Genomic DNA, 55,877 nt, shown 5'->3' on the forward strand with positions numbered 1-55,877 from the left:
CCGGAGCTTCCGCTTACTCATAACCGTGTGGTCAATGCCCAGTCGGGCAAATTCGATCTGCCGGGGCTTTGCGGGCAGGTCGCAGTTGTCCACCACCCAGTTGTACAAAGGACGGTGGGCCTCAAACTCCAGAGAGCACAGGCTGTGGGTGATACCCTCCAGCGCATCCTGAATGGGATGGGCGAAATCGTACATGGGATAGATACACCACTTGTCGCCCTGGCGGTGATGGTGCATATGGTTGATGCGGTACAGCACGGGGTCCCGCATATTAAAGTTACCGCTGGCCAGGTCGATCTTGGCCCGCAGAGTCATGGCGCCGTTGGGGAACTCTCCCGCCCGCATCCGGGCGAACAGGTCCAGACTCTCCTCAATGGGACGGTCCCGGTAAGGGCTCTTGGCGGGCACACCGATGCTTCCCCGGTACTCCTTGAACTCCTCGGGGCTCAGCTCGCAGACATAGGCCAGTCCCTTTTTGATGAGGCCAACCGCCTGACGGTAGTCTTCCTCAAAGTAATCAGAGCCGTAGAAGAAACGGTCACCCCAATCGAAGCCAAGCCAGTGGATATCCTCCTGGATAGCGTCCACGAACTCGGTGTCCTCCTTGGTGGGGTTCGTATCGTCCATTCGCAGATTGCAGAGGCCGCCGTACTTCTCAGCCGTGCCAAAGTCAATGGTCAGGGCCTTGCAGTGGCCGATGTGCAGGTAGCCGTTGGGCTCCGGGGGAAACCGGGTATGAACAGTCATGCCCTCGAACTGTCCGCCGGAGGCGATATCCTCTTCAATAAAAGCATGGATGAAGTTCCGGCTCTCAGCCGCTCCCTCCTGCGTATTTTTGATCTCTTCTGCCATTGGCTTTGTCCTCCCAATGCGTATTATTTCACGTGGAGTTATATTATACAGAATCCGATCAAAAATTGCAAGCAGAATCAATCCCTGTCCAAAAGCTGTCCAAAAGCCAAACCTTTTGATTTCCGGAAAATTTTCACAGTTTTTCCCGAAAAGTATTGCAAATTTTCTCCGAAAACACTATAATTATATACCGCATGAGTTAGGTATATAAGCATACTGACAATACAGAAAGGATAGAAAGGAAGAAAAAGAATATGGAACTGAAAAATTTTGATAACATTCTGAGCCTGATGCCCAAGCTGGACCAGCCCAAGCGTGTGGTTCTGGCCGGTTCCGACGGCGAGAACATGCTCAAGGGCCTGTTCAAGGCACAGGAGGCAGGCTTTGTGCAGCCGGTGCTGGTGGGCGACCGGGCCCGCACCATGGTCATGCTGGAAAAGCTGGGCCTGGAGAAAGAGCCCTACACCATGGTGGAGACCCATCCCGGCCACGATGTGGCACAGGCTGCTATCGACGTCATCCGTTCGGGCGATGGCGATATTCTGATGCGCGGCAACATGAGCACCCGCCGTTTCCTGATGGATCTGATGTCCAAGGAAAACGGCCTGCGGACGGACCGTCTGATGACCCACGTTTCCCTGGTGTCCCTGCCGGAGTATCCCAAGCTGCTGGCCCTGTCCGATATGACCGTCATCATCAAGCCGGACCTGAACCAGAAGAAGGAGATCATCCGCAACACCGCCGACGCCCTGAAGGCCTTCGGCTATGAGAATCCCAAGCTGGCCCTGCTGTCCCTGGTGGAGAAGGTGACCTTCCACATGCAGGACACCGTGGAGGCACAGGCTCTGGTGGCCGAGCAGGCCCGCAAGCCCTTTGCCGACTGCGAGCTTTGGGGCCCCATCGCTTACGACCTGATCCTCAGCAAGGAGGCTGCCCGCCTGAAGAACTATGACTGCCCCTATTCCGGCGGCGGGTTCGACGGCATCATCGCCCCCGACCTGTCCACCGCCAACACCCTGGTGAAGAGCTGGCTGATCCATGCCCGCGCCACCACCTGCGGCGCTGTGGTGGGCGCCAAGATCCCCGTGGCTCTGACTTCCCGCTCTGCCGCCGAGGAGGAGACCTACCTGTCCCTGGTGTTCTGCACCATTCTGGACGCCTGGCGCAAGAAGCAGAAGGAAGGCAAATAAGTTCCTACATACCAGAAGAGACCGCCGTGAAGGCGGTCTCTCTTTTTATGTTTCTTCCTGCATGGCCTGCTCCAGGGCCTCCCGGTCATACAGCAGGTTCAGGGCCTCCAGCATTCCGTTGGCGGTCAGATGCTCCGGCAAGTCCAGCTTTTTCAGCAGCGCCTGCCGCTTGGCGGCGCTGTCCGGACCGCCGGTGAGGCCCAAAGCGAACAGGTCCGCCTTGGTGATGGGCTCCTTCGCCGGGACGCACTCCTCTTCCCCGTCCAGAAAGGTGGCTCCGGCCCGTTCCAGCGCCGCCAGCAGCACCTCGGGCTTCATGCCCTCCACGCCCAGCTTGCCCTCTTTTCCGGCATGGCGCTTCCGGCGCTCCTTGCCGTGGATATCCGGGATATAAGCCTGCTTGACCCGGTCCTTGGGCAGGGCGCCCTTGAGGTAGTTGCGGATGACAAAGCCGGCGCCGTCGCTGTCCGTCAGGACGATCAGTCCCCGCTCCTCCGCAAGTCTGCGGAGAAAGGCCAGCTTTTCTTTATCATTGAACACAGAAAAGCCTCCCAGGGTGACCACGGTGGCATCCACCACCTGAGAGATGGTATGTTTATCGTAGCGGCCCTCCACCACGATGACCTCTTTGATCTTCCTCATTTCCGCCTTGCCCCCAGCCGCACCAGCAGCAGCTTCAATTCCCCCGCCGCGTCGATGCTTTTCTCACTCTTCATGCGGCGGTCCAGAGTCTGGCACATCTTCACCGCGTCGGCGCACCAGTCTGCCGTGGTCCGTTTGGCCGCCGTCAGCAGCAGCTTTGCCGGGTAGTCGCTCTTCATCTCCCACAGCTCCATGAGCCAGTACTTGTCCTTGCCGCTGTCGATGGCCATGCGGGCGGTGTAGATGCGGCGTAGCTGACTGCCCAGAGCCGCCAGGATCATAATGGGCTCCGTCTGCATTTTCAGCAGGTCCCCTAGAATGGAGGCCGCCTGGTCGTAATTCCCCTGCAGCACCGCGTCGCTGAGCTTGAACACCTCGGCAGACAGCACCGGGTCCGCCACGGCGTCGATGTCCTGCTGGGTGATGGCCTTGCCCTTGGCGTAGGCGCCAATCTTCTGGATCTCCGGCACCAGCCCCGTCATCAGGCCGCCGCAGGTGAAGATCAAATACTCCGCCGTCTGGCGGTCGATCTCCTTCCCCAGCGCCTTGAAGCGGCGGGCGATCCAGGCCACCAGGTCGCTGCTGTCGGCAGCCCGGAACTCCACATCCTCCACATGGTCGCTGAGGGCCTTGTACAGCTTCTTCATGGTCTTGTTGGGCTTGTAGGCCACGGTATCGTAGACGAAGACCACACAGCAGTAAGGCGGGATATCCTCCAGGAAAGCGATCATTTTCTCCCGCTGCTCCTCATTCAGCTTGAAGAGGTCGAAGTCCGTCACCACGATGAGGGTCCGCTCCGCCATCATGGGCATGGCCTCTGCCATCTCACTGAGGCTCTGGACCGTCAGGTCCTTCCCCTCCAGCTTGTGGTAGTTGAACTCCTCGAAGCCACCGGGCACCAGCTGCTTCCGCAGCTCCCCCAGGTAATACTCCCGCAGGTAGCTCTCCTCTCCGTAGAAAATATAGGCACAGCCCGGAGTTCCGGCCTTCAAATCGTCCTTCAGCTTCTGAAAGGCTTCGTTTTTTGTTTTCTTCGCGTTCGCCATGTTGGTCTCCTCAGTTCAAAGATAAGTGGATATTGCCGTGCAGGTCCGTCCGGCAGACGGCGCAGCCCCGCTCCCCCAGCCGCCGCAGAGTCTCCCTGGCCGGGTGGCCATAGCTGTTGGAGCCCACGCTGATACACACCATCTCCGGTTTCAGGGCATCCAGCAGTTCCTCAGAAGTGGAAGTTTTGGCTCCGTGGTGGCCCGCCGTCAGATACTCGATGTCCGGCAGGTCCCAGGCCGCCAGCAGCGCTCTTTCGGCGGCCCGGTCCAAGTCTCCGGTCAGCAGCAGGTCCTCCTCCCCCAGGGAGGCCAGCACCGCAAGGCTGCGTTCATTGTCATTTCCGTCTCCCACAGGCGGGAACACCCGCAGGCGGGCCTTGCCCAACTCCAGCGTGATCTCTTCCGTGACGGTCCGCACCTCGGCCCCGTGGGCGGCGGCAGTCTCCAGGACAGCGGCCCGGACCACCTCGTCGTCGGCTCCCTCCGTCACCAGCACCTCCGCCACGTCCATGCGGGCCAACAGGCCGGTGACGCCGGAGATATGGTCCTTGTCGTAGTGGGACAGGATCATGTAATCCAGTTCCGTGCAGCCCATGGTTTTCAGCTGGTGGGCCGCCACTTCCCCGGCGTCATACCAGCTGCTGCCGCTGCCGCAGTCCACCAGGGCGTATTCCCCGCCGGAGGCCAGCAGCACGCACTGCCCCTGCCCCACATCCAGCATGACGGCCTCCAGGCCGGCACTGTAACGCATAGCGCCCAACCGCACTGTCACTGCCAGGGTCAGAACCGCGGCCAGTGCCGCCACGGCGTATTTCCGCCGGGCCTTTGGTTTCATCAGGTATGCCGCCAGGAACAGCAGATAGGCAAAGGCCAGCCAGTATTTCAGATAGGGGTTGGAGAAATAGACGGCGTGGTACGGAATCTTCGCCAGCAGGCGTGCCGCAGCCAGGATATACCCGGCCAGCAACCGGGGCACCACCGCCAGCAGCATCCCCAAAGGCATCCAGAGGAACCCCGCCAGTACGGCCAGCAGACCCAGCAGGAAAACCCCGCTGGCTGCCCACAGGCACAGCAGATTGCTGAGGGGCGCAATCAGCACCAGGGTGCCGAAATAGTAAGCAGACAGGGGTACCGTGAATACCAGCGCGCCCATAGTGGCAGAAAAGCTGGCAACAGTAAAGTGAAATACCTTGTCATGCTTTTTATCGCCCATCAGCAGGTTATACAGCTTGGGCGTCAGCCACAGAATACCCGCCATGGCGGCAAAGGACAACTGCAGACTGATGGAAGCCGCCGCGAAGGGGTTCCACAGCAGGATCAGAAACAGGGCCGTCAGCAAGGAGGTCGGCCCGTCGCTCTCCCGGTCAAACAGGGGTGCCGCCAGCAGCAGGACCAGCATGACGCAGGCCCGGACCACCGAGGGGCTTCCGCCGGTCAGAAGGGCGTAAAACACCAGCAGTATCAGCATGACCCCCGCCACCAGCTTCCTCCGGTGCCGTCCCGTCAGCAGGACTACCAGGGTCAGCAGAAAGCCGCAGTGCATACCGGACACCGCCAGAATGTGGTACAGCCCCGCCTCCGACAGGTCCGCCGCCGCCCGCTCTGACAGACCGGATTTGTCGCCAGTGAGGATAGCCGTCAGAAAAGCGGCGGTATCCCCATCAAACAGGGCGGCAATTTCCTCCCGCATGGCGTGTCCCACTCTGGTTGGCCACCAGCGGGGCGCCCCGGAGGTTCCCGCATCCAAGGTGACCTCTCCCCTTTGGTACGCCAGCAAAAACACGCCCTTGGAGGTAAAGGCGGTCACGTCCTCGTCCCGGATGTGGGCAGCGTTTTTCAGATGCACCGTGTCCGTCACCCTCTGCCCCGGAGACGCCGACAGCAGTGCCTCACTGCCATAGTAGACGGCCTTCCCCGGCAAGCCTTCCAGCTTCACCGTGACTTTGGCGCCGTAGTCAGTTTTCACCGCATAGTCGCAGAGCGTCATGGTGACCGATTGCTCCGTGTCCGCCAGAGCCTCCAGGGGCGCCTGGACCTGACGAATGTACAGCCAGTTCCAGCCAAAGGCCAGAGCCAGCCCCACGCCCGCCAGCAGCGCCCGCCGCCCCCAATGGTTCCGCAGGACCAGTCTGCCGCAGGCCAGCACGAAAGCAGCCGCTCCCATGGGGAGCAGCCAGTCAACCGGCAGCAGGTACTGGGCCAGAAAGATGCCCAGGGAAAAGGCACCCGTGAACAGGGCCAGCTTTCTCATTTGCTCTTTTGGGGCGGCGTGGGGTCGTCAGTACGGCCCAGGAGGTAGTCGGTGCTGACCTTGTAATAGTCGGCCAGCTTGATGACCACATCCACAGGAACGCTGCGAACACCCTTTTCGTAGCGCCTGTATACGGTTGGGTCCATTCCAAGGTACTCAGCAACTGCCTTCTGTTTGATATCCTGGTCTTCGCGCAAGTCATGAATTCTTCGGAAGTACAACCAAATCACCTCAAAAAGAGGTTACCATTTGGTTGCTTTTATATGCAGAAAGCAGACTGTTTGGTTTGTTATTTGATGATTATACAGGGATGCTGCAATTCCGTCAAGATATGTTCCCTGGTGCTTCTCCTTGACGGGACAGGGGCACGGGTATATGATGGTAAAAACGGCAAACCGCCGCAATCTGGAAAGGAGCAACACACTATGAAGCGTTTTCTGACCCTTCTGTTCACCACACTGCTGCTGACGGCGGTGCTGTGCGTGACTGCCTCCGCTTCCGACTATGACACGGTGGCGCAGGACCTGTCCGCCATCGGTATGTTCCGGGGCACCGCCAATGGCTTTGAGCTGGACCGTGCTCCCACCCGCTCCGAAGCCGCCATTATGCTGGTGCGGCTCTACGGCGCCGAGGAAAAGGCCAAGACCGCCTATGAGGCCGGTGAGATCAGCCATCCCTTTACCGATGTCAGTGAGTTTACCTCCCCTTATGTGGCCTGGCTGTACACCAACGGCATCACCAACGGCTTCACGGAGACCACCTTCGGTTCCCAGCGGGCCTGCACTGTCCAGAACTACGTGACCTTCCTGCTGCGGGCACTGGGCTACAAGGACGGCACCGACTTCCAGTATGCCGACGCTCTGACCTTCGCCCAGGAGAAGGGCTTCTATGAGCCCGTCATGTTCCCCGGCGCCTTCCTGCGGGACGACCTGGCGGCCGTTACCTATCAGGCCCTGGCCGCCGATATGGCCGGTGGCAAGACCTATCTGCTGGACAGTCTGGTGAAGTCCGGCGCCATTGACGCCAAGGCCGCCCAGCCCATGACAGAGAAGATCAAGACCTACCGCGCCATGATGGCCACCACCAAGACCATGGATGAAAACGCCATGGATGTGGACATGGATGTCAAGATGGATATGACCATGACCGCCGCCGGCGAGACCATGACCATGCCCTCCGTCATGAAGGGCAACATGAAGATGCTGGCGGACGGCGACAATGTGCAGATGTCCTATACCACCACGACCGAAGCCCAGGGCATCGCCGTGAAGGTGGACATGTGGATGAAGGACGGCTGGGTGTATATGTCCACCGCCGCAGGCGGCGAGGAAATGAAGGTCAAGTATTCCGTGGAGGATCAGCTGGCCGCCGTCAAGGACTTGGCCGGTATGAACATGAGCGCCATGGACGTCAGCGGATTGGCGATGCTGGAGTCCGTGAGCTCTAAAAAGGCAGGCGCCAATACGGAATACACCATCGTTATCGGCGAGGGCATGAACAGCATGCTGGAGAGCGTCACCGGCGCCATGGGCACGGAGACCGACGGCATGGACATGCGCTTCGGCAAGATCACCGCCACCTATACCGTGGACAGCCGGGGCATCCTGAAAAAGATCAACATGGTCTTTGACGCTTCTATGAAGATGGAGCTTCCCATGGAGGACGGCACCGTTCTCTCCATGGATACGGCTTACGCTTACGACATGACCATGACTGTCAACGCTACCGGCAAGAGCGTGAAGGTCACCTTCCCCGATTTCTCCGGCTATCAGGAGATGGACCCCGGCCAGATGGCTGCCGCCGCTTAACCGATAGAACTGCAAAAACAGCGCCTCAAACCGAGGCGCTGTTTTTATATTGCGTATACCCCCGATGTTTCCCAGAGCAAACCAGCCAAGCGCTTGCCGAGGAAAGCGAGGAGCAAGGGGGCGGCCGCAGTTTTCGCCGTCAGGCGGAAACGGAGTTCAGCGGACTTTGCGGAAACGCATCTCCGTCCCCTCCATCGGCAAACCAGGGAACCGTTTGCCGATGGAAAAGGAGGAGCAGCAAAATGACTGAGCTTTCGGCCTTGGCCGGAAGCGAAGGATATGGAGCTTGCTCCGACGTTAGCCCGGAGGCCAGGTCATATCCCGGCCTGCCAGCACGTGGAAGTGCAGATGGGGCACGGACTGCTGACCGGCTTCGCCGATGTTGGACACCACACGGTAGCCCGCCTCAGCAAAGCCCAGTTCCCGGGACAGCTTGGCAATGACCTCAAAGATATGGGCCACCACCGCGCTGTTCTCCGCCGTGATGGCGGAAACGGAGGTGATGTGGGCCTTGGGCACCACCAGGAAGTGGGTGGGCGCCTGGGGCGCGATGTCGTTGAAGGCGTAGCAGAGGTCGTCCTCGTAGACCTTGCTGCTGGGAATGTCCCCGGCGATGATCTTGCAGAATAAGCAATCAGACATGGTGCAACCCTCCTTTTGATAAGATATCAGATAAATTGACTGTGCGTGGGGTCATAGTGATAATCCAGAGCGGCCAGCACTTCCGTGATGTCCGCCGCATCGGCGTCCAGCGCGGCGCACAGGTCCTCCAGACTGCTGTATTCATCCCGCAGCTTCGTATTGATGAAGCTCAGCAGGATGACGGGATCTTTCGGCAGCATCGGTCAACGCTCCTTTCCATCCAGGCCAGAATCACTGCGGGAAGGCGCTGCTCAGGCCCCGTGCTGTGGAACGACGGCGAGGAAGATCAGGTCCTCGTCGCTGTCGTTGATCAGGCTGTGGGAATGACCCTTGGGGCAGTAGTGACAGGAGCCCACCGAAAGAGTCTCGCAGCCATCGTCATACAAGACCTTGCCCTTGCCGGAGAGAATATAGATGACCTCGCTGTCGGTGACATGGGTATGCAGACCCACGGTGGCACCGGGGAACAGGCGGCCCTGCATGACTTTGCACAGGCCGTCGTCATAGGCCCGCATGCCTGCTTCCTTCTCACCGCCCCGCATGTGGGGGATGATCTTTTCCTCCATGGCATGGAAGTCGATCAGCATGTCAGCTCCCTCCTCAGCCCAGCTTGGACGCCACAAAATCGTCCACAGATGCCAGGGCATCGTCCAGCTTCAGCAGGTCGCTGCCGCCGCCCATGGCGCTGTCGGGCTTGCCGCCGCCCTTGCCGCCGCAGATGGTGCAGACATTCTTCACCAGGTCGCCGGCCTTGATGCCCTTCTTCACGGCCTCGGAGCCGCAGATGGCCAGGAAGGTGATCTTCTCGCCGTTGACAGAGGCCAGGACGGCCACCACGTTGGGCTCCTTGTCCCGCAGGAAGTCGCCCATCTGGCGCAGGCCATTGGCATCCATGCCGCTGCGGGTGGCAGTCAGGACCTTCAGGCCGCCCACTTCCTTGGCGCTCATCAGGAACTGACGGGCCTCGCCCAGAGAGGCCTCCGCCTTGAACTTATCCAGGGCGTGGCGCATCTCCTTCATCTCGTTGAGCTGCTGGTCGATCTTGTTCTCCAGCTCGCCGGGGTTGGTCTTCAGCATCTGGGCGGCATGGAACAGCATCTGCTGGTTGCGGTTCACGGTCTCCAGGGTCAGCTTGCCCACGGTAGCCTCGATACGCCGCACGCCGGAGGCGATGGACGCCTCGCTCTTGATGCGGAAGGGGCCGGCCTTGGCGGTGTTGTCCAGGTGGGTGCCGCCGCAGAACTCCATGGAGAAGTCGCCCATCTCCACCACGCGGACGGTGTCGCCGTACTTCTCGCCGAACATGGCGATGGCGCCCTTCTTCTTGGCCTCTTCAATGGGCAGGACCTCGGTAACAACCGGGTAGCCCTCCAGAATCGCGTCGTTCACCAGGCGGTCGATCTCGCTGAGCTGCTCGGGAGTGATGGCCTCGAAGTGGGTGAAGTCGAAGCGCAGGCGGTCGGGCTCCACCAGAGAGCCGGCCTGATGGACATGGTCGCCCAGGACCTTCTTCAGCGCAGCGTCCAGCAGATGGGTGGCGCTGTGAGCACGCATGATGGCCTTGCGGCGGTCTACGTCGATGGAAGCGGTGATGGTATCGCCCACCTGGAACTGGCCGGAGACCACCTTGCCGTAGTGCATGAACTTGCCGCCCTTGTTTTTCAGGACGTTGGTGACCTCAAACCTGGCTTCGCCGGCGGTGATCACGCCGTGGTCGGCCACCTGGCCGCCCATCTCGGCGTAGAAGGGAGTCTGGTCCAGCACCAGGATAGCCTCGGCACCGGAGACCACCTCGTCCCGCAGTTCCTCGTCAGCCACGATGGCCAGGACCTTGCCGTCGGCCTCGGTGTGGTCATAGCCCACGAACCCGGTGGCGGGCATATCAGAGCCGAACTCGATACCGGCCCAGCCCAGGTCGCCCAGGGCCTCACGGGCCTTGCGGGCGCGGACGCGCTGCTCCTCCATCTCCTTATCGAAGCCCTCGCGGTCCAGGGTCATGCCCTCGTCCTCCACCATCTCGGCGGTCAGGTCGATGGGGAAGCCATAGGTATCGTACAGCTTGAAGGCGTCAGCGCCAGAGAACACCGTCTCGCCCTTGGCCTTGTGGTCCGCCAGCAGCTGGTCAAAGATCTTCATACCGCCGTCGATGGTCTTGGCGAAGTTCTCCTCCTCGGTGCGGACCACCTTGGTGATATAGGTCTGCTTCTCCCGCAGATCGGGATAGGCAAACTCGTTCTCATGGATGACAGTCTCCACCACCTCATACAGGAAGGGCTTGTTGACGCCCAGCAGCTTGCCGTGGCGGGCGGCCCGGCGCAGTAGGCGGCGCAGCACGTAGCCCCGGCCCTCGTTGCTGGGCAGGATGCCGTCGCAGATCATCATGGTGGAGGAGCGGATGTGGTCGGTGATAACACGCAGGGACACATCGGTCTTGTGGCTCTCGCCGTAGTGAGCGCCGGTGATCTCGGACACCTTGTTGGTGATGTTCATGACGGTGTCCACGTCGAACAGAGAGTTCACGTTCTGGACCACGCAGGCCAGCCGCTCCAGGCCCATGCCAGTGTCGATGTTCTTGTTCTTCATCTCGGTATAGTTGCCCTCGCCGTCGTTGACGAACTGGGAGAAGACGTTGTTCCACACCTCGATGTAGCGGTCGCACTCGCAGCCCACGGTGCAGCCGGGCTTGCCGCAGCCGTGCTCGGGGCCGCGGTCATAGTAGACCTCTGAGCAGGGGCCGCAGGGGCCGGCGCCGTGCTCCCAGAAGTTGTCGGCCTTGCCGAAGCGGAAGATATTCTCGGCAGGGATGCCGATCACCTTGTTCCAGATCTCGAAAGCCTCCTCGTCATCCAGGTAGATGGAGGGGTACAGGCGGTCCTTCTCCAGGCCCACCACCTCGGTCAGGAATTCCCAGCAGAAGGGAATGGCCTCGTTCTTGAAGTAATCGCCGAAGGAGAAGTTGCCCAGCATCTCAAAGTAGGTGCCGTGGCGGTCGGTCTTGCCGATGTTCTCAATGTCGCCGGTGCGGATGCACTTCTGGCAGGTGGTAACGCGGTTCCGGGGAGGCTCCTCCTCCCGGGTGAACCAGGTCTTCATGGGAGCCATGCCGGAGTTGATCAGCAACAGGGACTTGTCGTTGGCGGGGGGGATCAGGGAAAAGCTGGGCAGACGAAGATGGCCCTTGCTCTCAAAGTAGCTCAGGAACATCTCCCGCAGTTCGTTCAGCCCGTAGTAGGGATGTGCCATTTGTTTCTTCCTCCTATGATTTTTTTGAGAATCCTGTTGAAATACTCCCGCGACCGAGCGGAGGCGACGGGAGCCGCACTTCAGCGCATTTTTGAATCTGGCTTTTTTGTGTGTAACACAAAAAAACCTTCACCCCTGAAGATAGGGGCGAAGGCTTACTTCACGGTACCACCCTAATTATCCCCTTGACAGGGGCATCTTAGCCATCCGGTAACGGGGATGAGCCGTTCCGCTCCTCGCGGACCGCTCTAAAGTGGCTGCCTTGCGGCTTGGGCAAGGGGCTTTCACCGTCTCCCCTCTCGCTCCGGCCGGTTTCGCAAAGCTGGCTTTGTCACAGCATTTCGCTTATCGAACGGAAATATTATATCCTGTTTGTAGGATTTGTCAAGCAGGGTCCTTCCCTTTTTTGACGGATTTCTTCCCCTTTACCATGACGCATTCCCCGGTGCGGGCACACTGGCCGCAGCCGCAGCAGGAGACAACCCCGCTTTTATCGTTATTGATCCGGTACCAGACCCAGACTGCACCTCCCAGCACCAGTACCAGCAAGATCCAAGTCAACCATGTCATCCCACACACCTCCTGTTTTTGATGAGTTTATCACAGGAAAGGCTTTCCGGTCAGTGGCATCTGCAACAACCATAATCCTAACAGAGGAAGCATTTGCTCCGCCGACATGGGCAACGTCCCCAGGGGTAGCTCCTGCGGTTCGATGATGGTTCCATCCGGCCGCTGCAGGGACCTCTGCACGCACAACACCGGCTCCCGCAGGCTGGACAGGGTCAGGCTGTCCCTGGGCGACAGTCCGTATGTGATCACATGGTCGGTCTCCACAGCAGTCAGCAGCTCTGCGGGGCAGCCGCCCTCCACCAGCAGACATGCACAGGAGATTGGTACCTCCTGTATCGCCCGAACTGTTCCCGGGGGCAGCAGCAGGATTCCCCATGTTTGCTCCAACAACTCCTCCGCTTTATGCAGTCTCCGGGTCTGCGGAGAAACCCAGGTCTCCCATGCCGGAGGGCAATCAAACACCGCGTCCGCCATCCAACCACCTCTCCGGTAGTTTCTGCCCGTGCCGGATTTCCATGCAAAGTTTCTCTCGTCTTTTTTCAGAAACTGTGGTATACTGAATGGCAATATAAAAACTGAGGTGACATCCTTGAATTTCTTGGGCCATTTGAAAACCGTCCATCACCACCGGGCGTTGGTGCGGAAATACTGCTTTCGCCTGGGGCTGTACTGGCAGGGGCTGACCCACGATCTGTCTAAATATTCCCCGGTGGAATTCTTCGCCGGCGTGAAGTATTTCCAGGGCGACCACAGCCCCAATGACGCCCAGCGCAAGGCTTTCGGATACAGCGCCTCCTGGATGCACCATAAGGGCCGCAACCGCCACCACTTTGAATTCTGGACCGATTACAATCCCGACGGCTCCGGCATTTCCGGTGTGGAGATGCCGAGAAAATACGTGGCCGAGATGTTCTGTGACCGTCTGGCCGCCAGCAAGACGTATCGTGGAAAGGACTTCGATCCCGGCGATCCCTACAGGTTCTTCCTGCGGGGCAAGGACCGAAGGTTGCTGCTCCACCCCAACACGGCAGCACTGCTGGAGACCATCCTGCTCACCCTGAAAGACGAGGGTGAAGACGCCGCCTTTGACTATGTACGGCGGGAAGTATTGGGTAAGTCATGACCACCCGTAAAACGGGTGGCATGCTCCACCCCTATAAGGGGTTTTTACTGACAGAGCCTTAAGGCTCTCGAATATAATTACTACTGCATTCTGCACCCCACTGCCAATAAGATTGGCGGTGGGGCGCAGCATTTTTCGACTCTTCGATCCTTCTGTTGCCTTTAGTATCGGTTTCCACTTTTGCAATTTATATCTCCACACGTCTATCGCTACTGCTGTGACCACTCGTTTTCTCTGCATAGGTATAACCTTTTGGGAATCCCAGGCATAGCCCTGATCTCATTAAGATAAGCACTGTACGCAAGGCGGTCTGGTCTGTGATTGCAAATAATTGAAAGAGGAGCACGAATCTCAGGCACTTGTGAAATGGGTGGACCGGCCGGAACTCACAGAACCGGTCATTCTCATAGCGGACCGCGGCTATGAGGCATACAACAACATGCGCACATAGAGCAGAAGGGCTGGAAATATCTGATCCGCGTAAAAGACAAGCAGGGTATACTATTTACTAAACCGCCACCGAGATTCTCTCACGGAGGCGGCTACGTTGGGGTGGTTATCTTAATGAGATTAGGCATAGTCCGGGGGGGATTGACTAACAAAAAGAGACAGCCGTTCCAAGTTTTAGAACGGCTGTCCGCGCTGCTGTTTCCTTATTGCAGAAAATCAAAAAATCCGCCGGTCTCCTCGACCTCCAACAGGGTCTTCGCCGCACAGAGCATCCGGGCCGCGTCGGCCCGGGTCACCTGGGTCTCCATAGCTTCACTGCCGAAGCTGCCCACGGACAGGACGCTGACCGCCTCCATGTTGCCCACGGCCTGAGCCGCCCAGGAGGGCACCGTCTCCCGGTCCGCATACCAGACATCCAGGTCCACATCTCCCAGGTCCAGCACCCGGTCCAGCACTGTGGCGGCCTCGTTGAAAGTGATGGTCTCATCGCCCCGGAAGGCTGTGCCCTCGGGGGTAGTCTTTCCCTGAACGATGCCGTCGGCCACGCCGGCGGCGGCGTAGGCCTTCGCCCAGGTGGGGATGGCCTCGTCATCGCAGAAGCCCGTCATGGTGACAGCCGTCACCTCCCGGCCGGACGTCTCCAGCACCATAGCCAGGAACTCGCTGCGGGACACCGGCCGGTCCGGCTCGAAATAGTACTGATCGCCGATCCTGGCGCCGGTAAAGACGCCATCCTCCGCCAGCTGCTGGGCGGCAGCCGCGGCATTGCTGTCCCCGGTGTCGGCGTAGGTGACGCCGGACCGGGTCTTTTCAATGGTGACCGTCACCGTGGCGGGCAGGGAGACGTTCCCCGCGCTATCGGTGGCGGTGTAGGTGAAGCTGTCGCCGCCCACGGCGCCCTTGTTGGGGGTATAGGTGAAATTCACGCCGTCGATGGTGACAGTTCCCTTCCTGGGCTCCTGGACCACGGCATACGTCATGTCGTCTCCCTCGCTGTCGCTGGCCAGGAACTGGGCCTCATAGGGGATGTCCCGATAGGTGCTGATCTCCACATCCCGGGCCACGGGGGCACCCTCCACCGGCTCTGCCGGAGCGCTTTTTCTGCCGAACAGCGCCGATGCGCTGTCGCTGAGCAGCAGGACCGCAGCCAGCGCCAGGGCGGCTGTGCGTTTCACGGAAACATGTTTCAAGGCAATGACCTCCTGTATGATGGAATACAGGACTAGTCTTTTCCTCCCCCGCCGGATTATGCAAAAAAACAACCGGTCTCCCGGCTGTTTTTCATATTCATCACCGGATGGGCCGCCCCGGCCGCCGCATGGTGGGAGACCGCTTCTTGATGCCGGACACCACGCCCATGGCGGCAAACAGTGTCAGCAGGGACGAGCCGCCGTAGCTGAAAAAGGGCAGCGTGACGCCGATGGTAGGCATCACAAACAGGCACATGCCGATGTTGATGATGGTCTGGTAGATCAACATGGCCGCCACACCCACACAGACATAGCAGTGGAAATTGGTCTCAGCGTTCTTTGCCACCATCAGCACACGGGCGATGATGGCCACCAGCAGCAAGATCACCACCAGACATCCCACCAGACCCAGTTCCTCTCCACAGACGGAGAAAATAAAGTCCGTCCACCGGTAGGGCAGTGACTGGGGGTAGCTGCTCTGGGTCTGGGTGCCGTTCATATACCCCTGCCCGAACACGCCGCCGGAGCCGATGGCCAGCAGGCTCCGGCTCTGCTGCCAGCCAACGCCCAGGGCGTCGTAGCTGTGGTCAAATAACACCAGGAACCGCTTTTTCATATACTCCGGCATCAGTCCCAGGACCACCGCCCCGGCGATGGCTCCGCCCATACCGGCAAACAGCAGCACGAACCACCGCAGGGCAAAGCCCGCCGCGAAGGCCATGGCCACAAATATGAAGAGAAACGTCAGGGCGTTGCCCATATCCCCGGAGATCACCACATACCAGCCCATGAGGGCGATGGTGTGGCCCGCTGCCAAGAACGCCGAGTGGAAGGACTTCAGGTCCCGCTTCTCCTCCCGCAGCCACTCCAGCTGTTTTGCCAGCAGCAGGGTGAAGGTGATCTTCACCACCTCCGCCGGACCGATCTGAAAGGGGATACCGGGAAATTTCAGCCAAGCCTGGTTGCCGGTGGTGGAACCGCCCACGCCGAAGGGCGTCAGCAGCAGGCCGATGAACACGATATTGAAGGCCACCAGCCACTTCCACTTCTTCATGACGATCTCCACATCCACCATGGAGATGAAGATATAGGCGCAGATGCCCAGGCACATGGCCACGCCCTGAACGCCCACATAACGGATCATCTTCTCCACCTTCATAAAGCGTGTGGCGCTGGCAATGAGCGCCATGCCAAACACCGTGGAGACGCAGCAAAGCCCCAGCAGTACCAGATCGGCCTGCTGGAAAAAGTCCGCCAGGGTCCCTTTCAGTCGGTTCAGCATGGGAGGTTCCTTTCTAAAAAAACAGAAAATTCCGTGCTTCAAGTATACCACACAAAAAAAGATGTGTAAACGCCGTCAAAATTGTTTTTACACTTCGTTCAAACTATGGTATACTGGTTGCGGCAAATTTTTACCCGGCAGAGGAGGACGGCTCTCATGGAATATCTCTCCCACAACGAACAGGAGACCGAGGCTTTGGGTCAGCGGTTGGCTGCCGCCCTCTCCCCCGGCGCCGTGGTGGCCTACCGGGGCGGTCTGGGCATGGGCAAGACCGCCTTCACCCGGGGGCTTGCCAAGGGTCTGGGCTATTCCGGCCGGGTCACCAGCCCCACCTTCACCATCGTCAACGAGTACGAGGGCGGACGTCTCCCCCTGTTTCACTTCGATATGTACCGTCTGGCAGACGATGACGCCCTGTTTGACATCGGCTGGGAGGATTACCTGGACCGGGGCGGCGTCTGCGCCGTGGAGTGGAGCGAGCAGGTGGCAGGAGCCATGCCCGCCGACACCGTTTATGTCACCATCGCCCGCCGTCCGGAGGACGACCGCTGGCGCACCATTACCATTGAAGGAGTCGAGCTCCCATGAAGATACTGGCTCTGGAGACCTCCGCCAAGGCAGTCTCCGCCGCCGTCAGTGAGGACGGCAAAATTCTCTGCTCCGGCTATCAAGACACCGGTCTGACTCACAGCCGCACCCTGATGCCCATTGTGGAGCACATCCTGAAAAACACCGGTCTGACAGTGGCTGACATGGACGCCATTGCTGTGGCCGCGGGCCCCGGGTCCTTCACCGGCATCCGCATCGGTGTCTCCGCCGCCAAGGGACTGGCCTTTGCGGCGGACAAGCCCGCCGTCGGCGTGTCCACCCTGGCCGCCATGGCCCGGAACGTGGCTTTTGCCGACGGACTCGTAATTTGCGCTATGGATGCCCGCCGCCAGCAGATCTACAATGCCCTGTTTGAAGCCAGGGACGGCTCCCTCACCCGCCTGACCCCCGACCGGGCCATTGCCCTGGCGGAGCTGGCGGAGGAGCTGCAGGGCGATCCCCGGCCCATGACCGTGGTGGGCGACGGTGCCCTGCTGTGCCACGGCTTTTTGACGGAAGCGGGCATCCCCTGCCGTCTGGCCCCGCCCCACCTGCGGATGCAGAACGCCATGAGCGTGGCCCTGGAGGCCGAGGTCATGGCCGCGGAGGGCAGGCTGGTCAGCGCCCAGGCGTTGGAGCCGGTGTACCTCCGCCCCGCTCAGGCAGACCGCCTGCGGCAGAAATAAGGTTTTCATTTGTTTACCCGATATAAAAACAACACAAAGGAGAAGCGATTATGAGCGGTAAAGTACATGTAATGGACCACCCCCTGGTGGCGCACAAAATGACCATCCTGCGGGACAAGAACACCAGCGTCAAGGACTTCCGGGAGATCGTCTCTGAGATCGGTATGCTGATCACCTACGAGGCCACCCGTGACCTGCCCCTGACCACCAAGGAAGTGGAGACTCCCATCTGCAAGACCACCGCTCCCACCCTGAAGGGTAAGAAGTTCGCTGTGGTGCCCATTCTCCGGGCCGGCCTGGGCCTGGTGGACGGCGTGCTGCGCATGGTCCCCGGCGCCCGTGTGGGCCACATTGGCATGTTCCGGGACGAGGAAACCCTGGAACCCCATGTGTACTTCTGCAAGATGCCCAAGGATATCGCCGAGCGGGATATCCTGATCGTGGACCCCATGCTGGCCACCGGCGGCAGCGCCGAGGCCGCCATCTCCGAGATGAAGAAGCGGGGGTGCGTCAACATCAAGCTGATGGTGCTGCTAGCCGCTCCCGAGGGCATTGAGCATCTGCAGAAGACTCATCCCGATGTGGATATCTACTGCGGTGCGGTGGACGACCACCTGAACGAGCACGGCTACATCGTTCCCGGTCTGGGTGATGCAGGCGACCGGATCTTCGGAACGAAGTGACTTCGAGGGGGAGCAAGCAACACCGTTGCGGCATGACGATTCCCGGGCACTCTGTGCCCGCCAATCGTGCCGCTACCTCGAAATCGGCTCGCTTTATCCGTCACTGACGGCGCTTCGCCGCTTTCCCCTCGACCTCCCCCACCACCAGTGACGCGGCATCACTGGTGTCGGCGCCCAAGGCGCCTGGGTCGAGGTATTTTCGCCACGTACACGCCGCGGCGAAAATAATTGGAATTTCTTCTTTTGCCTTCGGCAAAAGAACTGGGGGAACCGTAGGTTCCCCCTAGCCCTTTCCGCTGAAAAAAGAGACTTCGGTTAGTCCGAAGTCTCTTTTTTATGTGCGTGATCACACTCCATATATCTGCGTATAAATACCAACCCAGTGCAGTGCAGCGGCAGCCAGCACGAACAGGTGCCACACACAGTGGTCGTACTTCCGGTTCCGGGCAAAGGGAATCATCCCCAGGGTGTACACCAGACCTCCCGCCAGAATGAACCACAGCAGTGTCCGGCTGTGGAGGTAGAAGGTCGGCAGAAACAGCAGGCCACTCCAGCCCAGCAGGAAATACAGTGTGAAATGCAGGGCCCGCCAGCGACCTGGGCCAAAGGTGACGATCAGGGTCACCCCCGCCAGAATCACAGCCCACTGGACACAGAACAGCACCACGCCCAGCGTCCCACCCAGGTACACCAGGAAAATGGGAGCAAAGGTACCGCCAATCAGCAAATAGATGGAGGTGTAATCAAACCGGCGGCACACCCGCTTGGCAGCAGAGCCGCTGGGCAGAGCGTGATAGACACCGCTCATGCACATCATCAGCACCATGCTGATGCCGTAAAAGCAGGAGGCCATAACCTCCAGCCCTGTGTGGGACCTGACTAGCAGCAGCACCATGGCCGCCACCGCCAGCAGAGCACCCAAACCGTGGCTGACCGCGTTGAAGACCTCCTCCCCCACCGTCAGCACCGGCGGCTCGTTCCGCAAACGTGCCTGCTCCCGGCGGACAGAGCGTGCTCTGGCGCGGCAGGCCTTTCTTGCCATTTGATTGGTCATCTGAACAGCTTCCATGATACTCGTCTCCTTGCTTCGTTCAGAAAATGTTTTAATCTAGTTTGCAATATTATATTACACGGTTTATTATTTTATTTCAAGTGGTTTATCAAAATTTTATTGGACTCTATGCAAACCATCCGAAACCTGCTATGATGCGGATAGAACGGGAAAGGCAGGTGGACCATGGAGCGGGTGCGGATCAGCGACATTGCGGAGGAGTTGGGGCTCAGCACGGCTACAGTCTCCAATGTCATTCACGGGAAAACCGGAAAAGTCTCCCCGGAGACTGTCCGGCGGGTCCAGGAGACCCTGGAAAAGCGGCGGTACATCCCCAGCATGGCGGGCATCCTGCTGGCTCAGAACGACTCCCGCATCATCGGCGTGGTGATGAACGACCACGAAAAATACCAGGGTCATCTGCTGGAGGACCCGTTCATCGCTTCCTCGCTCAACGCTCTGGCGGCGGAGATCGACCACCGCGGCCAGTTCATGATGGTGAAAGCTACCACCAGACCCCAGGACATCATCCGGTTTGCCTCCATGTGGAACCTGGATGGCATGGTGCTCATCGGCTTTTGCCAGGAGGATTACCAGCTGCTGCGGGACCAGATGCACATTCCCTTTGTGGTCTACGACGGTTATCTGGAGGATCCCCGGGGCATCTGCAACCTGACTCTGGACAATTTTGACGGCGGGTTTCAGGTGGGGCAGTATTTTCGAAACCTGGGCCACAAGCGGGCTCTCTGCATTGCCGACAATGACATCTGCATGGACCGGGAGCGGTGGGATGGCTTCTCCGCCGGCTTCGGGGCAGCGGACTTCTGGCAGATCCCCATGGAGCAGGAGGAACGGCAAGGGTTCTACGAAGAGCGGTTGGAAACCCTGATGCAATATACTGCCGTATTCGCTGTCTCAGACTATTACGCCGTGGACCTGATGCAGTTCTTGCAGTCCCAGGGGATTGCTGTACCGGGACAGGTTTCCGTGGCAGGCTTTGATGACACTCCTATCTGCTGTCAGGTGGTCCCCGCCCTCACCTCCGTCCGGCAGGACAACGCCCTGCGGGCCCGGCTGGCTCTGGAAAAGCTGGCGGCCATGAAGGCCGGGGAGGAATCCGGCTCCACCCTGCGGCTGCCGGTGACGCTCATCAAGCGGGACAGTACCCGCTCCCCCTGAATCAAGCAAACTGCGTTGGATTTGGTGATCTGCACAAATCCAACGCAGTTCTTTTGTTTATAGTTACGCGTTTAACCTTTGCGGTTTTCCGACCTGGATGCTACCATGAAAGTACCAAATGCAGCAGGAGGCATATCCTTATGAAACTGGAATCCGGCTTTTTCAAAACCGTTTGGCGGCTGGCCCTCCCTATTGCCCTGCAATCAGTGCTGCAGGCATCCTTCAGCGTGGTGGACCAGATCATGATTGGTCAGCTTGGCAGCGTACAGGTGGCCGGAGTGGGGCTGGCGGGGAAATTTTCCTCCATCTTCACGGTGCTGGTATCCGCCATTGCGGCGGTGGCCGGCATCATGCTGGCCCAGTATCTGGGACAGCGGCAAACTGGGGCCGCCGCCCGGGCCTTCACGGTAAATCTGGCAGCCGCTGCCGCCGTAGCACTGCTTTTTACGTCGGTCTGCCTGCTGTTTCCCCAGCAAGTAATGAGACTTTACACCATTGATCCTGCAACCCAACAAGCTGCCGCAGCCTATCTTTCCATCCTGGCTCTTTCCTTTTTACCCGCGGCGGGCACTACGCTGCTCTCCGCCCTGTTCCGGTGCCAGGGTCAGGCGGCCCTTCCCCTCTACGGCGGCATGGCCGCCGCCCTGCTGAACACCGGCCTCAACTACATTCTGATCTTCGGCAGGCTGGGATTTGCCCCCATGGGGGCAAACGGCGCCGCCATCGCCACGGTGATCGCCCAGGCTGCAGGCTTTCTCCTGCTGCTGGCGCTGTATGTCCGTTCCCCCCACCGCCTGACCCGCTGTTCCGAGCGGACAGACCGCTCTTTCGATTGGAAACAGTACGGCTCCATGCTGCTGCCTATCCTGCTGTGCGAGTGGATGTGGAGCCTGGGGGAGAACGTCTACGCCGCTATTTACGGACATCTGGGCACCGACGCCTGCGCCGCCATGACCCTCACCAACCCTATTCAGGCCCTGATGACCGGGGCACTGTGCGGTCTGGCCCAGGCGGCTGGCGTCATCATCGGGAAGCGGCTGGGCACCGGAGAGACTGAACAGGCGTACCTGGCCTCCAAAAAACTCCTGTGGTACGGCTTCGGCGGCTCCCTGCTGCTTTCTCTGATCCTGCTGCTGACCCGGGGGCTATATGTGGACATCTACCGGGTGGAGCCTGCCGTCAAGGTCCTGACACAGCAAATTCTGACGGTCTATGCCCTGATTGCCCCTTTCAAAATTCAGAACATGATCCTGGGCGGCGGCATTCTCCGCAGCGGCGGCAAGACCCACCTGGTCATGTGGATCGACCTCATCGGCACCTGGGGCTTCGGGGTGCCCCTGGGCCTGCTGGCGGCCTTTGTGCTCCGGCTCTCCATCCCCTATGTATACCTGTTTCTGTCTCTGGAGGAGTGCATCCGGTTCGGCATTTCCCTGGTGGTACTTCGAAAACGGAACTGGATGCGGCAGTTGGAGATCTGAAAGGCAACAGGACGTCTTGGACCATGGAATTACAGATGGCGAAGATCCCTTCTGTATCGCCGCAGGTCTTCCTCGCTGACTTCGGAGATAATCCTGTCCAGCGCCGCCAAAAGCTTTTCTTTCTCTTCCGGCAGTTTACCTCTCAGTTGAAAAGCGTTGGAGGCCCCCATTGCCGCAAAGTATGTGGGAATATTCAGGTTTTCCGCGAGGATGCGAAGCTCCCGGTATTTTTCAAGTTCGCCTTCCTCCTCCCAGTTCCCATTCCGGATCTCCTGATACAGCTCGGATTCCTGATAGATCGTCAGCATAATCGGCCCAACCAGAAACGGATGCAGCTGATTGAAAACTTCCGCGGAGGCTTTTGCCCCGGCTTCCCCGCGCCCCTTACCGGAAATGCCGGTCAGATAGAAAAAGCCGTATTCGATACCGGCCTGCTCCAAGCGCTTGCACTGCGTCAAAATATCGCGGGAGGTATATCCCTTGCGCATGAAGGCAAGTGCCGCGTCATCCCCGGTTTCCACGCCGATCGTCAGTCCATTGTAGCCCGCCTGCCGAAGCTGGAGAAGTTCTTCATCTGTCTTATTAGCTAAATCCGTAACGCGGGCAACGCAGCCGATGGTTTCGACGGAAGGCAGATACTTATGAATGCGTGACGCGATCTCAAGCAGTTTTTCCATTGTCAGGACAAACGGATTGGCTCCGGTCAAAAAAACACGTTGGATCGGCGCAGGGTCGTCTTCTCCCTGAAGGCGCGTCAACATCCTGGAATAGGGACTTGTCCGCAGCATCTGTGCTTCCAGCAGATCTCTCTCAACGTCTTCCATGGGGGTCATTCTGAATTTGAACGGCAGCTCACTGTAAAGCGTACAAAATTTGCACTTATGATGGGTGCAGCCTGCTGTAACTTCCAGCAGAAGCGCGTCTGCCTCATAAGGCGGACGCCAAATCGTTCCTGTGTAATGCATGATCCATACCTCATCTCAAAGGATTGTGCGCAGGCAACGAGGCAAACCTGCGCATGACTGCCTCGTTGGCATCATTATAGCGGATCACCGCAGAAATAAAAGTACGGTACTTTTTTGAAGTACCTTTTGATTTGGTGTGAAATGCGTTATGATGATAAGGAATAGAGATGAGGAACATGAGAAAGTCAGAATCCGCCGTGAACTGCTGCAAGACGATTTCCACCGTACAGAAATTGCTGGGTGGGAAATATAAAATCGAGCTTCTTTGGTATATCGGCAAATGCGATATCCGGCGCTTCGGGCAGCTTCGCCGTCAAATCGGTGAAATTACGGAAAGTTCCCTTACAAAACAGCTACGGGAGTTGGAAGCGGATGGTTTTATCCTCCGCCACGACTTTTGTGAGGTACCGCCCCGGGTGGAGTATACCTTGACGGAACTCGGGGAGAGCTTTTTATCCGTCCTCGATCACATGAAGGCATGGGGCGACAAAAATCTTCACGATCCGCAGAATTAAAACGGATAAAAAAAGCGCAGCTTCCGGTTGGAAGCTGCGCTTTTTTAGCTTGCCGCATTTGCAGCCCGCTTTTTCAATTCCAGAATTCGGTTTTTCCGGCCAGACCGATGTCCGCCGCGCGGAACATCGGGTCCTTCCCCGCCTCTCTCTGGCGCCGGTAATCCTTCAGCGCCAGCAGTGCGGGCTTCACCAGCAGCAGGATCACCGGGATGTTGGTGACCACCATGAGGCCCTGGGTTACGTCCGCCAGGTCCCACACCAGGCCCATGCTGGCCATGGCACCCGCGAGCACGATGACAGACGCCACGATGCGGAAGCCCGTCATAAAGGCCCTGCCGGGCTGGCGCCGCAGGATGAACCGCAGGCAGCCCTCGCAATAGTAGTAGTTGCCGATGAGGGTGGTAAAGGCAAACAGCGTCATGGAGACTGCAATGAACACGGGGCCGAAGCCCCCCAGCACGTTCCCCAGCGCCGCCTGCACATAGGGTGCGCCGGCCAGCTCTGCCGCAGGCGCCACACCGGACAGCAGACACATAAAGGCCGTGGCCGTGCAGATCAGCAGGGTGTCGATGAACACGCTGAGCATCTGCACCAGTCCCTGCTTGACCGGGTGGGACACGTCCGCCGAGGCGGCGGCGTTGGGCGCGGAGCCCATACCGGCCTCGTTGGAGTAGAGGCCCCGCTTGATGCCGTACATCACGCAGGAGCCGGAGAAGCCGCCGAAGATTGCCTTGAAGTTGAAAGCATCCGCAAAGATAGCGCCGAACATGGCAGGAAGTTTCCCGAGATTCAACAGCACGATGACCAGTGCCACCAGAATGTAGAGAACACCCATAACTGGCACCATGACACCGGTGACCCGGGACAGCCGTTTGCCGCCGCCCATGATGCAGAGCAGGAACAGCGCTGCCAGAACAAGTCCCAGAATGGCCGGGGTAACTCCGGCGTCGTAGAAGCTGAACCCGGCGAAGGTGGACTGCAGGTTGTAGGAGGCCAGGGCATTGTACCCCACGGCATAGGTCAGGATGACGAACACGGCGAACAACACGCCCAGCCACCGCTGCCCCAGGGCAGTCTCCATATAATAGGAAGGACCACCGAAGCTGGAGCCATCGGGATTTTTGCGCTTATAGATCTGAGCCAGGGTGGACTCCACAAAAGCGGAGGCGCCGCCGAACAAGGCGATGAACCACATCCAGAATACAGCACCCACGCCGCCCAGGCAGATAGCCTGGGCCACGCCCACGATGTTGCCGGTGCCTACCCGGGAGGCGGTGGACAGCATCAGCGCGCCGAAAGAGGACACCGCTCCCTCCGTCCGGGGCTTCTCCCGGACCACACGGAAGGCCTCCCGCACCATGCGGAACTGCACAAAGCCCGTACAGATGGTGAAGGTCAACCCGGCCGCCACCAGGAACAGCGGCACCCAGGGGGTATACAGGAAGTCGCTGATCCGCAGGATCAGGCCGTCGATCATCTCGGTCATTTCTCCACGCTCACTTTCAAAGACAGATGGTCCTATTGTATCCGATTCGTGGAAAAATGCAAGAAAAATCGTTTATTTACCAAAAACAGTCAATGGACCGCTTCGCTCTCCAGGGCCTCTGTCTCCGGGTCGAAGGTCAGGCGAGATGCGCCGCCGTCCACGGTCTCGCAGACCAACAATAGTTGACTGCCCTCCTGCCACTCCAATCCCCAGATAGCCGTCTCCAGACCGTCCCAGTGGATCAGGTCATACATACTGCCCCAGCCGCCGCTGTGGAAATTGACGCCAAACTCCGTGGGAATTTCCGTCAGGAAGGCGTCCCACTGGCCATCGGCGGACCATACCCGGTAGCGGGCGGTGTTGGCGGCCAGCCGGTCCTCCGTCAGTTTCTCCACGGCGGATATCAGTTCCGGCCCCGCCGTTTCCATAGGCACCAGCCAGGCCAGCTCCTTGCCGGCGTAGCGCTCGGCAGTCTCCCAGTCGGCGCCGTTGGAGAGGTACAGGTCCGTCCCGTCGGTGACGATGTAGGAAAACCGCTCCTCTGCCACATAGTCCCCCTGTCGCATCTGCCAGAGGAAGTGGCCGTTCTCGTAAATGGCGTCGATGGCCATCACGGTGCCCTCGCCGTAGTCCTGGACCGTCCGCAGCTGGCAGGGAATATGCAGGCTCACCTTATATAAAAACGCTTCCACAGCCTCGCCGTTCTTCACGCCGTCGTTGGTGTACACCACATCGCCCTCCGCCGCCGTGTCCGCGCCGTAGGTCTCCGGCAGGTCCTCCAGCGGGGCAAAGCCGTAAGGGGTGTCAGCAGAGATGGCGGCACCTGCCTTCAGGCGGAACTCCGCTGTGCAGGTCTGGCCCTCCACCTCTTTTACAATGCGGTAGGTGCCGCCGCCCGAAAAATCATAATCAAACATGGAGAAATGGCAGGACAGGGCGATGCTCCCACCCGCCGGGAGTTCATAAGCGATAGCGTACCAGGCGGCATTCTCCACAAGCGGAACCTGATACCAGGAACCGTTCTCCCCCAGGGTTTCCAGCTGATAATCGGCGCCAGTCTCCACATCCCGGCCGCTCTCGTTTTTCAGAATATACCAGACGGCTTCCACGGACGGGTCGTATTCTGTCCACTCCGTGGTCATGGTGCAGGCGCACTCCCCCGCATCATATTCTGTTTGGGTGCTGCTTTCCGGTAGAGTTATCTCTCCCGCAGACGGCCCTTGTTCTTCCGGTGTTGTTCGTTCCTGTGGGCCGCAGCCCGTCAGCATCAAAAAAATCAGCAGTATGGAAATCAGCCTTTTCATCTCGACCACCTCTTATTTCCTTTGTCGCCAAAACCTGCCCAAAGGTTCCCGGCAAACTGCACAAAAAACGGGCTAAAAAATTTTTAGCTTACCTTCTTGCATTTTAGCTTATTTTTCGCTAGAATACAAGTACAATCCAAGAATGATAGCTGCAACGTAGTGCTGCGCGCACGGGCTGACACCTATCATTCCTTTTTTGATGGGTGTTTCAAACCAAAGCCGGTTTGAGACGCCTTTTTTGTTTTCGGATTCAAAAACACAAGGAGGTTTTTTTGTATGATCTTACTGGCAAACGGAAAAGTCATCACCCGGGACCCCGACGGTGTGGGCTACCTGCCCGACGGCGGTGTGGTCACCGAAGGCACCAAGATCGTGGAAGTCGGCAAGACTTCTGATCTGAAGGCCAAGTACCCCCAAGCGGAGTTTGTGGACGCCAAGGGCGGCGTCATCATGCCCGGTCTCATCAACGCCCACACCCACATCTATTCCGCTCTAGCCCGTGGCCTTGCCATCGTGGGCAACAACCCCACCAACTTCTATGAGGTGCTGGACGGTACCTGGTGGGCCATCGACCGCAATCTGGACCTGGAAGCCACCAAAGCCTCCGCTCAGGCACTGGTCATCGACAGCATCAAGCAGGGCGTCACCACCATCTTCGACCACCACGCCTCCTTCTGCGAGATCCCCGGCTCCCTGATGAAAATCGCCGAGGTCACCAAGGAATTCGGTATGCGGGCCAGCCTCTGCTATGAGGTCTCCGACCGGGATGGCGAGGAGAAGTCCATCCAGTCCGTCCAGGAGAACAAGGACTTCATCGACTACTGCGAGAAGAACCCCAGCGACATGCTGAAGGCCATGTTCGGCGGCCACGCCCTGTTCACCATCTCCGACAAGACCTTTGACCGGATGAACGCGGCCAACAACGGCCGGGTGGGCTACCACATCCATGTGTCCGAGGGCATGAACGATGTGTATGACAGCCTGCAGAACTATGGCCGCCGTCCCGTCCAGCGGCTCCAGGACCACAACATCCTGGGTCCCAAGACCATTCTGGGCCACTGCATCCACGTGAACACCGCCGAAATGGACATCATCAAGGCCACCGACACCATGTGCGTCAACAACCCCGAGTCCAACATGGGCAACGCCGTGGGCATCTCCCCCATCCTGCAGCTCTACAAGAAGGGCATTCTGGTTGGCATGGGCACCGACGCCTATACCAACGATATGCTGGAATCCCTGAAAGTGGCCCTCTGCTCCCAGCGGCACAACGCCTGCCTGCCCAACGTGGCCTGGTGCGAAGTCACCGACATGCTGTTCAAGAACAACGCCAAGATGGCGGAGCGGTGCGGCTTCCCCACTCTGGGCGTACTGAAGCCCGGCGCGGCGGCGGACGTCATCGTCATGGACTACAAGCCCTACACCCCCTTCTCCGACGCCAACATCGACGGCCACATGCTCTTCGGCATGACCGGCCGCCAGTGCCAGACCACCATGATCAACGGCAAGATCGTCATGAAGGACCGCGTCCTGACCGAGATCGACGAGGAGGCCGTCAACGCCCACGTTCTGGAGAGCGCCAAGCGCCTGTGGGGCAAGCTGAACCACTGCGAATATTAAGGAAAACAGAGGAGGAACTACCATGTCTGAACTGATGATCCCCATTCCCTTCCGGGAATTGATGACCTGGGTCACTACCGAATACCAGCGGGACGGCTCCGTGTTCGGCGTCCACAAGCCCTACAAGGCAGGCGTGAAGAAGCTGCCCATCTTCGGCGAGACCATCGAGACCCCCTTCGGCCCCGCCGCCGGTCCCAACACCCAGCTGGCGCAGAACATCATCGCCGGCTACTTCGGCGGCGCCCGGTTCTTTGAGCTCAAGACCGTCCAGAAGATGGACGGCGCCGATCTGGCCGCCTGCATCAACCGTCCCTGCATTCTGGCCGAGGACGAGTGCTACAACTGCGAGTGGTCCACCGAGCTGTATGTCCAGCAGGCCTTTGAGGAGTATGTGAAGGCCTGGTGCGCCCTGAAGATCATGAGCAAGGTCTACGGTCTGGGCGACCCCAACGGCTTTGTGTTCAACATGTCCGTGGGCTACGATCTGGCGGGCATTCAGGGTGAGAAGATCGACAACTTCCTCAACGGCATGATCGACGCCGGCAAGACTCCCATCTTCCAGGAGTGCATCAGGGTCCTGAAAGAGTTCTTCCCCGGCGAGAGCGCCTACATCGACACCATCACCCCCCATGTCTCCGGCAGCGTGACGGTCTCCACCCTCCACGGCTGCCCGCCGGACGAGATCGAGCGCATCGCCAGCTACCTCATTGAGAAGAAGCATCTGCACACCTTCGTCAAGTGCAACCCCACCATTTTGGGCTACGAGACCGCCCGCTCCATTCTGGACGGCATGGGCTACGACTACATCGCCTTCGACGACCACCACTTCAAGGAGGACCTCCAGTACGCCGACGCCGTTCCCATGTTCCACCGCCTGCAGGCGCTGGCGGACGCCAACGGTCTGGAGTTCGGTCTGAAGCTGTCCAACACCTTCCCCGTGGACGTGAAGGCCGGCGAGCTGCCCAGCGAGGAAATGTACATGGCGGGCAAGAGCCTGTTCCCCCTGACCACCACCATGGCGGCCCGCATCTCCAAGGAGTTCGGCGGACGGCTGCGGATCTCCTACGCCGGCGGCGCCGACGCCTTCAACATCGACAAGCTGTTCGCCTGCGGCATCTGGCCCATCACCATGGCCACCACCGAACTGAAGCCCGGCGGCTACCAGCGGTTCGTCCAGATCGGCGACAAGCTGGACGCCATGGACTTCAAGCCCTTCACCGGCGTGGATGTGGGCGCCATCGAGGCTCTGGCTCTGGCTGCCCGGTCCGACAAGTACCATGTGAAGGACATCAAGCCTCTGCCCCGGCGGAAGCTGTACGAGAAGGTCCCCCTGATGGACTGCTTCACCGCGCCCTGCAAGGGCGGCTGCCCCATCCAGCAGGACATCCCCGAGTACATCGAGCTGTGCCGCAAGGGCCAGTATGCCTCCGCCCTGCGGCTCATCACCGAGAAGAACCCCCTGCCCTTCATCACCGGCACCATCTGCGCCCACCGCTGCCAGACCAAGTGCACCCGGAATTACTACGATGAGTCCGTCCAGATCCGCGCCACCAAGCTGGTGGCCGCCGAGAAGGGCTATGACGCCTACATGGCAAAGATCAAGGCTCCCGTGCCTGTGAACGACGGCCGCAAGGTGGCTGTCATCGGCGGCGGTCCCACCGGTATGTCCGCGGCCTACTTCCTTGGCCGGGCCGGTATCCCCGTCACCATCTTCGAGAAGGCCGACTGCCTTGGCGGCGTGGTCCGTCAGGTCATCCCCTCCTTCCGCATTTCCGACGACGCCATCGACAACGACGTGGCGCTGATGTTCAAGATGGGCGTGCAGGTACGGCTGAACACGCCCGCTCCCTCCGTCGCCGAGCTGAAGGCTCAGGGCTTCACCCACATCTTCTTCGCCGTGGGCGCATGGAAGGCCGGCAGGCTGGACATTCCCGGCAACGTGGTGCCCGTCATCGGCTGGCTGAAGGACCTGAAGGCCGGCAAGGAAGTGTCTCTGGGCCATGTGGCCGTCGTCGGCGGCGGCAACACCGCCATGGACGCCGCCCGTGTGGCTCTGCGCGCCGGCGCCAAGTCCTCCACTCTGGTCTATCGCCGCACCAAGAAGTACATGCCCGCCGACGCCGAGGAGCTGGAACTGGCCATCGCCGACGGCGTGCAGTTCCTGGAACTGGTGGCCCCCGTGGAGCAGAAGGACGGCGTTCTCAAGTGCGAGAAGATGAAGCTGGGCGAGCCTGACGAGAAGGGCCGCCGCAAGCCCGTCCCCACCGGCGAGTTCGTGGAGATCCCCTGCGACACCGTCATCTCCGCCGTGGGCGAGAAGGTGGAGTCCGAGCTGTTCACCGCCAACGGCATCAACGTGGACGAGCGGGGCATCCCCGACTTCAAGACCAACATCGAGGGCGTCTACGTGGGCGGCGACGCCATGCGTGGCCCCGCCACCGTGGTGGAGGGCATCGCCGACGCTCAGGGCTTCGCCAACGCCGTTCTCGGCGAGGCTTACAAGTTCGCCATCCCCGGCCACGCCAAGGCCACCCGTGCCGAGGCCATCGCCAAGAAGGGCATCCTCTGCGAGTCCGCCAAGTGCGAGGGCGACCGGTGCCTGACCTGCAACGTGGTGTGCCAGGTCTGCGCCGATGTGTGCCCCAACCGGGCCAACGTGGTCATCGAGCTGCCTGACGGCCGCCACCAGATCCTGCACGTGGACCGGATGTGCAACGAGTGCGGCAACTGCGCCATCTTCTGCCCCTACGACAGCGCTCCCTACCGTGACAAGTTCACGCTGTTCATGACCAAGGAGGGCTTCGACGAGAGCGTGAAGAACTCCGGCTTCCTGCCTCTGGGCGGCAAGAAGGTGCTGGTCCGCCTGAATGGCAAGGTCTTTGAGGCCGACCTGGACGGCAAGAACGACCTGCCCGCCGACGTGGAGGTGTTCATCCTCACCGTCCTCACCAAGTACAACTATCTGCTGGGATAAATCACCTCATAAAAACCGGGGAGGCCCACACGGCCTCCCCGGTTTTTATGCTTGCATGGCGTCCAATAAGCGCTGAATATCTTTTTGAATCAGCGGCGCCATGGAATCCTTGTACCTGTTCCAGTCCATGGCTTCCACTCTTTGCCGGATGACAGGCCACAGCTCCGGCTTATACGGCGCCATATCCAGCAGCGCCGCCAGAGCCTGCCGCACCGCCGTGGGCTTTTCGTCCTCCAGAATTGCCAGCGTCCGGTCCAGATGGCGGTCGATGACGCCGTCCCCGTCCCACCGGGCCTGCTTGCAGAAGAGTCGGAAACCCCGGCACCGGACAGCCCAGGCTTTATCGAGGACCATCTCTGCGAACTGCTCCGTGAAAGGATACAGGTCATCCGTCTCCTCCGACAGCCGTTCCAGCTCCAAAAAAGCCCCATAGCCCTGCTTTGTGTCCTTTGCCGTCAGCATGGACAGCAGAATATCTTGCTCCATTGACGTTCACTCCTCCCATTCTTTTCCGGCGCCGAGCGGGGTATTCCCGGCATGAGTCTCCGAAATGTCAAAAAAGCAGACACCGGACCAGTGTCTGCTTTTTGATTCAATCTTCCTTAAAGAATTGGCTCCAGCGGATGAACCGCATACTGCAGCTGTACCGGAGAGTGGGGATACCGACGGGAAAATGCTCCCACGATGCGTTCACAGACCATGCAGCTGTTTTCATAATTGGCCTGTGGCAGCATCAAAATGTATTGAGAGCCACTGCAGCGAGCCACTGCGTCACCGCGGCGCAGGCTGATGCGGATCTGGTCCTCCAGATTTTCCATGGCTCGCTCCAGACTGCGTTTGACCAGGTCTTCACCCTTTCTGCTGGAGACAGAAATCAAGGCAATATGGGTGGCAATCCCGCTGCGAGCCATGGAGCGTGCGGCGGAATGACACAGCACCCGGAAGAAATCATACTCACACACCAGTGCGCCGGTGCTTGTCTCCGATTCCCGCAGCTGCTCATGGATGATCTCCATGGGCAGAGGCGCCTCATTGACCGTGCGGGTGGCTTCCCGGGAAAGGGCACGAGTCTCTTCCTCCGGCATGACGCCGAACTCCGTAAACAGCTGCTTGCACAGATCCTCATAGAGCGCCATAACGCCCTTGGCGTCTCCCAGTTCGAGCATGGCACGCATCAGATAGCGGTAAATCCCCTCATGGATGGGTTCCAGCACCAGAGCCTCCCGGCACAGGCGCTCCATTTCCCGATATCTTCCATACTCAGACAGGATCGGCAGCACCTTCAAAATAGCGTCCAGATAGAGGTTATGGTAATAGGCCGTGATCGGGACCACCCAGGCATCCGCAGCCAAGCGGGTCAAAAAGTCTCCCTGATAAAGTTCCAGCGCATCCAACAGATCCTGCTCCAGCGCAGAGTCCTCCATAATCCCATTCCGGCAAAGCCTTTCAAACTCATCCGCGTCGATACTCATGGAGATTTCCGTATTCCATTTGTATCCGCCATCCTGCCGCAGGATCAGATGATGTCCGGCATTCGGCCAGAGCTGGTCCAGCAGGCTCCGCACCCGGTGGAATGTCGTTTTCAGTGCGCTGGTGGGATTGCTACTCCTGGGTTCTTTACCCCACAGCACCTCTACCAGCTCTTCCTGAGACACGGTTCGGTCCCGGTTGTAGATCATATAAGCCAACAGCAGCCAGACCTTCCGGGAACGGCCTTCGGTATCCGATATTTGATTGTCACCGGCACGCAGGGAAAAATCCCCCAGCATCTGTACCCGCAGCTTGGCAGCTTCCATTTGTACGCATTCCCTTTCAATCTTATAACGTTTCAGAGTAATTATACCACCCATTTTTCATAAATGCAACGATAATACCATGCAAAAGGTTCCCAAAAATTTATGTGTCCTGCCCATCTTTTACTCTGCGGCACATAGGCTCCAACGGTTTCAGAATCTCCGGTCTCCGCAATTTTGTATCAGGAACTCCGTTTACACTGCCGCAAGCTCCGAAATTTCTGCAAATCCGACAAAAAACTTGGTTTTTTTGAAAAAACCCCTTTTCTTTTTCAAGCCAGTTTGCTATAATCAATAAAAATGCGTGATATTATCAGTTTTGTAACTATCGCTTTTTATTTACCCTTCTCTTTTTTCAGGAGGAACGCTGCTATGCGGACTTATTTTCCCCGTTTGATCTCTCTGCTTCTGCTGTTGATACTTCTCACCGGCTGCGGACAGGCACTTCCCACACCGGAGGTCCCCCAGGCTAACGCCCCCCAGGCGGAACAGGCGGCCTACACGGAGCCGGTCACGCCCAGCACCCAGGCTTCTCTGGGGCAGGAAGCAGCGGCTCTGACCGCGGCTCCTGCCGCTCCGCTGGAAGGACCGAAGACCGTCGCCTCCGGGACCCTGGTAAAGAAGAACAGCAAAGCCGTGATCGACTATTCCAATACCAAAGATGGCTATGTGATGGTACAGTATACTGCCCAGACCACCAAGCGGCTGAAGGCCCAGGTCAAAGGACCTACCACCACTTATACATACGATCTGAAGCTGGGCCAGTGGACCGTGTTCCCCCTGTCTGACGGAAACGGCAGCTATCAGGTCTCCGTGTTTCAGAATGTCAGCGGCACCCGGTACACCAACGAGCTTTCCCAGAGCTTCAAGGTGGAGCTGACGGATGAATTTGCCCCCTTCCTCCGCCCCAACCAGTATGTGGATTACTCCGACGCCGTCAACACCCTGGCCAAGGCCAAGGAGCTGACCAAAGACATCACTGATCCCCTGAAGCAGGTGGCTGCCATTTACGACTACGTGGTGAAAAACCTCCGTTACGACTATCAGAAGGCATCCACGGTCAAAAGCGGCTATCTGCCGGTCCTGGATACGGTGCTGGCGGAGAAAAAGGGTATCTGCTTTGACTACGCATCCCTGATGACCGGCATGGTCCGCAGTCTGGGTATTCCCTGCAAGCTGGTGGTAGGCTATGCCGGTACCGCCTATCACGCCTGGATCAGCATCTGGACGGCGGAGTCCGGTTGGGTGGACAACGTCATTTTCTTCGACGGCACCTCCTGGCAGCGCATGGACCCCACCTTCGCATCCTCCGGCAAGCAGAGCGCTTCCGTCATGGCCTATATCGGAAACGGCAAAAACTACACCACAAAGTACCTGTACTGAACCATCAAAGGGCGGCAGATGATCCAATTCGGATGATCTGCCGGTCTTTTTTTATGGAAGACTGGACGGAGGCATTCTCTTTCGCTATAATATTGTCAGATCCTGTCATTTTATCTGTTTTTATAGGAGCTGTTATGGAACATCAACTGTTATCCGACCTGCAAACCGCCTCTCTGTGCCGGGAGCTGTCCCTGCTGATCCACGCGGGTGTCCGTCCCGGAGACGGACTGACTCTGCTGACCCAGGAGGAACAGGACCCCTCCCTGCGTGGGCTGCTGGCGGACATGGCCGGACAGACAGACCAGGGCCTGTCCCTCTCTGCCGCCTTTCGGAACTCCGGCCGCTTCCCCGTTTATGTGACCGGACTGCTGGAGGCCGGTGAGTGGACCGGACACACAGAGGAGGCCCTGCGGGCCCTGTCGGACTATTACGAGCACCGGGACCGGAGCAACCGGCAGATCCGCCATGCCCTCACCTACCCGGTGATCCTGCTGTTGCTGATGCTGGTGGTGATCGTCATTCTGCTGAGCCGGGTGCTGCCGGTCTTTGACCAGGTCTACGCCTCTTTGGGCGGCCGCCTCACCGGCGTGGCCGGCGGCCTCCTGCTGCTGGGCCGCTGGCTGGATACCGCCATGCCGGTGCTGTGTGTACTGCTGGCCCTGGTCCTGATCCTGCTGGCCGCCTTTTCCCTCAGTGATGCCTTCCGCACCCGGGTACTGGCGCTCTGGCGCCGCCGCCGGGGTGACCGGGGCATCCTGCGGAAGCTGAATGACGCCCACTTTGCCCAGGCCCTCTCTCTGGGTCTGCGCAGCGGCCTTCCCATGGAGGAAGCCGTGGACCTGGGCGCCAACCTCCTGAAGGAGGTCCCCGCCGCCGCAGAGCGCTGCCGCCAGTGCCGGGAGCATCTGGCCCAGGGCGCCAGTCTGGCCGATGCCCTGCGGGATACCGGCACTCTCCCCGCCGCCTCCTGCCGTCTGCTGGCCCTGGGCCTGCGGAGCGGCTCCGGCGATACGGTGATGGAGGAGATCGCCCGCCGCCTGTCTGAGGAAGCCGACGAAGCGCTGGAGCGCCGGGTGACCCAGGTGGAACCTGCCCTGGTGCTGGTGACCTCCCTGCTGGTGGGTGCCATTTTGCTGGCGGTGATGCTGCCCCTCATGCACATCATGACCGCCATCGGGTGACCCGCTATGAGAAAAGGAACACGCAAACTCAATATTCCCCTTTTCCTTCTCCCGCTGCTGGCCGTTGCGGTCCTTCTGGTATTCCTGACCTCCCTCTCCAACCTGGAGCAGGGCCGGTCCGAGGAGGGCAAGCGTCAGCTGGAGGACGCCCTGCGGCGGGCCTCCGTGGCCTGTTATGCTGCGGAGGGCATCTATCCCCCCAACCTGGACTATCTGCGGGAGCACTACGGCATTCAGATCGACGAGACACGGTACATGGTGGTCTATGATGTCTTCGCCTCCAACCTGATGCCGGATATCACCGTATTGGAGCAGACGCCATGAGAGAACACAGCAGAAAACACGATCTCAGCAGCCTGCTGGTATTGCTGCTGTTCGCCGTCTTTGCGGTCTGCATCTTATCCGTTCTGTTGACCAGCGCGGATACCTACCGCCGCCTGTCGGACCGGGACCAGGGCAGCTATGACCACCGTACCGCCGCCCAGTACATCGTCACCAAGATCCGGCAGGCAGACCGGCAGGGTGCGGTATCCGTCCAATCCTTTGAGGGTCAGGACGCCCTGGTGCTGGCGGAAGAGATCGACGGGGAGCCCTACCTCACCCGAATCTATTATCACGACGGCTATATCCGGGAGTTGTTTACCTCCGCCGACGGGGAAATGCTCCCTGAGGATGGAGAAAAAATTCTGGAAGCCGCCGGCTTCCTGGCCTATGCCGATGAACCGGCGGAGGGCCAGCTGTCTTTGCGCATCCAGGCCTCCGACGGGACCTGGGAAGATCTGACCCTGTGCTTGCGTTCCGGAAAGGGGGCGGCGTCATGAGAAGCAAAGCCCCCCTTGCCATGATGGAGCAGCTGGTGATGGTGCTGGTGTTCGCCCTGGCGGCGGCACTTTGTCTCCAGGTATTCGTGCTGTCGGACAAGACCTCCCGGCGGAATGAAGCCCGGGACCGGGCGGTGATGGAGGCCCAGAACACGGCGGAGGAACTGAAAAGTCTCCGGGGTGATTTCACCCGGGCAGCCGGCCTTTACGGCGGCACCTTCGACGGCCAGACCTGGGGCCGGTCTTATGACGCGGACTGGGAACGGGAGGACGACAGCGAGGCCGCCTACCATATCCTGGCCATCCGGACAAACAGCGGCGATCCGCTGCTGGGCTGCGCCGAAGTGATGGTCTTCACAGCGGAGGGCGATCTGCTGTTCTCCCTCCCCGTGGCCTGGCAGGAGGTGACGGACCATGGATGAACGCCGTTCCTCTCCCCCGGCGGTGGGCGGCAGCTCCCTGCTGGTGATCTTCGCGGTCCTGTGCCTGACGGTATTCGCCCTGCTGGGGCTCTCCTCTGTCCAGGCCAACGGCCGGCTTTCCGATGCTTCCGCCCAGGCCGTCTCCGGCTACTACACGGCGGACTGCCAGGCCGAGGCCATCCTGTCCCGGCTCCGGGCCGGTGAGCTGCCGGAGGGCGTCACCGTCTCCGACGGTCTCTATACCTACCAATGTCCCATCTCCGACACCCAGACCCTGGCGGTGGAAGTCCGGCTGGACGGCGCGGACTGGACTGTCCTGCGGTGGCAGGCCGTCTCCGTTGCCGCCTGGGAAAGTGACGACACCTTGTCCGTCTGGGACGGCACCCCTATTTCCTGATACAGGAGGTTCCCATGATCACTCTGACAGATTGTCTGAAACAAGCGGTGGCCGACCAGGCCTCCGACCTCTTCATCGTCAGCGGCAGTCCCGTCTGCGTCAAGCAGGAGGGCCGCATTCTCCCCATTCACGAGGAGAAACTGATGCCTCCCCACACCCGGCAGTTTATCTCCGAGATCTATGCTATGGCAGGGCGGTCCATGGACGCCGTGGAGGCTCGGGGTGACGACGATTTCTCCTTCGCCATCCCCGGTCTGGCCCGCTTCCGGGTCAGCGCCTACCGTCAGCGCGGCTCCTTGGCAGCCGTGGTCCGGGTGGTGTCCTTTGATATCCCCGACTGGCGCTCCATGCGCATCCCGGAGGCGGTCATGGAGCTGGCCTCCGTGACACACGGCATGGTTCTGGTGACCGGCACCGCCGGCAGCGGAAAATCCACCACCCAGGCCTGCATCATTGACCGGATCAACAAGACCCGGGACTGCCACATCATCACCTTGGAGGACCCCATTGAGTTCCTGCACCGAGATCAAAAAAGTATCATCAGTCAGCGGGAGATCGCTGTAGACACGGCGGACTACCTCTCCGCCCTGCGGGCCTGCCTCCGGCAGGCGCCGGACGTGATCCTGCTGGGCGAAATGCGGGACCCGGAGACCATCCGCACCGCCATCACCGCGGCAGAGACCGGCCACACCCTGATTGCCACCCTGCACACCAAGGGCGCTGTCAACAGCATTGACCGCATCATCGACTCCTTCCCCAGCAGTCAGCAGGCACAGATCCGCATCCAGCTCTCCTCCGTTCTGCGGACCGTGGTCTCCCAGGAGCTGCTGCCGGACACAAGCGGCAGCATGGTTCCCGCCTTCGAGATCATGCACACCAACAGCGCCATCCGCAGTCTCATACGGGACAGCCGCAATTATCAGATCGACACGGTCATTGCCTCCGGCGGCAGCGAGGGTATGGTTTCCATGGACCAGTCCATTCTTGCTCTTTACCGCTCCGGTGAGATCACCCGGGATACAGCCCTTGACCATGCCTCCAATCCGGAACAGCTGCAGCGTCAGCTGGGCTGAGCTTGATTCAATTTTCACGTCAAAGGAGATGGTATCCATATGAATATTCCTGATATCAAAACGATTACCGTGGCAGGCGCCGGGACCATGGGCGCACTGATTGCTCAGACCTTTGCCGCCTGCGGTTATGAAGTCTTTCTTTGGAACCGCAGCCAGTCCGGTCTGGAGCGGGGCCGCGCCATCATGGACGAAAACCTGTCCTCCATCCCCCATGAGCGTCAATCTGCTGCCGCCCGCGTACTTCTGACCATGGATCAGAACTGCTTCCGCGGCGCTGATCTGGTCATTGAGAGCATTGCGGAAAACCTGGAGGTCAAGCACGCCTTCTACCGGCAGATCGAACCGCTGCTGAAGGAGACCTGTCTGATTGCCACCAATACCTCCGGTTTGTCCATCACCACCCTGTCCCGGGCCTTTGCCGCGCCGGAACGGTTCTGCGGCATGCACTGGATCAACCCCGCCAACCTGATCCCCCTGATTGAGGTCATCAGCGGAGAGCAGACCGCACCGGAGACGTCCGCGGCTGTCTATGCCCTGTCAGAAGCCCTTGGAAAGAAGCCCATTCACGTAAAGGACGTTCCGGGCTTCGCCCTGAACCGGCTGCAGTTTGCCGTCCTGCGGGAGGCGCTGCACATGGTGGAGACCGGCGCCGCCTCCATGGAGGATGTTGACCGGGCCATGAAGTACGGCCTGGGCCTGCGCTACGCCTGCATCGGCCCCTTTGAGACTGCCGACCTGGGCGGTCTGGACATCTTCTGCGGCATCTCCGAATACCTGTTTGCGGACCTGGCCGACGATAAAGAACCCCAGGCGCTTCTGCGGCAGAAAAAGGCAGAGGGCAAACTGGGTCTCAAGAGCGGTGCGGGTTTCTTTGATTACTCCGGCAGCCGGGGCGCCGAAGCGGTGGCGGAGCGCAACCGGAAGCTGACCGCCATCAGCAAGATCCTGTTCGAGATTTGACAACGCAAAAAAGGACTGTGCGGCAGCACAGTCCTTTTTTTGCGTTTTGATTTACTTGCTCAGAGCCTCGTCGATGGCCTTGGCGGCAGTCTTTCCGGCGCCCATGGCCAGGATGACGGTGGCAGCGCCGGTGACGGCGTCGCCGCCGGCGTAGACGTTCTCCTTGGAGGTCAGGCCGTCCTCGTTGACCACGATGCCGCCCTTCTTGTTGATCTCCAGGCCCTTGGTGGTGGACTTGATCAGGGGGTTGGGGCTGGTGCCCAGGGACATGATGACGCAGTCCACGTCCAGGTCGAACTCACTGCCGGGAACCTCGATGGGACGGCGGCGGCCGGAAGCGTCAGGCTCGCCCAGCTCCATCTTGATGCAGCGGATCTTGTTGACATCGTCGTTCTCGTTGGCAAAGATCTCCACGGGATTGCAGAGGGTCTTGAAGATGATGCCCTCTTCCTCGGCGTGCTCCACCTCTTCCTTACGGGCGGGGAGCTCCTCCATGCCGCGGCGGTAGACGATGTAGACCTCGGCGCCCAGACGCTTGGCGCAGCGGGCAGCGTCCATAGCCACGTTGCCGCCGCCCACAACAGCCACCTTCTTGGGGTGGATGATGGGGGTGTCGGAGTCGGGCCGGTAGGCCTTCATCAGGTTAATACGGGTCAGGAACTCGTTGGCGGACAGAACACCCTTGTAGTTGACGCCAGGGATGTCCATGAACATGGGCAGGCCCGCGCCGGAGCCGATGAACACGGCCTCGAAGCCCTGCTCCTCCATCAGCTCGTCCACGGTGATGGTACGGCCGACAACGGTATCGGTGGCGATGGTGACGCCCAGAGCCTTCAGGCCGTCCACTTCCTTCTGGACGATGGACTTGGGCAGACGGAACTCGGGAATGCCGTAGACCAGCACGCCGCCGGCCAGGTGCAGGGCCTCAAACACGGTGACCTCGTAACCTTTGCGGGCCAGGTCGCCGGCGCAGGTCAGACCTGCGGGGCCGGAGCCGACTACGGCAACACGGTGACCGTTGGAAGCAGGCTTGACGGGAGCCTCAGTGCAGTGGGCGTTGTGCCAGTCGGCCACAAAGCGCTCCAGACGGCCGATACCCACGGGATCACCCTTCTTGCCCCGGACGCAGTACTTCTCGCACTGGCTCTCCTGGGGGCAGACACGGCCGCAGACGGCGGGCAGAGCTGAGGTGGCAGAGATGATCTGATAGGCCTCCTCAAAGTTGCCCTTGGCCACTTCGGCAATGAATTCGGGGATATGTACCATGACAGGGCAGCCGGTCATGCAGGCGCGGTTCTTGCAGTTCAGGCAGCGCTGGGCCTCGTCCAGTGCCTGCTCCTCGGTATAGCCCAGAGCAACCTCGTCAAAATTCTTATTGCGAACGTTGGGGTCCTGAGAGGGCATGGGATTTTTCGTCAAAGACATGTTTGCCATGATTATTCGGCCTCCTTCTTGAACAGGTTGCAGGTCTCCTCGTGCTTATGCAGCTCGAACTCCCGGTACATCTGGTTACGCTTGACCGCCAGATCCCAGTCCACCTTGTGGCCGTCGAAGTCGGGGCCGTCCACGCAGGCGAACTTCATCTCGCCGCCAACGGCCAGACGGCAGCCGCCGCACATGCCGGTACCGTCGATCATGATGGGGCTCATGGAGACGGTGGTGGGAATGCCATAGGGCTCGGTGGTCTTGGAGACGAATTTCATCATGATCATGGGGCCGATGGCGAACACCTCGTCATACTGGTTGCCGGCCTCGATCAGTTCCTTCAGAGCGTCGGTAACCAGGCCCTTGCGGCCATAGGAACCGTCGTCGGTACAGACGATCAGCTTATCGCTGGACTTCTTGAAGTCCTCCTCCAGGATCACCAGATCCTCGCTGCGGAAGCCAACGATGGCATGGACCTCGGCACCGTCATCGTGGAACTTCTTCAGCACAGGATAGGCGATGGCGCAGCCCACGCCGCCGCCGACCACGCAGACCTTCTTCTTGCCCTCGGTCTCAGTGGCCTTGCCCAGGGGGCCCACAAAGTCCTGCAGGCAGTCGCCCTCGTTCAGGCGCTTCAGCTTCTCGGTGGTGGCACCCACGGTCTGGACGATGATGGTGACCGTGCCCTTTTCGGGGTTGTAGTCATTGATGGTGATGGGAATACGCTCACCCATCTCATCCACGCGCAGGATGATGAACTGACCCGGCTGAGCTTTCTTGGCGACCAGGGGAGCCTCAATCTCATATAGAGTCACAGTCGGACGGAGTTCCTCTTTTCTCACGATACGAAACATACTCTTCCTTCTTTCCCGAATCCATGTATTTTTAATATGCGATGTAGTTTCCCAAACGACATATCGCTGTCATTTTAATATATTAATTCAGGGCAGTCAATAAATTTCCACCAAATTCATTATCTTTTTTTCGTCAATACCGCAAAAATACTAACAATCCCATGTATTGCTTTTTTGTATTTATGAATTCAACGTAAATTTACGTCCATCGGAACACACAATGCCCTCCTCCCGCAGACGCTTTAATTCCCGCATCATGGCGCTGCGGTCGGTGGCGATGTAATCGGCCAGGGTGCTGAGGGAAAATGGCAGCGTGAAAGTGTTTTTTCCGCCGCTGTCCGCCAGCTGACGGAAGTAACACAGCAGCTTTTCCCGGATGGAGCGGCGGGACAGGACATCTACCCGCATGGACAGGGCCTGGGCCTTGTCCGCCATCAGCCGGAGCATATTCTGTACCAGCAGGCTGTGGTGGGTGCAGGCGTTCTCGCACCGTTTGAGGATGTGGGCGTAGTCAATAAACAACACGTCGCAGGGAGTTCTGCAAACCACCTCCAGGCTGTCGTGTCCGGTTCCGGCAAAAGCCAGTGTCCTGCCAAAAACGCCCCCGGGGAGCAGCTCCTCCATCACCGTGGACACCCCCTCCTCGTCGATGCGGATCAGCGCGGCCTCTCCCCGTTCCATGATGCCCACGGCATTATTCTTTGGTGTGGAGAGATCATAGATCACATCGTCCGGCCGGAAAGAACGGTGCACTGCCTGAAAACAGGTCAGCATTCTGAGGTATTCCTCATAGCTGATGTTCTGAAATAGGGGGCTTTTTTCCAAATCCTGTTGTGTCAGCACAGTGCCCGCCTCCTCTTGTTGCATATATCACAATTCATATCTTATCAGTTTCCGGCAAAAAAGTAAAGAGCCGCTCCATGCAATCTTCATAAAATGTTCATCACTTTCAGAGGAAATTCTTGTATATTATGAATAGAGGCTGAAACGCCAAAATACAGGCGGGCTTTCCGTCTTCGAGAAATGAGGCAGCTTCGTGAACATTGCTTATTTTCTGCTCCCCAAAGCTCGCGTCGCGTATCTGTACGACGACTGCACCTTCCGGCAGGGCCTTGAGAAAATGCGGCACCACGGCTATACGGCCATTCCTGTCATCTCCCGCAGCGGGCAGTACATCGGCACCGTCAGTGAAGGCGATTTTCTGTGGCGTCTCCTCAGCGAGGAGACTGAGCAGCACCACACCATGAAGGACCTGGAGCAGCTCCAGGTCCGGGACATCCTCCGGGGCAACCAGTATCTGCCTGTACGGATCACCGTCACCATGGATGAGCTGCTGGACAGTGCCATGAATCAAAACTTTATCCCAGTGGTAGACGACTCAGGCAGCTTTATCGGTATCGTCACCCGCAAGGACATCATCCGCTATTTCGCAGAGCAGAAGCACAGCGGTATTCCCCAAAAGAATCTGAAGAAAATTGTATAGGAAAACCCCGGGCTATGCCTAATTTCATTAAGATAACCACCCCAACGTAGCCGCCTCCGGGAGAAAATCTCGGAGGCGGTTTAGTAAACACATACATCAGAAATGAGGGCACGACAACAGCGTGGAGTTTCCTCCGCGAAAAACGAATATGAAACAACCTCAAATCATCCGGTACCGAAAACTGGCTGGGCGCTTTACGCGCATATTCCTCGGTTTTTGCTAGCCAGGCCGAACAGGAAGCGGGAATTTTGCAACCAAAGGCTCCACTTTTGTCGCAGGAATAAAGCCAAGCAGGAACTCCCGTGCAATGTGAGCAGCGAAAGCGGCGTTAAGGCGGTAGAGATATTTGCCCTCCGACTGCGTAAAAATGGCATGCAGACGAAGCAAGGAAGCAAAATTATAGAGCGTCATTCTGGAAAAGATCTCCTGCTTGATAAATGAGCGCTTTTTGGCATGAAAGTGTGTCAGCGCAAGGGTGTATTTCAAATCCCGGAAAGATGTCTCGATGCCCCAGCGTTTGTGGTAAAGCTCGCGGAGTAATGGAGGCGGGAACCGGTCTGCGGGAAGATTGGTGATCACGGTCTCGTACAGGCCCTCTTTGACCGCAAATCTGACCACACGGAAGGAAATCGGATACAACGCATCGCTTGTGTCCCTGATATAGTCGAAATGAACCTTGCTGGGGATCCAGCGGTACTTCTGCTCCATGTGCGCCATGTTGTTGTATGCCTCATAGCCGCAGTCCGCTATGAGAATGACCGGTTCTGTGAGTTCCGATCGGTCCACCAATTCCACAAGCGCTCGAGACTCGTGCTCCTCCTGGCCATCTTGTATGACGGTGTCCAGATAGAGTTGACTTTCCAAGTCATACAGTGCATTCAAATGCAGCAGGTTGTATCCGCGTCCGTCCTTAGTACTGTTAAAGTAGGCAGCTTTCAGTTCCGTGTGAAATTCCGTTTGGAATCGGTCGTGTATATGGACAACTCCTCCCACATTTGGCATATGGTATCCAAAAGTTTTCTTTTCAGGGCTTTTGGGTAGTTTCTCATGGGCGTAACCTCCTTGAAATTGCTCTCAAGGCGTAGACGCCGATTTTTTCTGTTTTGTCAAGTGTTTTTTGTGACTTTTTCAATTATTTGCAATCACAGACCAAACCGCCTTGCGTACAGTCTGGTCTGTTGCTTATGTTAATGAGATTCGGCATACCCCGAGGTTTTCGTCTAACAATAAAAGGAAGCACATCTGACTGATGTGCTTCCTTTTATGTTTTCTTGGTTCAGCGCTCTTCCGCGATCTTGCGGCCCATGAGGACGCCCATGATGGAGGCCATCATCAGACCGCGGGTCCAGCCGGAGCTGTCGCCCAGGCAGTGCAGGCCCTTGAGGCTGGTGTTGAAGTCAGTATCCATCTTCACCCGGTTGGAGTAGAACTTCAGCTCGGGGGAATACAACAGGGTCTCGTAGGCGGCGAAGCCGGGGACCACGTAATCCATGGCCTGAATGAAGCCGATGATATTGGTCATGGCCCGGTAGGGCATGGCGGCGGTGATATCACCGGCCACGGCATCCGGCAGGGTGGGCCGGATGTTGGACTGAGCCAACTCCTTCTGCCAGGTGCGCTTGCCGTCCAGAATGTCGCCGAACCGCTGGACCAGGATCTGGCCGTTGGCTAACATGTTGGTCAGCTCACCCACCTTCTGGGCGTAGGCGATGGGCTGGTTGAAGGGCACGGAGAAGTTGTGGGAGCAGAGGATGGAGAGGTTGGTGTTGTCGCTCTTCAGGTCTTTGTAGGAATGGCCGTTGACCACCGCCAGGTTGTTGTCGTAATTCTCCTGGCTGACGAAGCCGCCGGGGTTCTGGCAGAAGGTACGGACCTTGTTCTTGAAGGGCTTGGGATAGCCCACCAGCTTGGACTCGTACAGCACCCGGTTCACCATCTCCATGACCTCGTTGCGGACCTCCACCCGGACGCCGATGTCCACGGTGCCGGGAGCATGGGCGATGTTGTGCTCGGCGCACAGCTTCTCCAGCCAGTCGGCGCCCCGGCGGCCGGTGGCAACGACGGTATGCTTGGCGTAGATCTCCAGGTCGGTCTTGCCGTTGGAGACGGAAACGCCCTTACAGACCTCGTCCTCCAGGATCAGGTTGCTGCACTCATAACCGAAGTACATCTCCACGCCGTTTTCCTGCAGGTACTTCTCAATGGCCAGGTAAATGTCCTGGGCCTTCTCCGTGCCCATGTGGCGGATAGGGCAATCCACCAGCTTGAGGCCCGCGTGGATGGCCCGCTTGCGGATCTCCTTCCGCTCCTCCTCATGCTCCAGACCCTCGATGTGGGTATCCGCGCCGAATTCCAGATAGATCTTGTCGGCGTAATTGATGGTCTCCTGAGCCAGGTCCTCGCCGATCAGGGAAGGCAGGTCGCCGCCCACCTCGTAGCTCAGGGACAGCTTTCCGTCGGAGAAGGCACCGGCGCCGGAGAAGCCAGTGGTGATATGGCAGTAAGGCTTGCAGTTGACGCACTTGCGGGTCTTGTCCTTGGGGCAGTGGCGGTTCTCAATGGCCTGTCCCTTTTCCACCATGATGATCTTCTGGTGGCTGCCCTTCTTGATCATTTCCAGGGCGGTGAAGATACCGGCAGGGCCGGCGCCGACGATGACAACATCTGTATTCATATGGCTCTCTCCTTCTGTCGATTTCCGCTCATTTAGCGGATAGTTCCACGGCGTGACGCACCAGGGTGAAGGGCGGCACCTGCCGGGGCAGCTTCATGCGGAAGGTCATTTGGGGCGTGCGGGGTTCTTCCAGGGGCTGGCCCTCGCTGTCCGTCATATCCGGGACGGTCATGGAGAAGGGCCGCAGGTCCGGACCCACCAGCTCCACGGTGTCTCCGGTCCGGAATTTATTGCGCAGGGACAGTCTGGCATTTCCCGCCTCGTCACATTCCGTGACAAGGGCAACCACTTGCCACTCTCTGATATAACGGGAGTTTACGTAATACTGGCCGGGGTGTCCATAGTAGAAGCCGGTGGAGTAGGGCCGGTGGCTGACGTGCTCCACCTCATCCCGCCAGACGGGGTCCAGGGGCTTCCCCGCCGCCGCGTCATCCAGGCAGTGACGGTAGGCTCCGGTGACAATGGCGGCGTAATAGGCGGATTTGGCCCGTCCCTCGATCTTCAGGCTGGACACGCCCGCGTCGCACAGGTCATCCAGATGGTCGATCATGCACATGTCCCGGGAGTTCAGGATGTAGGAGCCCTGGGCATCCTCCTCAATGGGGAAATACTCGCCGGGGCGCTTCTCCTCCATCAGGGCGTACTGGTAGCGGCAGGGCTGGGCGCAGGCGCCGCGGCTGGCGTCCCGCCCGGTCATATAGTTGCTCAGCAGGCACCGGCCCGAGTAGCTGACGCACATGGCGCCGTGAACGAAGGTCTCCAGCTCCAGCTCCGCGGGGATCTTCTCCCGGATGGTACGGATCTCCTCCAGGCTCAGCTCCCGGGCCAGCACCACCCGGGAGGCACCCAGATCATACCAGGCCCGGGCGGTCTCATAGTTGCAGACGCTGGCCTGGGTGGAGACATGGCGGCGGCAGTTGGGGGCATACTTCCCCGCCAGGGTGAAGGCGCCCAGGTCCGCCGCGATGACGGCGTCCACTCCCGCGTCGTTCAGAAGCTCCAGATGCTCCGGAAGGCGGGAGACCTCATCGTTCCGGGGCATGGTGTTGATGGTGCAGTAGGTCCGGACGCCGTGGCTGTGGGCAAACTCCACCGCCTGGCGCAGTTCATCCGGGCTAAAATTCCCGGCAAAGGCCCGCATGCCGAAGTCGGTGCCGGCCAGATACACGGCGTCCGCGCCGTACAGGACGGCCATTTTCAGCCGCTCCATGTCCCCCGCCGGGGCCAGAATCTCAGGTTTCTTTCTCATATCAGTTTCCAATATACTCGCTGCTGTTGACAAAGTTCAGGTGGTCGTTGTAGTTGGTGAAGAAACGGTGCCTGTGGTCCTTGCCCAGGGCGTAATAGTAGTAGTCCGTGGTCTCCGGCTCCAGGGCAGCCCGGATGGATGCCATACCCGGATTGGCGATGGCCGTGGGCGGCAGGCCGGCCTTCTTGTAGAGGTTGTAGGGAGAATCCGTCTCCTTGTCGCTGTTGGTGATGGCACCCTCATGACCGGGCAGAGCATACAGCAGCGCCGCGTCGATCTGCAGCATGCCGTAGGTGCCGCCCTTGTCGCCGGGGCCCTCCAGACGATTGTAGATGACAGAGGCGATCTTGCCGTGATCCGTACCGTCAGTCTCCTTTTCGATCAGGGAGGCGATGGTGACGATCTTCTGCAGGTCATAGCCCCGCTCTTTGGCCTGGGCCAGCAAGTCGTCATCCAGACGACTGTTGAAGGTGGCAATCATCTTGTTCAGAGCCGCTGATGCCTTGCCGTTCACATAGAACTCGTAGGTATCCGGGAACAGGTAGCCCTCCAGACGGCTGATGTCTTCCGACTCGTTGTCGATAAAATCGTATTTGAAGTTGTAGGTCTGGGCGGCCTTCAACAGGTCCTCCTTGCTGCTGACATTGTTCTTGGCCAGCAGCTCAATGGTCTCCGCCACGGTGTAGCCCTCCGGGATGGTGACCCGGACGGTCTCCGCCGTCATGTTGCCGGAGGTGCTCCGCATCCCCACGATGAGAGCACGATAATCCATCTCCGTATTGAGAGTGTACGTCCCCATGCCGATCTTCTCCTCGGCATGGGCGAAATTGGCGAACAGGCGGAAGAACCACTTGTAATTGATGAGGCCCGCCTCTTGCAGCTTGTCTGCCACGGTCGCCACTGTGTCCTCGGAGGTGATCTGAATGGTCTCCTCCTTGTACTCCTTGTTGAAGGCGCACAGGTCAGAGGCCAGCAGCCAGCCCACGCCTGCCAGCAGGGCCGATGTGACCACCACGAACAGGATATACAGCAGCGGATTGATCCGCTTTTTCTTTTTTCTCTTGCGGCTCTTGCGGGATACCTGCCGGGGCTGTTCGCTCCTGCGAACCTGTTCCGCATCCCAGCTTGCGGTATCGCCGCGCTTGTAATCAGCCATGGAAACCTCCATTTCTCTTCGCCGATTCCGACGAAGACACGCGATTTTTTCCCGGCTCTCCGGGGATTTTTCGATTGGCCAGGCTCCATTCGGGCTCCCGGCGCATAGAATGTCTCAACAAAGTGAGGTGACAATCATGTGGTTCAACAATGGTAACAACGACTGCTCCTGCCTGTGGCTCATCATTATCCTCATTCTGCTCTTCTGCTGCTGCGGCAACTTCTGGGGCGGCAATTGCTGCTGCGGCCATGACCACGACCATGACTGCGACCGCGGGGACAACTGCTGCTGACATCCGCAGGAAAGCGGGACGCCCGGCGTCCCGTTTTCTTTCGTTCGAGGCGGGACAGGCTTTACAGCAGCTTCTTTACCAACCGGTAAACCTGCTGATGGATGTCCTCCGGAGTCCGGGGGGCTCCCTCTCTTGCGCAGTTGATAACGGACCAGCCGCACTCCCTGGCGATTTCCCTGGCGTTGGCTCTGCAGTTTTTCAGATATACCTCATCCTGTTCATGGATATCCGCATGGGTGCCGGTATCCTGCTCCCGCTGGCGCATCATCTGCTCCGTGATCTCCGTTGGCATGTCCAAGTAGATCACCAGATCCGGCTTCGGCAGGCCCAGCCTGCCGTATTCCAACTCGAACAGCCAGTCCAGATATTCCTTTCGCTCGCTTCTCAGAAGCTTGGAGGCCTGGTGGACGGCGTTGGAGGTGGTATAGCGGTCTGCTACGATCAGTCCGCCGCTCTCATAAAAATCGCCCCAGTCCTGCTTATAGGACGCATAGCGGTCCATAGAGAAAAACATGGAGGCGGCGAAGGCGTTCACGTCGCCGGGGTGCTTGCCCAGATTGCCGTCCAGGTACTCCTGGACCATGGCGGCGGAGGGCTTTCCGTACCGGGGGAAGTTGATCTCCCGGAAGGGAGTCCCCTCCTCTTCCAGATGATGGCACAAGAGTCTTGCCTGGGTGGCCTTGCCGGAGCCGTCAGTTCCTTCAAATACGATCAGTTTTCCACTCATTTCTTTTTCTTCTCCTGCTTGATATGGACCAGGAACAGGGGCAGCTTCATCATGCGGCCGATACGGCGGGGCTCCTTGCAAAGACGGTAAAACCACTCCAGCCCGTGATCGGACCAGAATTTCGGCGCCCGCTCCACCACGCCGGCGAACACGTCCAAGCTGCCGCCCAAACCGCACAGCAGTCGGGCACCGGTGGCGGCGCCGTTTTTCCGCATCCAGAGCTCCTGCTTGGGAGCGCCCAGGCACACGAACACGCAGTCCGCGCCGCTGGCGGCGATGGCTTCCACAACAGGGGCGTCCTCCTTGAAATAGCCGTCGTGGGTCCCGGCGATCTTCAATCCGGGATACTGCGCCGCCAGCTTTTCCGCCGCCTGCTCCGCCACGCCCGGTTTGGCGCCCAGCAGATAAAGGGACAAGCCCTCCACTGCCATTCTTTCCATCAGATGCCCGGCAAATTCAATGCCGGGGGTTCTTTCCTTCAAAGGCGTCCCCAGCATAGCGGCGCCCTTGATGACACCAATGCCGTCCGGCAGTACCAGATCCGCGCCGTTGACGGCGATCTTCGCCGCTAAATTTTCCCGACAGACCTCCACGATCTCCGGGTTAGGCGTCACTACATAATGTACACCTTCTCCATGAATCAACTCCATGGCCCGGTCCACCGCTTCTCCCATGGTCAGATTATCAAAACCGACGCCCAAAACGTCGATACGCATAGGATCACCTCACTACATACTCATACAGGTTAAAGTTTACCACAAAGGTCCGCCTTTGTCCAACCTAAAATCAAGAGGGCCTCCCTGTTCAGCTGCAAAAACGGGGAGGCAGAATGCCTCCCCATTCGCTCGTTTTTGATTTTACACCTCGGCACGGACGGGCTTCTTTCGCTCCGGCAACTGGGCCAGCACCACGGCCACCAGCATCAGCACACAGCCGAAGTACTCCTTGCCGCTCATCTGATCGTGGAGAATGACAGCTCCCGCCAGGGTGGCGAACACGGACTCCAGGCTCAGCAGCAGGGACACCACCGTAGGATTGGAGTCCTTCTGGGCCAAAATCTGCAGCGTATAGGCCACACCGCTGGAGAAAATACCCACATACAGGATGGGACCCAGGCACATGCCCAGCGCCTCCAGAGAGGGGCTCTCCGTGGCGGCCATGCCGACGGCAGACAGCACCGTCACCACCAGGAACTGCATGCAGGACAGCTCCACACCGTCCACCGTCTGGGTGAAATGGTCGATCACCAGAATATGGGCGGAGAAACAGAAGGCGCACAGCAGGATATAGAAGTCGCCGCTGGTGATGGTGAAGTCCTCCGTGATGCAAAGGCAGTACAGGCCCACCACTGCCAGGGCCACGCTGATCCAGATGGTCCGGGGTGCCTTCTTCTTCAAAAATACACCCAGGATGGGCACAATGACGATATACAGCGCCGTGATAAAACCAGCCTTGCCGCTGGTGGTGGTCTCCAGCCCCTTCTGCTGCAGGAAGCTGGCCACCGTCAGAGCCACGCCGCAGCAGGCACCGCCTACCGCCAGGTCCTTCCAGGAGCGGGTTGCACGCTCCACAATGCCCTTCTGTACCTTGCGGCGCACCAGGCACAGCGCCAGCAAAAACAAAAAGGCGATAGCTGACCGGGCGGTGTTGAAGGTAAAGGGCTCCACGTAGTCGGCGCCCACGCTCTGAGCCACAAAGGCAGTACCCCAGATCAAAGCTGCCAGCACCGGCAGCACATTTTGACGAATCCGATTGACTTTCATAGACTTGCTCCGTTTTCTGTTCCATGGTATACTGGTTTGTGTCTTTTCAAGACACAACGCATGAGATTTTAGCACAGGGGTGAGGAAATGGCAAGACTTTCCCGTGAATTCTATAATGGCGACACGGTGGAGGTCGCCCGGGCGCTGCTTGGCAAGTATCTGGTCCGCAGGCTTCCGGACGGCACGGTGCTGGCGGGACGGCTGACGGAGACGGAGGCATACGTGGGCCGCTGCGACAAGGCCTGCCATGCCTACAACTACCGCCGGACAGAACGGACCGCCACCCTGTTCGGCCCGCCGGGCCACGCCTATATCTACCTCATCTACGGCATGTACCACTGTCTTAACGTGGTGACGGAGCCGGAGGGTGAGCCTGCCGCCGTGCTGATCCGGTCCATGGAGCCTGTGGCCGGGACGGACACCATCCGCCGCCTGCGGTTCGGGGACAAGCCCCTGACCGTCTACCGAAAGAAGAATTTCCTCAACGGACCCGGCAAACTGTGTAAAGGTCTTTCCCTTACCAAATCAGAAAATGGGCTGGACCTGACGGAGGATACTCTGTATCTTTGCGACTCTCCCCTGGACTTCGGCGCTCCGCTGACGGAGCGACCCAAAGAACGCATCTGTGCAGGTCCACGCATCGGCATCGACTACGCCGAGGAGGCCCGGGACTTTCCCTGGCGCTTCTGGCTGGAAACGGAGGTTTGAACCATGTTTTTCTTCGATCTGGACGGCACCCTCATCGACTCCAACGGCATCTGGAAGCAGGTAGACCACGACTTTCTGGCCCGCCGGGGCCTTCCCTACTCCCGTGCCTACTTTGAGGGCGTTGCCCATACTGCCCTGCCCCTGGCAGCGGAATTCACCAAGGAGTTCTGCCATCTGGAGGAATCCTGCCAGGAGATCATTGACGAGTGGATGGAGATGTCCCGGGGCATGTACGCCAAAGTGCCCCTAAAGCCCGGTGTCCGGGCCTACCTGAAGCAGTGCAAAGCGGAGGGCCGGCGGATGGCCGTGGTGACCTCCAGCGTACCGGAGCACTGCTATACTGCCCTGAAGAAGCTGGATATTGAGAAGTATTTTGAGAACGTCACCTTTGCCCAGCAGGCCGGGATGCACAAAAAGGCCCCCGACGTCTGGCTGGCCGCCGCGGAGAAAAACGGCGTCCGTCCGGAGGACTGTACCGTCTTTGACGACAGTCTGGCCGCCTGTTGGGGCGCCCGGGCCGCCCGGATGCGGGTGGTGGGCGTCCACGACAGCTTCTTCAATAAAGACGAAAAAGAGATGCGGGCCTTCTGCGATGTCTATATCGATAGCTTTGAGGAACTGCTGTACACACCGGAGCAGAAGGTCCGGCGGAAGTGAGTACCATGGAAGCCTACTACTATCAGCGCATGACCAAGCCCCGGCAGGCAGCGTACCACGCCATGAAAACGGGCTTTACCGCCCTCTCCCCCGCCTTTCCGGTGCCCCGGCTGGACAACCGGGAGCTTTCGGATATTTTCTTTCAGCTGCGGCTGGACTGCCCGGAGATCTTCTACGTCACCGGCTTTACTTACCGCTTTTATCCCGGTTCGGACCATGTGGAACTGATCCCGGAATATCTCTTTGAAAAAAGTAAAATCAAGGAGCACCAGAAGGCCCTGGCGGCCCGGGTGGAAAAGCTGGCCCGCCCCGCCAAAGCCATGACGCCATTGGAAAAAGAGCGGTACATCCATGATTTTATCTGCGCAAACGTGCGGTACGACAAGCTGAAAAAGCCCTACTCCCATGAGATCATCGGCCCCCTGGGGCAGGGCGTCGGCGTGTGCGAGGGCATTGCCAAATCTGTGAAGATTTTATGTGATGCCCTTGGCCTGTGGTGTATCATCGCCATCTCCGAGGCCAACCCGGAGATGGGCGTCAAGTACCGCCACGCCTGGAACATCCTGAAGCTGGACGGCCAGTACGTCCACCTGGACGCCACCTTTGACAACTCCCTGGGCCACGACGGCGTCATCCGGTACGACTACTTCAACCTGGATGACAGCCGCCTGTTCCGGGACCACCAGCCGGTGGTCTACTCGGTCCCCGCCTGCGGCAAGGGTGACCAGTTCTACTACCGCGCCGCCAAGCTGTCCTTCACGAAGATCGAGGACGTGGTGAAGCGGGCCCAGATGGCCATTCGGAAGGACCTGCCCTTTGTGTTCCACTGGCGGGGCGGACCCCTCACCCGGGAGGTGCTGGCGGAGCTGGTCCAGGCTCTGGAGGAAGCCGCCCAGAAACGGGGACGCCACGCCGCCGTGTCCTTCAACCGCCCCCAGGCGGTACTCCAGGTCCGCTTCCCCACGGAGCTGCCCGGTGAGGCCGCCGAGGAGGAAGCCAACGAGGGCGAATAAGAAACCGTCCGAAGCGAAAATACGCTTCGGACGGACTTTTTTACAGCTTTTTCATGTGACTTCCGGCGGATTTCAGCATCAGCTTTTTCTCGCCCACCTTGTCGAAGGCCACCTGCACCAGGGCATCGCCGCCCATGGGCCGGACAGACAGCACCATACCCTTACCGAAGGCGGTGTGCTCCACCATGTCTCCCTGCTGCAGCTGCATCAGAGGCGCGGAAGAAGTGGCATTCCTGCGGACAGACTGCAAGGGCTTCTGAGCCGCAGCAGGCTTGGAGTCCCGGTAGCTGTGGACACCGCCGCTGCTCCAGGAGGAACCGCCGGCGGAGCGGCTTCCATAGACACCGCCATAGGCGCCGCCGAAGCCGCTCTCGTAGCGGTCGCCGCCGAAGGTATCATCACGCTCCATGCCGCCAAATCTCGGCTCCGGCTTGCTCTCCCAGCGCATGTTGTCCTCCGGGATCTCCTCCAGGAACCGGGAGGCCTTGTTGGTGCTGGTGCGGCCGTACAGCATGCGCTGGCGGCAGTTGGTCAGGGTCAGCTTCTCCTTGGCCCGGGTCATGGCCACGTAACAGAGCCGCCGCTCCTCCTCCAGCTCCTCGGGGTCGTACTGGGCGGAGGAGCCGGGGAAGATACCCTCCTCCATGCCCACCACATACACCGCGGGAAATTCCAGGCCCTTGGCGGAGTGAATGGTCATCATGGTGACGCAGTTGTCGTCGGCCTCCACGGAATCCAGGTCCGTGTACAAGGCGATCTCGTTGAGGAAGCCGGACAGGGTGGCGTCCTCCGGGTCCTGCTCCAGGAAGCCCAGAATATTGGACTTCAACTCCTGCACGTTCTCGATGCGGCCCCGGCTCTCCATGTCATCCTTATCCTCCAGGGCCTTCACATAGCCGCTCTGGTCGCAGACGGCGTCGTAGAACTCCGGCAGGGCCAGCTCGGCGCCCTGACGGCGGAGGCTATCGATCAGGTCCGCGAATTTCAGCAGCTTGGCGGATGCGCTTTTCAGCTCCGGGAACAGGTCCGCGTTTCGGATGATCTCATACAGGGACGCTCCCTGGCTCTCTGCCAACGCCGCCACCTTGTCCAGGGTGGTGGCGCCGATGCCACGGGCGGGGTTGTTGATGATCCGCCGCAGCCGCAGGTCGTCCAGGGGGTTGTTCAGGACGCACAGGTAGGCCAGCATATCCTTGACCTCGGCCCGGTCGAAGAACTTCATGCCGCCCACCACTTTATAGGGGATGCCGTTGCGCTTCATGGCGTATTCCAGGGCGTTGGACTGGGCGTTCATGCGGTACAGCACCGCCGTGTCCCGGAAGTTCCGCCCCCGGTTCACCCCCATCAGGATGTCCCCCACCACATAGTTGGCCTCGTCGCTCTCGTTGAAGGTGGTCTTGACCGTGACGGTGTCGCCACTGCCGTTGTCGGTCCACAGTGTCTTTCCCTTGCGGCCCATATTGTTCTTGATGACCGCGTTGGCGGCGTCCAGAATGTTCTGGGTAGAACGATAATTCTGCTCCAGACGGATGGTCCGGGCTGTGGGATACTGCTGCTCAAAGTTCAGGATGTTTTCAATGTTAGCGCCCCGGAAGCGGTAGATGGACTGGTCGTCATCGCCCACCACGCAGAGGTTCATCCGCCCCCCAGCCAGGAGACTGGTCAGCAGGTACTGCATGTGGTTGGTGTCCTGGTACTCGTCCACCAGCACATAGCGGAACTTGTTCTGATAATAGGCCAGCACTTCCGGCTCCTGCTGCAGCAGTGTGACGGTGTGATAGATGATGTCGTCAAAATCCAGGGCGTTGGCGGCACGCAGCTTCTGGGCATACCGGGCATAGACCTTGGCAATGCGGGCCATCTTCCAGTCCAGCTCGCCGCTGTGCTGTCTGGCGAAGGCCTCCGGGCTCTGATACTGGTCCTTGGCGTGGCTGATGGCGGCCAGGACGCTCTTGGGCTGGAAAGCCTTTTCATCCAGGTTCAGCTCTTTCAGGATATCCTTGATGACCCGTTTCGAATCGTCGGTGTCGTAGATGGTGAAGTCCTTGTCGAAGCCGATGCGGTCAATGTCCCGCCGCAGGATGCGGACGCAGGCGGAGTGAAAGGTAGAGGCCCAGATGTCGTTGGCCATGGGGCCCAGTCGGGCCGCCAGACGGTCCTTCAGTTCCCCTGCCGCCTTGTTGGTGAAGGTGATGGCGATGATCTCCCAGGGCCTGGGCACATCCACGGCGCAGAGCCGGTGGGCCCTGTCGATCTCAAAGCCCTCCGGATGCTCCGGAAAGTGCTCCAGGAACTCCAGGTCCTCCGGAGTCGCCCATTCGGGGACGAAGCCGGAGTCGCTGCCCCGGCCGTAGGTCAGCAGGTTGTAGACCCGCTGGATCAGGACGGTGGTCTTGCCGGAGCCGGCGCCTGCCAGCAGCAGCAGCGGTCCCTCGGTGGTCATGGCAGCCTTGCGCTGCATGGGATTCAGCCGCCGCAGATCCGCCGCGATGACGGCTTTCCGGGCGGCGATGTATCGTTCATTGAAGTCAGTCATATGTTCACCAGTTTTCTATAATCTCGCAGACTATTTTAGGACAAAATCCCAGCGGGGTCAACCGCAGGTTTTATTTGACGGGTGCCGCAGACTGTGCTACCCTAGAAAAAAGCTCGCTGTGGAGGCATCTATGGTCTTTTTTACGCCGGCTAATTTGCTGACGCTGGTCCGGGTCCCCCTGGCGCTGGGACTGCTGACGGTGTCACCCCTGTCTCCGGCGTTTTTTCTGCTCTATGTCCTCTCCGGCGTCACGGACATGCTGGACGGGCCTGTGGCCCGCCGGACCCATACGGAGAGCCGAACCGGCGCCAAGCTGGACAGTCTGGCGGATGCGGTGTTCCTGGCGGCGGTGCTGTACCGCCTGCTGCCAGTGCTGCATCTATCCCGCCATTTCCTGTGGACGCTGGCTCTGATCTGCCTTCTCCGCTGCGGAGCATGGCTGGTCGGATACAGGAAATATCGCCGCTTTGCCGCCCTCCATACCCTTGCAAA

At 59.3% G+C, this 55,877-nt stretch carries 55 protein-coding genes (2 of these 55 running past the window's edge); 25 read left to right on the top strand and 30 right to left on the bottom strand.

Translation table 11 applies throughout. The annotated features are described in order from the left end of the window. Positions 1-852: the start of a glutamine--tRNA ligase/YqeY domain fusion protein gene (locus JQM66_RS05505; RefSeq protein ID WP_235228884.1), read on the bottom strand. 879 nt of this gene lie to the left of the window's left edge; the window shows 852 of its 1,731 coding nt (coding positions 1-852); the start codon lies at positions 850-852; its stop codon lies beyond the left edge, outside the window. 254 nt (positions 853-1,106) lie between these two features. Between JQM66_RS05505 and JQM66_RS05510 the strand changes: the two genes are divergently transcribed. Then, positions 1,107-2,042, top strand: coding sequence for a phosphate acyltransferase (locus tag JQM66_RS05510; protein ID WP_235228885.1), 936 nt, complete (start codon positions 1,107-1,109; stop codon positions 2,040-2,042). Positions 2,043-2,087: 45 nt separating this feature from the next. Here JQM66_RS05510 and JQM66_RS05515 read toward each other — a convergent pair whose 3' ends face one another. The 4 genes from JQM66_RS05515 to JQM66_RS05530 are packed head-to-tail and all read right to left on the bottom strand — an operon-like array spanning position 2,088 to position 6,211. After that, the gene (locus JQM66_RS05515; RefSeq protein WP_235228886.1) at positions 2,088-2,684 is read right to left on the bottom strand and encodes a toprim domain-containing protein; all 597 of its coding nucleotides are present in this window, start codon (positions 2,682-2,684) and stop codon (positions 2,088-2,090) included. Beyond that, a complete protein-coding gene (holA, locus tag JQM66_RS05520) occupies positions 2,681-3,730 on the bottom strand; it encodes a DNA polymerase III subunit delta (protein ID WP_235228887.1) in 1,050 nt (349 codons plus the stop codon). The genes JQM66_RS05515 and holA overlap by 4 nt, the downstream gene beginning before the upstream one ends. Before the next feature lie 10 nt (positions 3,731-3,740). Then, the gene (locus JQM66_RS05525) at positions 3,741-5,981 is read right to left on the bottom strand and encodes a DNA internalization-related competence protein ComEC/Rec2 (RefSeq protein WP_235228888.1); all 2,241 of its coding nucleotides are present in this window, start codon (positions 5,979-5,981) and stop codon (positions 3,741-3,743) included. Continuing rightward, complete coding sequence (locus tag JQM66_RS05530; RefSeq protein WP_328284116.1) at positions 5,978-6,211, bottom strand: helix-turn-helix domain-containing protein; 234 nt, start codon at positions 6,209-6,211, stop codon at positions 5,978-5,980. Before JQM66_RS05530 ends, JQM66_RS05525 begins: the two co-directional genes overlap by 4 nt. 195 nt (positions 6,212-6,406) lie before the next feature. On the opposite strand from JQM66_RS05530, the gene JQM66_RS05535 reads away from it, so the two are divergent. After that, on the top strand, positions 6,407-7,789 hold the full coding sequence (locus JQM66_RS05535; protein ID WP_235228890.1) for an S-layer homology domain-containing protein: 1,383 nt from the start codon (positions 6,407-6,409) through the stop codon (positions 7,787-7,789). Between the two features lie 297 nt (positions 7,790-8,086). Here the strand turns inward: JQM66_RS05535 and JQM66_RS05540 are convergent, their stop codons facing one another. From JQM66_RS05540 to JQM66_RS05565, 6 genes are all read right to left on the bottom strand, one after another. Then, on the bottom strand, positions 8,087-8,431 hold the full coding sequence (locus tag JQM66_RS05540; protein ID WP_235228891.1) for a histidine triad nucleotide-binding protein: 345 nt from the start codon (positions 8,429-8,431) through the stop codon (positions 8,087-8,089). A 26-nt stretch (positions 8,432-8,457) separates the two neighbouring features. Next, positions 8,458-8,631 (bottom strand): DUF4250 domain-containing protein, encoded by a 174-nt coding sequence (locus tag JQM66_RS05545; protein WP_235228892.1) that lies wholly within the window; start codon positions 8,629-8,631, stop codon positions 8,458-8,460. Positions 8,632-8,682: 51 nt separating this feature from the next. Beyond that, entirely contained in the window at positions 8,683-9,018 is a 336-nt protein-coding gene (locus tag JQM66_RS05550) for a cupin domain-containing protein (RefSeq protein ID WP_235228893.1), read from the bottom strand. Between the two features lie 13 nt (positions 9,019-9,031). Next, positions 9,032-11,674, bottom strand: coding sequence for an alanine--tRNA ligase (gene alaS / locus JQM66_RS05555; RefSeq protein WP_235228894.1), 2,643 nt, complete (start codon positions 11,672-11,674; stop codon positions 9,032-9,034). Positions 11,675-12,058: 384 nt separating this feature from the next. After that, positions 12,059-12,244 carry a FeoB-associated Cys-rich membrane protein gene (locus JQM66_RS05560; protein ID WP_235228895.1) on the bottom strand — a complete coding sequence of 62 codons (186 nt, stop codon included), beginning with the start codon at positions 12,242-12,244 and terminating at the stop codon, positions 12,059-12,061. A gap of 30 nt (positions 12,245-12,274) precedes the next feature. Then, positions 12,275-12,631: a hypothetical protein gene (locus tag JQM66_RS05565; protein ID WP_235228896.1), complete on the bottom strand. Its 357-nt coding sequence runs from the start codon at positions 12,629-12,631 to the stop codon at positions 12,275-12,277. A gap of 202 nt (positions 12,632-12,833) precedes the next feature. Between JQM66_RS05565 and JQM66_RS05570 the strand changes: the two genes are divergently transcribed. Further along, positions 12,834-13,367, top strand: a complete 534-nt coding sequence (locus tag JQM66_RS05570; RefSeq protein ID WP_235228897.1) for a DUF5662 family protein — start codon at positions 12,834-12,836, stop codon at positions 13,365-13,367. A 653-nt stretch (positions 13,368-14,020) separates the two neighbouring features. Here JQM66_RS05570 and JQM66_RS05575 read toward each other — a convergent pair. Continuing rightward, positions 14,021-15,007, bottom strand: coding sequence for an Ig-like domain-containing protein (locus tag JQM66_RS05575; protein ID WP_235228898.1), 987 nt, complete (start codon positions 15,005-15,007; stop codon positions 14,021-14,023). A 100-nt stretch (positions 15,008-15,107) separates the two neighbouring features. After that, positions 15,108-16,289, bottom strand: coding sequence for an FtsW/RodA/SpoVE family cell cycle protein (locus JQM66_RS05580; RefSeq protein ID WP_235228899.1), 1,182 nt, complete (start codon positions 16,287-16,289; stop codon positions 15,108-15,110). A gap of 156 nt (positions 16,290-16,445) precedes the next feature. On the opposite strand from JQM66_RS05580, the gene tsaE reads away from it, so the two are divergent. The 3 genes from tsaE to upp are packed head-to-tail and all read left to right on the top strand — an operon-like array spanning position 16,446 to position 18,246. Further along, positions 16,446-16,877, top strand: a complete 432-nt coding sequence (gene tsaE / locus JQM66_RS05585; protein ID WP_235228900.1) for a tRNA (adenosine(37)-N6)-threonylcarbamoyltransferase complex ATPase subunit type 1 TsaE — start codon at positions 16,446-16,448, stop codon at positions 16,875-16,877. Continuing rightward, positions 16,874-17,563: a tRNA (adenosine(37)-N6)-threonylcarbamoyltransferase complex dimerization subunit type 1 TsaB gene (gene tsaB / locus JQM66_RS05590; protein ID WP_235228901.1), complete on the top strand. Its 690-nt coding sequence runs from the start codon at positions 16,874-16,876 to the stop codon at positions 17,561-17,563. Before tsaE ends, tsaB begins: the two co-directional genes overlap by 4 nt. A gap of 50 nt (positions 17,564-17,613) precedes the next feature. Then, positions 17,614-18,246: a uracil phosphoribosyltransferase gene (gene upp / locus JQM66_RS05595; protein ID WP_235228902.1), complete on the top strand. Its 633-nt coding sequence runs from the start codon at positions 17,614-17,616 to the stop codon at positions 18,244-18,246. A gap of 346 nt (positions 18,247-18,592) precedes the next feature. Here the strand turns inward: upp and trhA are convergent, their stop codons facing one another. Next, the gene (gene trhA / locus JQM66_RS05600; RefSeq protein WP_235228903.1) at positions 18,593-19,315 is read right to left on the bottom strand and encodes a PAQR family membrane homeostasis protein TrhA; all 723 of its coding nucleotides are present in this window, start codon (positions 19,313-19,315) and stop codon (positions 18,593-18,595) included. 168 nt (positions 19,316-19,483) lie between these two features. Here trhA and JQM66_RS05605 point away from each other — a divergent pair, with 168 nt between their 5' ends. Beyond that, positions 19,484-20,476: a LacI family DNA-binding transcriptional regulator gene (locus JQM66_RS05605; protein ID WP_235228904.1), complete on the top strand. Its 993-nt coding sequence runs from the start codon at positions 19,484-19,486 to the stop codon at positions 20,474-20,476. Between the two features lie 140 nt (positions 20,477-20,616). Further along, entirely contained in the window at positions 20,617-21,954 is a 1,338-nt protein-coding gene (locus tag JQM66_RS05610) for an MATE family efflux transporter (protein ID WP_235228905.1), read from the top strand. Positions 21,955-21,983: 29 nt separating this feature from the next. On the opposite strand, the gene JQM66_RS05615 is transcribed toward JQM66_RS05610, so the two are convergent. Beyond that, positions 21,984-22,919: a radical SAM protein gene (locus JQM66_RS05615; protein WP_235228906.1), complete on the bottom strand. Its 936-nt coding sequence runs from the start codon at positions 22,917-22,919 to the stop codon at positions 21,984-21,986. Between the two features lie 176 nt (positions 22,920-23,095). Between JQM66_RS05615 and JQM66_RS05620 the strand changes: the two genes are divergently transcribed. After that, on the top strand, positions 23,096-23,434 hold the full coding sequence (locus tag JQM66_RS05620; protein WP_235228907.1) for a winged helix-turn-helix transcriptional regulator: 339 nt from the start codon (positions 23,096-23,098) through the stop codon (positions 23,432-23,434). 73 nt (positions 23,435-23,507) lie between these two features. Here the strand turns inward: JQM66_RS05620 and JQM66_RS05625 are convergent, their stop codons facing one another. Both JQM66_RS05625 and JQM66_RS05630 read right to left on the bottom strand, forming a co-directional pair. Further along, positions 23,508-24,920, bottom strand: coding sequence for an alanine/glycine:cation symporter family protein (locus tag JQM66_RS05625; RefSeq protein ID WP_407946005.1), 1,413 nt, complete (start codon positions 24,918-24,920; stop codon positions 23,508-23,510). 89 nt (positions 24,921-25,009) lie between these two features. Next, complete coding sequence (locus tag JQM66_RS05630; RefSeq protein WP_235228908.1) at positions 25,010-26,224, bottom strand: immunoglobulin-like domain-containing protein; 1,215 nt, start codon at positions 26,222-26,224, stop codon at positions 25,010-25,012. 276 nt (positions 26,225-26,500) lie between these two features. Between JQM66_RS05630 and ssnA the strand changes: the two genes are divergently transcribed. Together ssnA and ygfK are read left to right on the top strand one after the other, a co-directional pair. Further along, positions 26,501-27,844 carry a putative aminohydrolase SsnA gene (gene ssnA, locus JQM66_RS05635; protein WP_235228909.1) on the top strand — a complete coding sequence of 448 codons (1,344 nt, stop codon included), beginning with the start codon at positions 26,501-26,503 and terminating at the stop codon, positions 27,842-27,844. Between the two features lie 22 nt (positions 27,845-27,866). Next, positions 27,867-30,818, top strand: a complete 2,952-nt coding sequence (gene ygfK / locus JQM66_RS05640; protein ID WP_235228910.1) for a putative selenate reductase subunit YgfK — start codon at positions 27,867-27,869, stop codon at positions 30,816-30,818. 45 nt (positions 30,819-30,863) lie between these two features. Here ygfK and JQM66_RS05645 read toward each other — a convergent pair whose 3' ends face one another. After that, positions 30,864-31,304 (bottom strand): hypothetical protein, encoded by a 441-nt coding sequence (locus JQM66_RS05645; protein WP_235228911.1) that lies wholly within the window; start codon positions 31,302-31,304, stop codon positions 30,864-30,866. 116 nt (positions 31,305-31,420) lie between these two features. Then, positions 31,421-32,614 carry an AfsR/SARP family transcriptional regulator gene (locus JQM66_RS05650; protein WP_235228912.1) on the bottom strand — a complete coding sequence of 398 codons (1,194 nt, stop codon included), beginning with the start codon at positions 32,612-32,614 and terminating at the stop codon, positions 31,421-31,423. Between the two features lie 369 nt (positions 32,615-32,983). On the opposite strand from JQM66_RS05650, the gene JQM66_RS05655 reads away from it, so the two are divergent. From JQM66_RS05655 to JQM66_RS05690, 8 genes are all read left to right on the top strand, one after another. Next, positions 32,984-33,994, top strand: a complete 1,011-nt coding sequence (locus tag JQM66_RS05655) for a transglutaminase-like domain-containing protein (protein WP_235228913.1) — start codon at positions 32,984-32,986, stop codon at positions 33,992-33,994. A 134-nt stretch (positions 33,995-34,128) separates the two neighbouring features. Beyond that, the gene (locus tag JQM66_RS05660; RefSeq protein WP_235228914.1) at positions 34,129-35,175 is read left to right on the top strand and encodes a type II secretion system F family protein; all 1,047 of its coding nucleotides are present in this window, start codon (positions 34,129-34,131) and stop codon (positions 35,173-35,175) included. Between the two features lie 6 nt (positions 35,176-35,181). Further along, positions 35,182-35,499 (top strand): hypothetical protein, encoded by a 318-nt coding sequence (locus tag JQM66_RS05665; RefSeq protein ID WP_235228915.1) that lies wholly within the window; start codon positions 35,182-35,184, stop codon positions 35,497-35,499. Next, on the top strand, positions 35,496-35,996 hold the full coding sequence (locus tag JQM66_RS05670) for a DUF4860 domain-containing protein (protein WP_235228916.1): 501 nt from the start codon (positions 35,496-35,498) through the stop codon (positions 35,994-35,996). The genes JQM66_RS05665 and JQM66_RS05670 overlap by 4 nt, the downstream gene beginning before the upstream one ends. Continuing rightward, positions 35,993-36,418, top strand: a complete 426-nt coding sequence (locus JQM66_RS05675) for a hypothetical protein (RefSeq protein WP_235228917.1) — start codon at positions 35,993-35,995, stop codon at positions 36,416-36,418. Before JQM66_RS05670 ends, JQM66_RS05675 begins: the two co-directional genes overlap by 4 nt. Continuing rightward, the gene (locus JQM66_RS05680) at positions 36,411-36,815 is read left to right on the top strand and encodes a hypothetical protein (RefSeq protein WP_235228918.1); all 405 of its coding nucleotides are present in this window, start codon (positions 36,411-36,413) and stop codon (positions 36,813-36,815) included. The genes JQM66_RS05675 and JQM66_RS05680 overlap by 8 nt, the downstream gene beginning before the upstream one ends. A gap of 17 nt (positions 36,816-36,832) precedes the next feature. Continuing rightward, a complete protein-coding gene (locus JQM66_RS05685; protein WP_407946006.1) occupies positions 36,833-37,888 on the top strand; it encodes a type IV pilus twitching motility protein PilT in 1,056 nt (351 codons plus the stop codon). Positions 37,889-37,927: 39 nt separating this feature from the next. After that, entirely contained in the window at positions 37,928-38,848 is a 921-nt protein-coding gene (locus JQM66_RS05690) for a 3-hydroxyacyl-CoA dehydrogenase family protein (protein ID WP_235228920.1), read from the top strand. Positions 38,849-38,899: 51 nt separating this feature from the next. Here JQM66_RS05690 and gltA read toward each other — a convergent pair whose 3' ends face one another. The 3 genes from gltA to JQM66_RS05705 form a co-directional block, all read right to left on the bottom strand. Beyond that, the gene (gene gltA, locus JQM66_RS05695; RefSeq protein WP_235228921.1) at positions 38,900-40,282 is read right to left on the bottom strand and encodes an NADPH-dependent glutamate synthase; all 1,383 of its coding nucleotides are present in this window, start codon (positions 40,280-40,282) and stop codon (positions 38,900-38,902) included. Positions 40,283-40,284: 2 nt separating this feature from the next. Beyond that, positions 40,285-41,127, bottom strand: coding sequence for a sulfide/dihydroorotate dehydrogenase-like FAD/NAD-binding protein (locus tag JQM66_RS05700; protein ID WP_235228922.1), 843 nt, complete (start codon positions 41,125-41,127; stop codon positions 40,285-40,287). A gap of 180 nt (positions 41,128-41,307) precedes the next feature. Further along, positions 41,308-41,970, bottom strand: a complete 663-nt coding sequence (locus tag JQM66_RS05705) for a Crp/Fnr family transcriptional regulator (protein ID WP_235228923.1) — start codon at positions 41,968-41,970, stop codon at positions 41,308-41,310. A 193-nt stretch (positions 41,971-42,163) separates the two neighbouring features. Between JQM66_RS05705 and JQM66_RS05710 the strand changes: the two genes are divergently transcribed. After that, positions 42,164-42,610 carry a CBS domain-containing protein gene (locus JQM66_RS05710; protein WP_235228924.1) on the top strand — a complete coding sequence of 149 codons (447 nt, stop codon included), beginning with the start codon at positions 42,164-42,166 and terminating at the stop codon, positions 42,608-42,610. 219 nt (positions 42,611-42,829) lie between these two features. Here the strand turns inward: JQM66_RS05710 and JQM66_RS05715 are convergent, their stop codons facing one another. From JQM66_RS05715 to mltG, 4 genes are all read right to left on the bottom strand, one after another. Continuing rightward, on the bottom strand, positions 42,830-43,612 hold the full coding sequence (locus JQM66_RS05715; RefSeq protein WP_235228925.1) for a transposase: 783 nt from the start codon (positions 43,610-43,612) through the stop codon (positions 42,830-42,832). Between the two features lie 274 nt (positions 43,613-43,886). Beyond that, the gene (locus tag JQM66_RS05720; protein WP_235228926.1) at positions 43,887-45,284 is read right to left on the bottom strand and encodes an NAD(P)/FAD-dependent oxidoreductase; all 1,398 of its coding nucleotides are present in this window, start codon (positions 45,282-45,284) and stop codon (positions 43,887-43,889) included. Positions 45,285-45,312: 28 nt separating this feature from the next. Next, on the bottom strand, positions 45,313-46,533 hold the full coding sequence (locus JQM66_RS05725; protein WP_235228927.1) for a peptidase U32 family protein: 1,221 nt from the start codon (positions 46,531-46,533) through the stop codon (positions 45,313-45,315). Between the two features lies 1 nt (position 46,534). After that, positions 46,535-47,689 carry an endolytic transglycosylase MltG gene (mltG, locus tag JQM66_RS05730; protein WP_235228928.1) on the bottom strand — a complete coding sequence of 385 codons (1,155 nt, stop codon included), beginning with the start codon at positions 47,687-47,689 and terminating at the stop codon, positions 46,535-46,537. A 136-nt stretch (positions 47,690-47,825) separates the two neighbouring features. On the opposite strand from mltG, the gene JQM66_RS05735 reads away from it, so the two are divergent. Continuing rightward, complete coding sequence (locus JQM66_RS05735; protein WP_235228929.1) at positions 47,826-47,981, top strand: hypothetical protein; 156 nt, start codon at positions 47,826-47,828, stop codon at positions 47,979-47,981. 61 nt (positions 47,982-48,042) lie between these two features. On the opposite strand, the gene JQM66_RS05740 is transcribed toward JQM66_RS05735, so the two are convergent. The 3 genes from JQM66_RS05740 to JQM66_RS05750 form a co-directional block, all read right to left on the bottom strand. Then, the gene (locus JQM66_RS05740; RefSeq protein WP_235228930.1) at positions 48,043-48,708 is read right to left on the bottom strand and encodes a dTMP kinase; all 666 of its coding nucleotides are present in this window, start codon (positions 48,706-48,708) and stop codon (positions 48,043-48,045) included. After that, positions 48,705-49,424 (bottom strand): WecB/TagA/CpsF family glycosyltransferase, encoded by a 720-nt coding sequence (locus JQM66_RS05745; RefSeq protein WP_235228931.1) that lies wholly within the window; start codon positions 49,422-49,424, stop codon positions 48,705-48,707. Before JQM66_RS05745 ends, JQM66_RS05740 begins: the two co-directional genes overlap by 4 nt. A 141-nt stretch (positions 49,425-49,565) precedes the next feature. Then, positions 49,566-50,471 carry a DMT family transporter gene (locus JQM66_RS05750; RefSeq protein WP_235228932.1) on the bottom strand — a complete coding sequence of 302 codons (906 nt, stop codon included), beginning with the start codon at positions 50,469-50,471 and terminating at the stop codon, positions 49,566-49,568. An 87-nt stretch (positions 50,472-50,558) separates the two neighbouring features. On the opposite strand from JQM66_RS05750, the gene JQM66_RS05755 reads away from it, so the two are divergent. The 3 genes from JQM66_RS05755 to JQM66_RS05765 are packed head-to-tail and all read left to right on the top strand — an operon-like array spanning position 50,559 to position 52,849. Next, positions 50,559-51,179: a DNA-3-methyladenine glycosylase gene (locus JQM66_RS05755; protein WP_235228933.1), complete on the top strand. Its 621-nt coding sequence runs from the start codon at positions 50,559-50,561 to the stop codon at positions 51,177-51,179. A gap of 3 nt (positions 51,180-51,182) precedes the next feature. Further along, a complete protein-coding gene (locus tag JQM66_RS05760) occupies positions 51,183-51,836 on the top strand; it encodes an HAD family hydrolase (protein ID WP_235228934.1) in 654 nt (217 codons plus the stop codon). 5 nt (positions 51,837-51,841) lie between these two features. Then, complete coding sequence (locus JQM66_RS05765; protein WP_235228945.1) at positions 51,842-52,849, top strand: transglutaminase domain-containing protein; 1,008 nt, start codon at positions 51,842-51,844, stop codon at positions 52,847-52,849. 40 nt (positions 52,850-52,889) lie between these two features. On the opposite strand, the gene JQM66_RS05770 is transcribed toward JQM66_RS05765, so the two are convergent. Then, the gene (locus tag JQM66_RS05770; RefSeq protein WP_235228935.1) at positions 52,890-55,385 is read right to left on the bottom strand and encodes an ATP-dependent helicase; all 2,496 of its coding nucleotides are present in this window, start codon (positions 55,383-55,385) and stop codon (positions 52,890-52,892) included. A 130-nt stretch (positions 55,386-55,515) separates the two neighbouring features. Here JQM66_RS05770 and JQM66_RS05775 point away from each other — a divergent pair, with 130 nt between their 5' ends. Further along, positions 55,516-55,877, top strand: the 5' portion of a protein-coding gene (locus JQM66_RS05775) for a CDP-alcohol phosphatidyltransferase family protein (protein WP_235228936.1). 205 nt of this gene lie beyond the right edge of the window; only the first 362 of its 567 coding nucleotides appear in the window; its start codon is at positions 55,516-55,518; the stop codon falls past the right edge of the window.

The sequence above is a fragment of the Oscillibacter valericigenes genome (assembly GCF_021531915.1).
GTDB classification, from domain to species: domain Bacteria; phylum Bacillota; class Clostridia; order Oscillospirales; family Oscillospiraceae; genus Oscillibacter; species Oscillibacter valericigenes_A.

What these genes read in the sequence shown, in the direction of transcription:
- JQM66_RS05510 (WP_235228885.1), top strand. Translation starts at nt 1,107, where the DNA reads ATGGAACTGAAAAATTTTGATAACATTCTGAGCCTGATGCCCAAGCTG.
- JQM66_RS05515 (WP_235228886.1), bottom strand. Translation starts at nt 2,684, where the DNA reads ATGAGGAAGATCAAAGAGGTCATCGTGGTGGAGGGCCGCTACGATAAA.
- holA (WP_235228887.1), bottom strand. Translation starts at nt 3,730, where the DNA reads ATGGCGAACGCGAAGAAAACAAAAAACGAAGCCTTTCAGAAGCTGAAG.
- JQM66_RS05525 (WP_235228888.1), bottom strand. Translation starts at nt 5,981, where the DNA reads ATGAGAAAGCTGGCCCTGTTCACGGGTGCCTTTTCCCTGGGCATCTTT.
- JQM66_RS05535 (WP_235228890.1), top strand. Translation starts at nt 6,407, where the DNA reads ATGAAGCGTTTTCTGACCCTTCTGTTCACCACACTGCTGCTGACGGCG.
- JQM66_RS05540 (WP_235228891.1), bottom strand. Translation starts at nt 8,431, where the DNA reads ATGTCTGATTGCTTATTCTGCAAGATCATCGCCGGGGACATTCCCAGC.
- JQM66_RS05545 (WP_235228892.1), bottom strand. Translation starts at nt 8,631, where the DNA reads ATGCTGCCGAAAGATCCCGTCATCCTGCTGAGCTTCATCAATACGAAG.
- JQM66_RS05550 (WP_235228893.1), bottom strand. Translation starts at nt 9,018, where the DNA reads ATGCTGATCGACTTCCATGCCATGGAGGAAAAGATCATCCCCCACATG.
- alaS (WP_235228894.1), bottom strand. Translation starts at nt 11,674, where the DNA reads ATGGCACATCCCTACTACGGGCTGAACGAACTGCGGGAGATGTTCCTG.
- JQM66_RS05560 (WP_235228895.1), bottom strand. Translation starts at nt 12,244, where the DNA reads ATGACATGGTTGACTTGGATCTTGCTGGTACTGGTGCTGGGAGGTGCA.
- JQM66_RS05580 (WP_235228899.1), bottom strand. Translation starts at nt 16,289, where the DNA reads ATGCTGAACCGACTGAAAGGGACCCTGGCGGACTTTTTCCAGCAGGCC.
- tsaE (WP_235228900.1), top strand. Translation starts at nt 16,446, where the DNA reads ATGGAATATCTCTCCCACAACGAACAGGAGACCGAGGCTTTGGGTCAG.
- tsaB (WP_235228901.1), top strand. Translation starts at nt 16,874, where the DNA reads ATGAAGATACTGGCTCTGGAGACCTCCGCCAAGGCAGTCTCCGCCGCC.
- upp (WP_235228902.1), top strand. Translation starts at nt 17,614, where the DNA reads ATGAGCGGTAAAGTACATGTAATGGACCACCCCCTGGTGGCGCACAAA.
- trhA (WP_235228903.1), bottom strand. Translation starts at nt 19,315, where the DNA reads ATGGAAGCTGTTCAGATGACCAATCAAATGGCAAGAAAGGCCTGCCGC.
- JQM66_RS05605 (WP_235228904.1), top strand. Translation starts at nt 19,484, where the DNA reads ATGGAGCGGGTGCGGATCAGCGACATTGCGGAGGAGTTGGGGCTCAGC.
- JQM66_RS05610 (WP_235228905.1), top strand. Translation starts at nt 20,617, where the DNA reads ATGAAACTGGAATCCGGCTTTTTCAAAACCGTTTGGCGGCTGGCCCTC.
- JQM66_RS05615 (WP_235228906.1), bottom strand. Translation starts at nt 22,919, where the DNA reads ATGCATTACACAGGAACGATTTGGCGTCCGCCTTATGAGGCAGACGCG.
- JQM66_RS05620 (WP_235228907.1), top strand. Translation starts at nt 23,096, where the DNA reads ATGAGAAAGTCAGAATCCGCCGTGAACTGCTGCAAGACGATTTCCACC.
- JQM66_RS05625 (WP_407946005.1), bottom strand. Translation starts at nt 24,920, where the DNA reads ATGACCGAGATGATCGACGGCCTGATCCTGCGGATCAGCGACTTCCTG.
- JQM66_RS05630 (WP_235228908.1), bottom strand. Translation starts at nt 26,224, where the DNA reads ATGAAAAGGCTGATTTCCATACTGCTGATTTTTTTGATGCTGACGGGC.
- ssnA (WP_235228909.1), top strand. Translation starts at nt 26,501, where the DNA reads ATGATCTTACTGGCAAACGGAAAAGTCATCACCCGGGACCCCGACGGT.
- ygfK (WP_235228910.1), top strand. Translation starts at nt 27,867, where the DNA reads ATGTCTGAACTGATGATCCCCATTCCCTTCCGGGAATTGATGACCTGG.
- JQM66_RS05645 (WP_235228911.1), bottom strand. Translation starts at nt 31,304, where the DNA reads ATGGAGCAAGATATTCTGCTGTCCATGCTGACGGCAAAGGACACAAAG.
- JQM66_RS05650 (WP_235228912.1), bottom strand. Translation starts at nt 32,614, where the DNA reads ATGGAAGCTGCCAAGCTGCGGGTACAGATGCTGGGGGATTTTTCCCTG.
- JQM66_RS05655 (WP_235228913.1), top strand. Translation starts at nt 32,984, where the DNA reads ATGCGGACTTATTTTCCCCGTTTGATCTCTCTGCTTCTGCTGTTGATA.
- JQM66_RS05660 (WP_235228914.1), top strand. Translation starts at nt 34,129, where the DNA reads ATGGAACATCAACTGTTATCCGACCTGCAAACCGCCTCTCTGTGCCGG.
- JQM66_RS05665 (WP_235228915.1), top strand. Translation starts at nt 35,182, where the DNA reads ATGAGAAAAGGAACACGCAAACTCAATATTCCCCTTTTCCTTCTCCCG.
- JQM66_RS05670 (WP_235228916.1), top strand. Translation starts at nt 35,496, where the DNA reads ATGAGAGAACACAGCAGAAAACACGATCTCAGCAGCCTGCTGGTATTG.
- JQM66_RS05675 (WP_235228917.1), top strand. Translation starts at nt 35,993, where the DNA reads ATGAGAAGCAAAGCCCCCCTTGCCATGATGGAGCAGCTGGTGATGGTG.
- JQM66_RS05680 (WP_235228918.1), top strand. Translation starts at nt 36,411, where the DNA reads ATGGATGAACGCCGTTCCTCTCCCCCGGCGGTGGGCGGCAGCTCCCTG.
- JQM66_RS05690 (WP_235228920.1), top strand. Translation starts at nt 37,928, where the DNA reads ATGAATATTCCTGATATCAAAACGATTACCGTGGCAGGCGCCGGGACC.
- gltA (WP_235228921.1), bottom strand. Translation starts at nt 40,282, where the DNA reads ATGGCAAACATGTCTTTGACGAAAAATCCCATGCCCTCTCAGGACCCC.
- JQM66_RS05700 (WP_235228922.1), bottom strand. Translation starts at nt 41,127, where the DNA reads ATGTTTCGTATCGTGAGAAAAGAGGAACTCCGTCCGACTGTGACTCTA.
- JQM66_RS05715 (WP_235228925.1), bottom strand. Translation starts at nt 43,612, where the DNA reads ATGCCAAATGTGGGAGGAGTTGTCCATATACACGACCGATTCCAAACG.
- JQM66_RS05720 (WP_235228926.1), bottom strand. Translation starts at nt 45,284, where the DNA reads ATGAATACAGATGTTGTCATCGTCGGCGCCGGCCCTGCCGGTATCTTC.
- JQM66_RS05725 (WP_235228927.1), bottom strand. Translation starts at nt 46,533, where the DNA reads ATGAGAAAGAAACCTGAGATTCTGGCCCCGGCGGGGGACATGGAGCGG.
- mltG (WP_235228928.1), bottom strand. Translation starts at nt 47,689, where the DNA reads ATGGCTGATTACAAGCGCGGCGATACCGCAAGCTGGGATGCGGAACAG.
- JQM66_RS05735 (WP_235228929.1), top strand. Translation starts at nt 47,826, where the DNA reads ATGTGGTTCAACAATGGTAACAACGACTGCTCCTGCCTGTGGCTCATC.
- JQM66_RS05740 (WP_235228930.1), bottom strand. Translation starts at nt 48,708, where the DNA reads ATGAGTGGAAAACTGATCGTATTTGAAGGAACTGACGGCTCCGGCAAG.
- JQM66_RS05745 (WP_235228931.1), bottom strand. Translation starts at nt 49,424, where the DNA reads ATGCGTATCGACGTTTTGGGCGTCGGTTTTGATAATCTGACCATGGGA.
- JQM66_RS05750 (WP_235228932.1), bottom strand. Translation starts at nt 50,471, where the DNA reads ATGAAAGTCAATCGGATTCGTCAAAATGTGCTGCCGGTGCTGGCAGCT.
- JQM66_RS05755 (WP_235228933.1), top strand. Translation starts at nt 50,559, where the DNA reads ATGGCAAGACTTTCCCGTGAATTCTATAATGGCGACACGGTGGAGGTC.
- JQM66_RS05760 (WP_235228934.1), top strand. Translation starts at nt 51,183, where the DNA reads ATGTTTTTCTTCGATCTGGACGGCACCCTCATCGACTCCAACGGCATC.
- JQM66_RS05765 (WP_235228945.1), top strand. Translation starts at nt 51,842, where the DNA reads ATGGAAGCCTACTACTATCAGCGCATGACCAAGCCCCGGCAGGCAGCG.
- JQM66_RS05770 (WP_235228935.1), bottom strand. Translation starts at nt 55,385, where the DNA reads ATGACTGACTTCAATGAACGATACATCGCCGCCCGGAAAGCCGTCATC.